Here is a 57,671-nt window from a genome sequence, read left to right as displayed (position 1 = left end):
GTGCCGGTGAGCAGCGGTGCGAGCAGTCCGGCCAGGGCGACGGCGCCGACCAGGGCGAGGCCGGTCAGGCCGCGCGGGCTGAGCAGGGCGGCGCGGTAACGGCCGCGCGGTGCGGCGGACTTGAGGGGAAGGGCGGCGGTGGTCATCGGGTCACTCCCAGCGGATCCGGGGGTCGAGCCAGGTGTAGGCCAGGTCGGTGAGCAGTTGGACGGCCACGTAGACCGCGACCACGAGCAGCAGCAGGTCCTGCACCAGCGGGTAGTCCCGGCGTAGCACGCCCTGCTCGATCAGCTGGCCGAGGCCCGGCCAGGCGAAGATCCGTTCCACCAGGACGGCCCCGGCGACGAGGTGGCCGGTCTGGAGGCCGAGGACGGTGACGGCGGAGGGCAGCGCGTTGGGCAGGGCGTGCCGCCAGACGATCCGTCGCCGGGAGACGCCGAGCGCGGTCGCGGTGCGGACGTAGTCCTCGGCGAGGGCGCGTTCGATGCCGTCCTTGAGGTAGCGGGCCAGCACGGCGGCGCTGGGCAGGGCCAGGCAGAGGGCGGGCATCACCAGGTACTGGACGGCCAGGTCCGGTTCGGCGAGCAGGGACTCGTGCCCGCCGGCCGGGAGCAGTTCGAAGGAGACGGCGAACAGCAGGACCAGCAGGACGCCGGTGACGAACGGCGGGATCGCCAGCACACCGGTGGTGACGGCCTGGACGGCGGCGGCGACCGGGCCGCGCCTGGTGGTGGCGCCGACCACGCCCAGTGGCAGCGCGATCAGCACCACCAGCAGCAGGGCGCCGAGGGTGAGTTGGACGGTGGCGCCGAGGCCGTTGCCGATCAGGTCGGAGACCTGGCCGCCGATCGCGTAGCTCGGCCCGAGGTCGCCGCTCAGCAGGTGGCCGAGCCAGCCGACGTACTGGCCGAACAGCGGCTGGTCGAGCCCGAGTCGACCGCGGATGGCGGCGACGGTGGCGGGGGAGGCGTCCGGTCCGGCGAGTGTGGTGGCCGGGTCGCCGGGGATCAGCCGGAGGATGAGGAAGACCAGGAAGGAGGCGAGGGCGAGGACGAGCAGTCCGCTGGGGAGGCGTTTCAGGAGGAAGGTGCGCATGGGGTTCCGGGCCGTCCTGCTCAGGCCGTGAGGTAGGCGTCGTCGAGGTTGAGGTAGCCGAACTTGTTGAGCGTGACGCCCCGGGCCCGGCGGCCCGCGACCTCGACCAGTCCGGCGATGGCGAGGTCGATCACGAACTCCTCGTCCAGCAGCACGTCGGTGATCTGCTGGTGGAGGGCCCTGGCCTCGGGGCTGTCGCTGTCGCTGCGGTTCCAGGCGCGCTGCACCACGTCGGTGTAGGCGGGGGAGGCGAAGCGGGAGCTGTTCCTGGCCTCGTTGAAGGGGTAGGCGCTCACCGCGAGGGTGGCGGGCTGGAGTTGGGCGAAGCCGTGGCTGAGCGTCCACAGGGCGGGCATGGACTGGGAGATCAGCTGTTTCTGCATGGTCGGGGAGTCGGCGGGCTGGAGCACCGTCTCGATGCCGACCTGCCGGAGGTCGTACTGGAGGATCTGCGCGACGGCGGTCGGCCCGGCCTCGTTGGAGTGGGCGAAGGGCAGGGTGATGTGTTCGGCGCCCGCCTCCCGGAGCAGTGCCCGGGCCCGTTCCGGGTCGTGCCGGTAGTGGGTGGCGCCGGCCTCGGTGTAGGCCGGGGAGGACTTGGGCCAGGGCACCGAGGAGACGGTGCCGTAGCCGCCGAGGGCCTGTTGGACGAGCCGGTCGCGGTCGACGGCCCAGGCGATGGCCTGGCGGACGCGCTTGTCGCGGACGTGCTCGGCGGTGACGTCCACGCCGATGTAGTGGGCGCCGGAGCCGGTGTCGTACTGCTTGATCCGGAACCGCGGGTCGTCGACCAGGGTCGCGGCGTCCTTGCCGCGGACGTTGTAGGAGAGGTGGGTCTGGCCGGTCCTGAGCGAGGACAGCAGCGACTCCGCCTGCGGGATGATCCGGATCTCCACACCGTCGAGGTGGGGGCGGCCGGGGTTCCAGTACTGCTCGTTGCGGGCGAAGGAGAGCGAGGAGCCGGGCTTGCGCCCGGTGAGGGCGAACGGGCCGGTGCCGATCAGCCGGGTGCCGGTGACGGCGTCCTCGATGCTCTCCCGGTCCGGGACGATCATGAACTCGAAGAGGTCGAAGAGGTTGCTCACCGGGTGGGCGAGCACCAGGGTCAGCTCGAAGTCGCCGTTCCTGCGGAAGTCGGTGACGGCGGCGGCGGTGGACCTCAACTGGGCGGAGCGGGCCGGGTTCTGGAGGTTCCGGACGGCGAAGACGACGTCGTCGGCGGTGAACCGGCGGCCGCTGTGGAACAGCACGTCCTCGCGCAGCCTGAGGGTCACGTTCAGGCCGTCCGGCGAGACCTCCCAGGCGGTGGCGAGCTCGGGCTGCGGCCGGAGCCGGTCGTCGTACCGGGTGAGGGTGTTGAAGGCGAGGCGCTGGACGAGGGTGTTGGCGCTCACGGCGAAGAGCAGGCTCGGGGTGATGTCGATGCCGGTCGCGACGGTCAGCACGCCGCCCCGGCGCGGGGTGTCGGCGTCCACGGCACCGGCCGCGTTCCGGGCGTGCTCGACGGCCGAGCGGCAGCCCGCGAGCGTCAGCAGTCCGGCGCCGGCGAGGCCCGCGCGCAGCAGGGCGCGGCGGCTCGGGGCTGGGGGACGGGGGAGCGCGGTCATGGCGGTCCTTCGGGGGCGGCTGCGGGTGATCGGGGCGGTTTCGCGGGGTCGGGGGCGGTTTTCGCGGGATCGGGGCGGTTACGGGCGGCGGGTGGCGCGGGGTGCGGTGAGCGCGTGGACCGGCCGGGCGTACAGCTCGCCGAGCACCGGCGCTCCGGCGGCCACGGCGAGCACGTCCCGGCCGCGCGGCTGGGCGATCAGCAGGCCGGCGTCCCGGTGCAGGTGCGAGCGGAGCGCGAACTCGGTCCGGACGACGTCGAGATGGGCCGGGTCGAGGAGGGCGAAGGTCTCGGTCAGCACCACCAGGTCGGGGTTGACCACGTCGGCGAGCAGGGCGAGCGCGCGGCCGACGATCCTGGCCCGGTTGCGGACCAGCCGGCCGGCCGTCGGGTCGCCGCGCCGGACGGCGGCGATCAGCTGGGCCCGGTCCGGCCCGGCGGTGACCCCCTCGGCGGCGGCCGCCGCGAACAGCGCGGTGTCCGAGGCGGCCACCGAGAGACAGCCGAGCCGCCCGCAGTGGCAGCGCTCCCGGCTGTCCGCGTCCGGGTCGGTGACCGTCCCGGAGACCGGGAGGTGGCCGAGGTCGCCGGTGGCCGAGGGCGGGCCCAGGTGGACGGTGCCCGCGACCGCCAGCGCCGCGTCCACCACGTGGCCGACGAACAGTTGCACCATGCTGCGGCGGGCCGCCGGGTGGCCGAAGAGGATCTCCGCCAGGGTGAGCGCCCGGGCGTGGTTGTCCACCTGGACGGGCAGTCCGGTGGCGGCCGTCAGCAGCTCGCGCAGCGGCAGGTCCCGCCACCGCAGCGGATCGTGCCGGACGACCACCCCGGCCGCCGGGTCGACGGAGCCGCCGGTGACGGCGCCGAGGCCGACCACCGTACGGTCGCCGCGCAGGGTGTCGATCAGCCGGGGCAGCCGGGCCAGCAGCGGGCGCAGCAGGTCCGGGCCGGTCCGGCCGCGGTGCGGGAGCTCCTTGCGCCGCAGCACCCGGCCGCGCAGGTCGAGCAGCGCGACGGTGGTGAACGGCAGGCCGATGTGCAGCCCGGCCACGGCGAGGCGGTCCGGGTCGAGGTCGAGCGGCAGCTGGGGGCGGCCCAGGGTGCCGGTGCCGGCGGCCGCCAACTCGGGCCGCTCGTGCAGGAGTCCGAGCCGGACCAGGTCCACCGCCTGCCGGGAGACGGCCGAGGCGCTGAGCCCGGTGAGCGCGGCGACCCGGCTGCGAGCGATCGGCCCGTGGTCGAGCACCGTGCGCAGGACGGCGGAGGCGTTGGCGTCCCGGCGGTCGTCGCCGGCGCGCGGGGCGGTGGACGTGGTCATGGGCGCGGATCGTCTGCCGTGGTCCCTCGCGGCCCCGGTCAGTTGGCCGCTTCGAGCTCCTCGGCGGGCACCAGGCCCGGCACCCGCGGCGGGTCGGCGGGCTCCAGCAGCCGGCTCGGGGCGCCGTCCACGCCGACCGGCAGGTCGCCGTCCAGGGTGATCCGGCGCACCAGGCGCGGCTCGTCGCCGTAGTCGGCGACCGCGTAGTGCTGGGTGGCGCGGTTGTCCCAGATCGCCACGTCGCCGACCTGCCAGTCCCAGCGGACGGTGTTCTCCAGCCGCTCCACGTAGCGCTGGAAGAGGTCGATCAGGGCCTTGCTGTCGTCGCCCGAGACGCCCTGGACGCGCTGGGCGAAGGCGCCCAGCAGCAGGGTCTTCTCACCGGTCACCGGGTGGACCCGGACCACCGGGTGCTCGGTCCTGAAGGCGGTGGAGACGAACACGTCCCGGAACAGCCTGGCGACCTCGGCGTTGTCCGCCAGCTCGGGGCGCAGGGCGAGCCGGGCGGCGTAGTCGTAGTCGTTGGTGTGGACGGCGCGCAGGCTCTCGGCGAGTGTCTTCAGCGGGGCGGGCAGGTCCCGGTAGGCGGCCGCGGTGTTGGCCCAGACGGTGCTGCCGCCGGCCGGCGGGACCTCCAGGGAGCGCAGGATCGAGGCCTTGGGGTAGGACGGGACGAAGGTGACGTCGGTGTGCCAGTTGTTGGCGCGCACGCCCTTGGTGGCGTCCAGCTCGAAGATGTAGCGGCCGTCCGCGCTGGGCACGGTGGGGTGGCCGACCGGCTGCCCGAGCAGCCGGGCGAAGGCCTCCTGCCCGGCGTCGTCCAGGTGCTGCTGGCCGCGGAAGAAGAGCACCTTGTGCTCGTACAGGGCGGCCTCCAGGGCGGCGACGGTCCCGGCGGGGAGGTCGCCGCCGAGGCGTATGTCGTGCACGAGCGCGCCGATCCGGCCGGCGACGGGGGTGAGGCGGAGCGCGGTCGGGGCGGTGGCGTCGGCGGTGGTCGGTTCGGCGGGGGAGGCGGGCGAGGCGGGGGCGGTGGTCATGGCGGGGCCCTTTCGGGACGGGTGTGGCGACGGCGGATACGGCTACGCCGCGTGACGGACGGCGGGTGCGCGGAGCGGCGTCAGGCGGCGGTGGGCGTACGGCTCCGCACGGCGGGCAGCGGGCGTACGGGGGCGTGACGGTCCGCTTCGGCGGACGTCAGCGGGCGAGGGCGCCGCGACAACAGCGGCGCGGGCAGCGGCGGGGGACGGGGCGGACGACGGTGGCCATCGGCCCTCCTTCCTGGTCGCTGCGGATGGGCTCGGGCCTCATCGTGCTGAACCGCCCGGGCCCCTGTCAATCGTCATCTTGGCTGGTGGGAAAGGGCGTTGCCGCTTCGTTGCGGCGGCTTGCGGCCGTTTGCCGGGTGTTGCGGCGGATGACGGGGGGATGGCGGGCGCACTGCGGGCGGGGGTTCGGGCTTGTGGCCCGGGGGTGGGGTTACTAATTTTCGGAGCGGAAGTAATCCGGGCCGGCGCGGGCGGTTCCCGCCTCGGGGCCGACGCCTGCCCGGATACCGGTGCGGCTGTGACGTTCGGTGACGGCGGTGCGGTCGTTACTGCCCGAGCAGCCGGGCGAAGTCCAGCCCGAGACTGGCGAGGACGGGCAGGGCGCCGAGGTCGGTCACGCCGGCGACCGGGATGCTGTAGCCCTGGTTCACCTCGCGCGGCGCGGCGCCGGCGGTGACGGGGGCGGTGGTCGGGAGCAGGACGCTGCCGAGGAGCAGGGCGACGAGCGAGGTGCGCATCTGAGGGGGCCTCCGGTGGCTCGGGTGACGGCCTGTCAACACCCTCCGTGGCAGGGCGGTCACGCATCTTCGCCCCTTCGGCCGCATTGGTAAAGATTCTTGCCTTGTGTTCATGCCAACATCGCGGAGGTCTGGACCACCTTGCGGTCAGGCGCATACGTTTCCCCCACAAAGGCGTTCGGTCGGTGAACTTCCGTGCGAATGTGCCGACTTCTGCCTGTCATGCTCATGACCTTCACCGCAACCGAAGGGAACGAACCATGCGCGCCATCGGCAAGAACCTCAGGATCCTCGCGGGCGCTCCGCTCGCCGCGGCCGCCCTGATCGCCCTCACGGCCGGCTCCGCCAGCGCGGCGATACCGATCAACCAGCCCATGACCGGCAAGGCCACCTACTACACCGACGCCGGCTACGGCGCCTGCGGCACCCAGATCAACGCCTCCACCCAGATGCTGGTCGCCGTCTCGCACACCTGGTGGACCACCGCCAACCCGAACAACGACCCGGTCTGCAAGGGCATTTCGGTCAAGGTGACCTACCAGGGCAAGACCGTCACCGTCCCGGTGAAGGACCAGTGTCCCTCCTGCGACTCCACCCACATCGACCTCAGCCAGCCCGCCTTCGCCAAGCTGGCCCCGCTGGACAAGGGCGTCATCACCGGCCTGAGCTGGCAGTTCGTCAAGACCGGGCTCAAGGGCGAGACTGTCGAGCTCTCCGCCCCGGTCACCGGCTCCACCATCGGCTGAGCCGGCCCCGACGGCCGTGCCCGCCCCGCGGCATGACGGGGGCGGGCACGGTCTCTCCGCGTCCGGTCGTCCTCCTGCGTCCGGTCAGGCGCCCGCGGACCCCGCGAGCCCCGGGGCCATCGCCAGCAGCAGCTGGACGGCCGGGGGAGCCGTCCGCGGATCGTGGGCCAGCCCCAGGGTGACGGTCGGCACCGGAGCGGTCAGTCGGCGCAGGCAGACGCCGGGGATCCGGAACACCCGGGCCCGGCCCTCGGGGATGGGCGCGATGCCGTACCCCGCCGCCACCGCCAGCAGGAGCTGCTCGTCGTCCGGCTCCTCCCGCACGATCCGCGGCGACCGGCCCGGCCAGAGCTGCCCGGTGATCAGCGCGTGCATCCCGGGCCCGTTCTGGCGCGGCCAGAGCACCACCGGCTCGTCCGCGATCCGGTGCCGGCCGATCCGGGCCCGGGTGCGGGCGAGCGGATGGCCGGCCGGCACGGCGAGCAGCAGCTCCTCCTCGGCGACGATCCGGCAGTCGAGCCCGGGGACGTCCAGCGGCGGCCGGACGAACGCCGCGTCCAGCCGCCCGGCGAGCAGCTCGGCGACGTTGTGCGAGGTCCAACCGGTCTGCAGGGCGACGTCCAGCCGCGGGTAGCGGTTGCGGAACTCCGTCACCAGGGCGTCGCAGACCCCGCCCCGGGCGGAGCGGGTGTACGCCACCCGCAGCCGTCCCTCCCGCCCCTGGACCACCGCCGCGACCCGCTCCTCGGCCGCCGCCACCTCCCGCAGCACCCGCCGGGCCTCCTCGGCGACCGCGCGCCCGACCGGGGTCAGCGCGCAGCCCTTGGTGGTGCGCTCGACCAGCTCCACGCCCAGCTGCCGCTCCAGCGCCTTGACCTGCTGGCTCAGTGCCGGCTGCGCCACGTGCAGCCGGCGGGCGGCCCGGGTGAAGTTCAACTCCTCCGCCAGCACCGAGAAGTAGCGCATGCGCCGCAGATCCATCCGCAGATCCATCCGGCGATGATAAGGGCGGCTTATCGCTTCCGGACAGAACCGGTCTTGGACGGCGTCCGGCGCGAGCCGCTTTCCTGGTGAGGGCCGCCGGCACCCGGTGGGCGGTCTCCGAGGGAGGGGTTCGCGATGGACGGCACGACGGCCGGCACGGTGAACGGTGCGACGGGCGGCACGGTGGACGGCGTGATGGACGTCGTCGTGGTCGGGAGCGGGATCATCGGGCTCACCACGGCGATACGCCTGCAGGAGAAGGGACTTCGGGTCGTCGTGGTGACGGCCGACGGACTGCTGTCGACGACCTCGGCGGTGGCCGCCGCCGTCTGGTTCCCGGTCGCCACCGGCACCGGCGGCCGGGTGGCGGACTGGTCCGCGACGGCCTTCGCGGAGTTCGCCCGCCAGGCCGAGGAGGGCGTGCCCGGCGTCTCGATGCGCAGCACCCGCATGCTGGAGCACGAGCGGCAGTCGGCAGGCCAGCCCTGGTGGGGCGACGCCGTCCCCGACCTGCGCCGGCTGACGGCCGCCGAACGCGGGGCGGACTGCGCGGACGGCTGGTCGTTCACCGCGCCCGCCGTCGAGATGCCGCTCTACCTGCCGTGGCTGCTCGGCCGGTTCGTCGACAACGGCGGCGGGATCGTCCACCGCCGCCTCGACACCCTCGACCAGGCCCGCGCCTGGGCGCCCGTGGTCGTCAACGCCACCGGGATCGGCGCCCGGCAGCTCTGCGACGACCGGGCCGTGCACCCGATCCGGGGCCAGCTCGTCCTCGTCCGCAACCCCGGCCTGCCCACCTCGACCCGGATCCAGGACGACCCGGCCGGCTACACGTACATCCACCCCCGCAGCACCGACGTCGTCCTCGGCGGCACCTTCGAACCGGACGACTGGAACACCGTCGCCGATCCGGCCACCGCCGAGGCGATCCTCGCCCGCTGCACGGCCCGGATCCCCGCACTGCGCGAGGCCCGCGTCCTCGGCCACGTCGTCGGCCTGCGGCCCGCCCGCCACGGCGGTCCCCGCCTCGAGGCGGAGCCGGACGGCCGGACCGTCCACAACTACGGCCACGGGGGCGCCGGCGTCACGCTCAGCTGGGGCTGCGCCGACGCCGCGGCCGAACTGGCGGCCGCTGCGGCGAGCTGACCCCGTCGCGGGTGCGTACCGGCCCCCGAGCGCGCCGTCGCGGCGCGGCTCGGGGGCCTTCGGCCGGACGCCCACCGTGCCAAGTTCGCGGTTTTCCACGATGCCCGAGCGTGGTGGTCGGATGCCAGTCTGTGACTGCCACCGCACCCCGCAGCCGGGTCGGGGCGGGACCGATCGGCCCCGGGTGACCGGCTGTTCACGTGGAACGCCCAGAAGGGACACTTGTCATGAACAGGCGAATCGGAGCGGCCTCGCTCAGCGCGGCTCTCGCGGCCGCGGTTCTCGTCGGCGGTACCGCCCAGGCCTACGCCGCCGCGGCCTCCCCCGCCCCGGCGCACGCCGCGCCGGCGCCCGTCGCGGCGCCCGCCGTCCAGGAAGGCGCGTCGGCGCAGGCGCTCGACATCTGGCACTGGGTCGGCCGGTACAACTCCCAGTTCGCCGCCGAGGCCGCGTACTGGGTGCTGTACGGCCTCGGGAGCGCCATCGCGATGAGGATCGAGAAGATCTGGGACAACGGCGTGGAGACCTGGGAGCTCTACATCCAGTGAGTCTCCACAGCCAGTGAGTCACCCGGCGCCGGCATCCAGCCGCGGCGCCCCCCTCCGGACGGGACCAAGGCGAGCGTGACGCGTGTCCGCTCGTCCAGCCGAGAAGAGAGTTGGTAGACCCATGCAGCGTACGACCTCCATGACCGGTCTGGGCCGCACGGCCGCGGGCGCCCTCACCGCCGTGCTGATGGCGGCCGGAGCGGTCGCCCTCGCCCCGTCCGCGCAGGCCGCGGCCGGGCAGGACGGGCCGCAGGCCTCGGCGGCGCAGCGCCCGGCCGCCGAGAGCGCGGCGGCGAACGTGCCGCTGGTCGCCGCGGACCGTTCCACGAAGGTCACGCTCTCCAACGGCAGCGGGTCCGGCCTGACCAAGACGTGGGACAAGCTCGACCACGGCTGCTGGACGAACGACATGCTGCCGTCCGACTACATCCCCAACACGAAGTCCTCCAGCTGGCAGAGCGAGTCCTGCGGGTTCGCGACCGGGACCGAGGGCAACATCACCTACACGCTCGACAACGGCGGCGAGGTCAAGCTGCACTGGAACAACCCGTACTGGGGCAGCAACGACTACAGCTGCTCCGTCCCGGACGGGTACACCTGTTCCCGGAGCGGCGGCAGCGGGGACAACACCGCGGTCACCTTCAGCATAGGGCGCAGCCGGGCCAAGGCCGCCGCCGCGGAGATGCCCAGCCTGACCAGCGCCTCGCGGAGCACGAGCATCAACCTGACCAACAACTCGGGGAAGCTGCTCACCCGCTCCGGCGCGAGCCTGCAGTGGGGGATCTGGTCCGACAACATGATGCCGCCGTCGATGGTCCAGCCCGGTGTCACCGCGAAGTGGGCGAGCGAGTCCGAAGGCGTGATGACCGGCACCGAGGGTGAGGTCAGCTTCAACGTGGCCGGGGAGCAGAACCAGGTCAAGGTGCACTGGAACAACCCCTACTGGGGCAGCAACGGCTACAGCTGCGACGCGCCGGCCGGGTACAAGTGCACCTGGCAGGGCGGCAGTGGCGACAACGCCGCGGTCTCCTTCACCCTGTCGAAGTCCTGACGCCGAAGTCCTGACGCCGAGTCCTGACGCGGGATCCGGTGCCGGGGCCCTGATCGCGCTGGGCCGGGTCGAACCGGCCGCCCCCGCCCGGGTGCATCCGCGCCCGGGCGGGGGCGCGTCCGCGGCCGCTACCGCTCCAGCGCCGCCACCAGCTGGGTGCGCCGGGCGATCCGCAGCTTCCGGTAGGCGTTGGTGAGGTGGGTCTCCACGGTGCGGCGGGTGAGGCAGAGCGCGGAGGAGATCTGGGCGTTGGTGTGCCCCGCCGCCGCCAGTTCGGCCACGCGCCGTTCGGCGGGGCTCAGGGCGTGTCCGCCGTCCCGGTTCCGCACCCCGCCCTCGCGCAGCGCCTCCTCCGCCGCGCCGAGGAGACGGCCGACCGGGGCCGGTCCGCCGGTCTCCGGGGCGGGCCCGGCCAGCCGCAGGGCCACGGCGTGCGCCTCGCGCAGCGTGTCGCGGCCCTTGCGGCCGCTGCCCGCCTCGATGTGGGCCCGGCCGAGGTCGATCAGCACCTCCGCGAGTTCCACGGGCGCGGCGGCCGGCCTGAGCAGTTCGGCGCCCTCGGTCAGCGAGCACAGGGCCAGCCGGCCGCCCACGGCGGCGGCGTAGGCCCGCAGCGCCCGGCCGACGGTGCGCGGGGTGCCCCAGGTCCGGGCGTGGCGCAGTTCCTCCTCGGCGAGTTCGCGGGCTTCGTCCCGCCGTCCGAGCCGTACCAGGGCGTGCGCCGCTCCGGAGCGCCACGGCGTGGCGACCGGGCTGACGAAGTCGTGGGCGAGCTGGCCGGCTCCGCAGACCAGGTAGTCGTCGAGGGCGGCCTGCCAGTCGCCGTCCGCGGCGTGCAACAGGGCCCGGGTGTAGCTGAGTTCGTTCCACTCCCAGGAGCTGTCGCTGCCGGACGGGCCGACCAGGGCCACGGCCTCCCAGGCCGCGGAGCGCCGGCCGGTCTCGCGCCGGGCGGTCGCCACCATGGCGGCGAGGTGCGGCAGTCGGACGCCCTGTCCGGCGGTCGCCTCCACCAGGGGGGCGTTCTCGGCGATGACGCGGTCGAACTCCCCGGCCCAGAGCGCTGCTTCGGCCCGGACGCTGAGCAGGCACTGCAGGCCCACGTCGGTCAGGTCCGGGGGGACGGGCGGGGCGGGCAGGCACTGGCCGGTCAACTCCCGTGCCTCGTCCAGGCGGTCCGCCCACTGGAGCAGGGTGGCCGCGCTGCCGAGCCAGGCGGTCCGCAGCCGCGGGTCCACCGGCGCGGCCAGCCGCGGCCGGACCCGGTCGAGCACCTCGGCCGCCGAGCAGAGGCCGGCCCCGGCCTCGTACTCGGTGATCAGTCCGCACACCAGGGGCTCGATGGCGGGGGGTGCGGTCGGGGCGAGCGCGCGCAGGCCGGCGACGGCACCGCGCCAGGCGTCGTTGTCGTGCGAGGAGACGAGCGCGCCGAGCGTTCCCAGCACCTGGACGAGTTCGTCGTCGTCGGCGCCGCGACCGGCCCGGCGGAGGACCTCCAGCGCGGTGTCGGGATCCCGGCGCGCGACGTGGGCCGCGCAGAGGGCGGTGGCCGCGGTGGCCCGGTCCCGGAGGTCGGTGTGCAGTTCCAGTCCGGTGCGGAGCCGGCGGATGCCGGCGGTCGCGTTGTGCGGGAGCTCCAGGGCGCCGAGGCGCATGGTGAGGGCGGCCCGCCGGTCCGGATCGAGCGGGCCGCTCAGGGCGTGGCGCAGGTACGCGGCGGACTCCGCGACGTGACCGGCGCGCATCGCCTCCTCGGCGGCCTCGGACAGCGAGCGGGCCATCCACGCCTCGCCGGGCCGTTCGACCCGCAGGAGCCGGGAGGCCACGGCGGTCGCGGGCGCGCCGCTCTCGTCGAGCAGTTCCGCGACGCGGGTGTGCAGTGCGGCGATCTCCTCCGGCGCGGCGACGGCGAGGACGGCCTCCCGTGCGAGGGGGTGGTCCAGCAGCCTGCTGATGCGGCGCGCGGACCGCTCGCCCGGGGAGCGGGTGGCGGTGCAGAGGTCGGAGAGCTGGTGGAGCAGGCCGGGGCCGACGGGCATCCCGCCCTCGGCGGCGACGGCGAGGGCGAGGCAGGCGTGGCGTACGCAGGGGTCGGCCCGTCCCAGCCAGCGGGCGATCGTGTCGCGGAAGCGGCTGCGCGACGGGGTGGACGACGGGCGGGGGAGCGCCCCGTCGGCGAAGTCGGCGACGAGCGCCCGCACCAGGGCCGGGTTGCCGATGCCCGCCTCGACGCAGGCCACGGTGGAGCGCTGGTCCAGGCCGGCGTCCCGGGCGAGGCGGATGACGGCGGGGACGCTGAGCGCGGGGAGGGCGACGGCCGTGCCGGTGGCGGGCGGGAAGGGGGCCGGACCGGACGGGTCGGCGCGCTCGGTGAGCACCAGCAGGACGGGGATCTCGGCGATGCGGCGGGCGAGGTAGCCGAGCCAGCGCCGGGACGGCTCGTCGGCGTGGTGGAGGTCGTCGACCGCGAGCAGGACCGGCCGCTCGGCGGCGGACCGGGTCAGCCTGGTCACCAGCCCGTGGAACAGCCGTTGTTCGTCCGCTCCGGCCGCGACGGAGAAGGGCACGGCCTCGTCGTCCGCGAAGAGCTGGCGGACGAGCCCGAACGGGAACGCCGTCTCCTCCGGTACGCCGCGGGCGCGTCCGACGCGTACGGCGTCACCGTCGGCCTGCTGCCGGACGATCGCCTCCAGCGCGGCGGTCCGCCCCATGCCGGACACCGGTGCCGAGAGCAGGACCCAGCGTCCGCTGCCCGCCCGCGCCGCCGCCGCGGCCGCCGAGGCCGTGCCCAGCACCTCGTCGCGCTCCAAGAGCATGTGTTCCCCATCCTGTCGGTCCTGTTCGGCCGGTCCGGCGCGTGGTACCGGTCCGGGCCGTCCCCAGCGGTCCGGACAGGGGTTTCCGCGGTCGTCGGAGCCGTATTCCGCAGGAACATCGTGAACGATCTCTTTCCGGTTCGATCTTCACCCACGGGTGGCGCGAGGCGGCCGGTCGAAACGGAAAACGGCGTGATCATGCTCATGGCGAAGCTTGATCCCGACGCTACCGCCGGGTTCCCCGCAGGGCGCCCTGCCTGCGACGACGGCCGCACCCGGCCGCCCGGCCCGTCGGGCGCGGTCCCGGAGCGGAGCGACGGACGGGCAGCCGTGCCCACTCGGTTCGTCGGCGTACTGGTGGGGCCCGGCCAGGTTGTTCGAATACCGCTCGATTCCGTCGGGCGTCGACCGGGCGGGTGGAGCGGGCCACGGGGGCGGCTTACTGTTCGGGGGTCCGCAGGCGGGTCGAGAGCGAGCAGTCCGAGAGTGGGGAGGCCGAGGGTGTCCGAGACGACGAAGCCGGTGCTGTACGTCGTGGTGTGCGCGGCGGGGGTCGCGGGCGGGGTGGGGGAGCTCATCTCGGCCGCGCAGGAGCAGAACTGGGACGTGGGGGTGGTGGCGACGCCCCAGGCCATGGGGTTCATCGACGCCGAGGCGATCGAGGCGCGGACCGGGTACCCGATCCGCTCCGCCTGGCGGAAGCCGGGGGAGCCCCGGCCGCTGCCGGACCCGGACGCCCTCGTCGTGTCCCCCGCCACCTTCAACACGCTCAACAAGTGGGCCCTGGGCATCTCGGACACCCTGGCGCTGGGGATCCTCTGCGAGTCGTACGGCTGGGGTGTCCCAGTCGCCGTCCAGCCCTGCCTGAGCGCGGCGCAGGCGGCGCATCCGGCCTATGCGGACAGCCTGGCGAGGCTGCGGCGGATGGGGGTGCGGATCGCGGACTTCACGCCGGGCTCGTACGACTGGACGCGGGCCCTGGAGCTGCTGCGGGACTGACAGGGTGGCTGATCGGGCCCGGTGATCCTTGCAGTGTGGGGGGTGGCCCGGGCCGAACCCGCGGAGGTAGCGTCCGGGCAGGTCAGCGAGGGTACGGGAGGTTTCCGGTGGCGGCGGTCAACGGCGAGGTGTCGTTCTGGTACGCGGCGGACGGGGTGCCGGAGCCGGGCCCCGCGCTGCCCGGGGACCGGGACGTCGACGTGTGCGTGGTCGGCGGCGGGTACACCGGGCTCTGGACGGCCTACTACCTGAAGAAGGCCGACCCCGCCCTCCGGATCGCCGTCCTCGAACGGCGGTTCTGCGGCTACGGCGCCTCCGGGCGCAACGGCGGCTGGCTGTACAACGGCTTCGCGGGGCGTGGAGCCTTCGCCAGGCGGTACGGGCGGGAGCGCGCGGCCGCGATGCAGCGGGCGATGGACGAGGCGGTCGGGGAGGTCGTCGGCGTCGCCGGGGCCGAGCGGATCGACGCGGACATCGTTTGCGGCGGCGTCCTCGAAGTCGCCCGCAGCAAGCCGCAGTTGGAGCGCCTGCGGGCCCATGTCGAGGCCGAGCGGGCCTACGGCGAGGGCCGGGTCGAGCTGCTCGGCGCCAAGGAGGCGGCCGAGCGGATCAATGTCGCCGGCACCCTCGGCGGCTGCTGGACGCCGCACGGCGCCCGCATCCAGCCCGCCCGGCTCGCCCGCGGACTGGCCCGCACCGTCCGCGAGTTGGGCGTCGAGGTGTACGAGGGGACGGCGGTCACCGCGATCCTGCCCGGCAGCGGCTACCGCAAGCCCCGCGCCGTCACCCCGTACGGCACCGTCACCGCCGACCACGTGCTGCGCGCCACCGAGGGGTTCACCGCCGGGCTGCGCGGCGAGAAGCGCACCTGGCTGCCGATGAACTCCGCGATGGTCGCCACCGAGCCGCTGCCCGCCGAGTTCTGGGCGGAGGCCGGCTGGGAGGGCCGCGAGGTGCTGGGCGACTTCGCGCACGCCTACATGTACGCGCAGCGCACCGCCGACGACCGGATCGCGCTCGGCGGGCGGGGCGTGCCCTACCGGTTCGGCTCGCGGACGGACTCGGACGGCAGCACCCAGGTGGAGACGGTGCGCCAGCTCCGGGCCGTCCTCGACCGGTTCTTCCCGGCCGCCGCGCAGGCCCGGATCGACCACGCCTGGGCGGGCGTGCTCGGCGTCCCCCGGGACTGGTGCGCCACCGTGGAGCTGGACCGGGTGAGCGGGCTCGGCTGGGCCGGCGGGTACGTCGGCAGCGGGGTGACCACCACCAACCTGGCCGGCCGCACCCTGCGGGACCTGGTGCTCGGCCGGGACACCGAGCTGACCCGGCTGCCCTGGGTGGGCCACACCGTGCGGCGCTGGGAGCCGGAGCCGCTGCGCTGGCTCGGGGTGCACGCGATGTACGCCGCGTACCACGCCGCCGACCGGCAGGAGGCGGCCGGGCGGGCCACCACCTCGCCGATCGCCCGGGTCGCGGACCTGGTCGCCGGGCGCTGAGCCCACGGGGCCGGGCCTCCGGGCGCCGGGCCTCGGGCCTTCGGGAAACCGGGTGTTGAACGGGTGCGGGCGGCACCGGGTTGACGGTCCGGCGGCGTGCCGACCCGGTGCGACGGCCGCCGGTGCGGTCGTCCCGCCAGGATGTCCGGATGACAGTGAACGAGGCGGACCCGCCGCCGGCGCCGCGCGATCCACGGCCGTCGCTTCGATCGTCCGTTCGGACGTGCCGCCGAGCGGAGTCGGCCCGCAGCACCCACGGTGAAGGCGTGCTGAGGAGAACACTGCCGGCCCTCGCGGTCGCCCTGCTGCTCTGCGCGCCGACGAGCGGCGCGTGGGCCAGGTCGCCGGGCCGGCAGGTGGCGGTCGTGGACCAGGCCTCGCGCAGCGTGCTGGTGTTGCAGAGCGCCGAGGAGCTGATGGCCTACCGCGGCCCGGGCCGACTGCCCGTCGTGTGGGGCTGGAGTGCCGACCGCGCACCGGAGTTGACGGATCTGGCGCCCGCGCGCAGCTGGACCGACCCGGACGAGGCCAAGTCCCGGATCCGGCAGGGGCGGCGCTTCCTGCTGACCACCGCCTCCGGCGGGCTGGCCGCCGTCGTGGAGACCACCACCGGCCGCGTCCACTGGGCGACGGACCTCGGGACGGCCGCCAACCCGCACAGCATCGAGCTGCTGCCGGACGGCAACGTGGCCGTGGCGGCGAGCGCGGGCGGCTGGGTGCGGCTGTACGCGGCCTCGCAGGGCCCGCGGGCCGCGGCGTACGCGGAGTTCCCGCTGCCCGGTGCGCACGGGGTGCACTGGGACGCGCGGACCGGCCTGCTCTGGGTGCTCGGCGACACGGCGCTGACCGCGCTGCGGGTCGGCGGCACCCCGGCCGCGCCCGCCCTCACCGTCGTGCGGAGCAGCCCGCTGCCCGACCGCGGCGGGCACGACCTGGCGCCCGTCCTGGCGGATCCCGGGCGGTTCTGGGTGGCCACGCTGACCGGCCTGTGGCGCTTCGACCCGGCCACCGACCGCTTCACCGCCGTGCACCTGGCCGATCCGGCCGCCGAGCGGGACCTCAAGAGCGTCGGCGACGAACCCGGCACCGGCCGGTTGCTCACGGTGGCGCCCGAACACGAGGCGCCGTGCGACTGGTGCACGTCGGTGATCACCCTGCACCGGCCGGAGGGGACGCGGTCGCTGCGGGGCTCGCACCTGTACAAGGCGAGGTGGTGGAGCGTCTGGTAGCAGATTTCGTTCCCCGAGGAGTCGATCCGGGGCCGCGCGTCGTGGATACCACTCGAATTGCGGACGGCATTCGACTGATGGGGCATATTGTGTACACCGACAAACTACTCCGATGGAGGTCAGTTTTCCGTCGCGGTCGGCAAACCATCCGTCGACCCCCGTCGGCTGGGATAGCGTCGTGGGGTCGGGGGGTCGACACCGATCCGGTGCATTCGAACGCTAGCTACTGGGCCGTAATGGCCGAATGAGTCATGGAGAAAATCATGCGGAATTTCCCTGCGGAAAACCGGCCAGACGGAGTCGACGACCTTCAACTCGCGATGGAATCACTGGCCGCCTTCCCGTCCCGGAACGCAGGGAGCGGGGCGGATGTGACCGAGCGGCTCGCGGCCGTCCACGATCTGTGCCGCGCGGTCGACGCGGTGCTGGACAGCCTGGTCGTCCAGGCCGCCGCCGAGGCGGCCGAGGAGGGTTGGACCGCGGCCCGGATGGCGGCCGAACACTCCGGCTACTACGCCAGGTTGCAGCGCGCGCTGCTCCCCGCCGGTGCCGGGCTGACCCGGCAGTGAGCGCGGTGCTGCCGGGCGTGCACGTGCTGTCCTGCCCCACCCGGTGGAGCGACGTCGACGAGAACGGGCACATCAACAACGCCCGTCTGGTCGGCTACATCCAGGAGGGGATTTACGACCTGTTCTGCCACCACGAAACCGCCGTCCGGGAGTCGCTGTTCCCGTCCGGGTTCATTATCGCCAGGCACGAGATCGACTACCTGGAGCAGTTGCACCACCGGCCCGAGCCGCTCTCGGTGGTGCTCACCGTGGAACGGCTCGGACGGAGTTCCGCCCAGGTCGAGGTGAATGTCTGCCGGGACCGGCTCACCTTTATGCGGGCGCGGACCGTGGTGGTCGCCCGGGATCGCGAATCCGGCCGCTCGCGGGCGCTGAGCCCGGCGGAACGGATCTTTCTCTCGGCGTTTATGCCGGACCCGGCCCGGGCCCAGGCGGTCCTGGCGGCCACCACGGTGACCGCGGCGGCAGCGGTGAGCGCGGCGCCCCCGGCGCAGCGCGTGGCGGCCGGCCCGGCCACCGGCGGGCTGCTGCCGTCCCGGCGGCCGCGCAGGCGGTGCCACGCCTCGGCGCGGTGAGCGGCGCGGCGGGCGGTGCGGTGAACAGTGCGGTGGACCGCAGGACGGACCGTTGCCCCGGGGCGGCGGCGTGATCGACGGCGGCGGCCGGTTCCGAAGGCGCCGGGGCGAGTTACGCTGAGCAGCACGGGCACCGGTACGTCCCACGGCGGTCACGGACCGCGATCCCCGTCCTGGCCCAGGGCGAGCGCGCCGCCGTCGGTCCGGCCGAGCCCGCCGACCGGAAGGAGGACGCGATGACCATCTCCTGGGAGGACTTCCTCGCCCGCGTCGTGGAGCGCGGCGAGTACCGGGGCGCGGCCGAGGCGGACCACGCCACCCGGGTCGTGCTGGCCCTGCTCGGCGAGCACCTGGTGGGGTCCGAGCGGGGCGAACTCGCCGACGCGCTGCCCGAGACCTACGCCTCGCTGCTGCGCGACGCCCAGCCCGCGGCCGAACCGCTGACCGCCGAGCGCTTCGTGCAGGCCGTGGTGGGGTGGATCGACGGGGCGACCCCGGCGACGGCGCAGTGGGACATCGGGGCCGTGCTCAGCGCCGTCGCCGACCTCGTCCCCGGCGAGCTGCTGGACCAGGTGATCGAGCAACTCCCGGACGGCTACGACCTGCTGTTCGGCCACCCGGCACCGGCCTGAGCCCGCGGCCGGTTCTGCCGCCTGAGCCCGCGGCGGGTGCCCGCCGCCTGAGTCTGCCGCCCGCGGCCTCGGCCGGTCGGCGCGGCTACCCCGTGGTGGCCCGGAACAGCTCCGCGCCCGGGCCGGTCAGTCCGACCGGCCCGGCGCCCGGGCGCAGGTAGGCCGACGCGCCCGCCGGAAGCGGGAGTTCGGAGCCGCCGGGGGCCCGCAGCAGGGCCCGCCCGGAGACGCAGAGCAGGATCTGCGGGGCGGGGCGGTCGACCCGGACGGCGGCGGCGCCGGGGCGCAGCCGGGAGAGCCTGAACTCCTCGGCCGGCGACGGGTACTCCTCCTCGAAGCCGTCGCCGGTCGGGCGCGGGGCGAGCAGTTCGACCTCCCCGGGCCGGAAGTCCGTGACCGCCAGCAGGCCGTCCACGTCGACGTGCTTGGGGGTGAGGCCGCAGCGCAGCACGTTGTCCGAGTTGGCCATCAACTCCACGCCCACGCCCCGGAGGTAGGCGTGCGGCACCCCGGCGTCCAGGTACAGCGCCTGCCCGGCGGTAAGCCGGACGTGGTGGAGCAGCAGGGCGGCGAGCAGCCCCCGGTCGCCGGGGTACTCCTCGGCGAGGCGGGCGTACGCGGCGCTGCTCGCGCCGTACGGCCCGCCGGCGGCCGCCGTGCGGCGCAGGGCGCTGGTGACGGCGGCGAGTTCGGAGCCGTCGGCGTTCAGGCCGGAGCGCAGCAGCTCGGGCAGCACGGCCTCGGCGGGCCGGGTGCGCAGGGCGGCGGCCCAGGGGGCGAGCACGCCGAGCGCGTCCAGCAGCCGGGCGGTGCCGGCGGCCGGGCGGAAGCCGCACAGTGCCTCGAAGTCGCCGAGCGCGCAGAGGAGTTCGGGCTTGTGCCCGCGGTCCTTGTACACCCGCTCCGGCGCGTCCAGCGGGATGGCCCGGGCCTGTTCGGCCGCGTACCCGGCCTCGGCCTGGGCGCGGGTGGGGTGGACCTGGAGGGAGAGCGCCCGGTCGGCGGCCAGCACCTTGAACAGGAACGGCAGCGCCGGGCCGAACCGCCGGACGGTGTCCGCCCCGAGCAGGCCGTCCGGGTCGGCGTCGATCAGCCGGTCCAGCGGCCGCGGGCCGCTGCCGTCTCCGCCGTCGCCGGATCCGTACAGCAGGGACGGCGCCGACGGGTGGGCGCCGAGCCAGAGTTCGGCCTGCGGGGTGCCGTCGGGCGCGGTTCCGGTGAGCGCGGGGATGGCGGTGGGCGAGCCCCAGGCGTAGCGGCGGACGGGGTTCTTCAGGAGGGCGAACGGCGGCATGCGGGCGGCTCCGGGGAGGCTCAGCGGCAGAGCGCGGCCGCGCCGATCAGCCCGGCGTCGGTGCCGAGCTCGGCGCGGCGCACGTCCAGGCCGCGGATGTACGAGAGGGCGGCGTAGCGGTCCAGGTGGCGGGCGAGCGGGGCGAACAGCACGTCCCCGGACTCGGCCACGCCGCCGCCGACGACGACCCGGGAGAGGTCCACCAGGGCGGCCGTGGCGGCGATCCCGGCGGCCAGTGCCCGGGCGGCGCGGTCGAAGGAGGCGAGCGCGACCGGGTCGCCCGCGGCGGCGGAGGCGGCGACGGCGCGGGCCGTCCGGTCGCCGTCCACGGGCCGCCAGCCCTCGGCGAGCGCCCGGCGGGCGATCGCGGTACCGCTGGCGAGGCCCTCCAAGCAGCCGCGGGAGCCGCACGGGCAGGGCTCGCCGTCCAGGTCGACGGTGATGTGGCCGAGGTGGCCGGCGTTGCCGCTGGGGCCGGGGCGCACCGCGCCGTCGAGCACCAGTCCGGCGCCGACGCCGGTCGACACCACCAGGCAGAGCGCGTTGTCGGCGCCCCGGGCCGCGCCCTGCCAGTGCTCGGCGGCGGCCATCGCGACGCCGTCCCCGGCGAGGTGGACGGGCAGCGTGCGCGCGGCCACCGCCGGGTGCGCGGCGACCGCGGTGACCAGCGGGAAGCCGCGCCAGCCGGGGATGTTGACCGGGCTGACGGTGCCGTCCGCGAGGTCGACGGGGCCGGCGCTGCCGATCCCGACGGCCGTCACGGCGGCCCAGTCGGCCGTCCCGGCGAGCCGCTCCAGCACCTGGTGCACCACGGCGAGCACGGCCGCGCCGGGCTCGGTGGCCGGGGTGGGCAGCTGGAGCCGGTGCCGCAGCCGTCCGTCGGCGTCGACCAGCGCCCCGGCGATCTTGGTGCCGCCGATGTCGAGGGCGGCGAACAGCGAGGTGAACGGCACGGTGGGCTCCAGGAAGTAGGGGGCGGCGCCCCGGCCGCGGGGGCCGGGGCGCCGAACAGCGTAGATCAGCCTCGGCGGGCGGCGCTGAGCCGCAGGGTGACCAGCTCGAACGGGCGCAGCGCGAGGCGCACCGCGCCGTCCTCCACCGCCACCTCGCCGCGGGTGCCGTCCCAGGGCCGCTCCAGCAGGTCGCAGGGGACGGCGCCGGCCAGCGGGTAGGAGGTGGTCAGCCGGCCCCGGGCGCGGCCGCCGCCGGCCTCGTAGACCCGGACGATCAGGTCCCCGCTGCGGTCGTCGGCGAGCTTGACGGCGCTCACCACCAGGGCGTCGTTGTCCAGCTCCACCAGCGGGGCGACCCGCTCGGCGCTGCCGGTGACCGTCCGCTCGGGCAGGCCGATCCGGTAGCCCTCGCGGACCGCGTCGCCGATCGCCGCGCCCGGCACCAGGGCGTGCCGGAAGCGGTGCAGGCCCTGGTCGGTCTTCGGGTCGGGGAAGCGCGGGGCGCGCAGCAGCGAGAAGCGGACCGTGGTGGTGGTCCCGCCGTCGTCGGGGCGCACGGTGCGGGTGACGTCGTGGCCGTAGGTGGAGGCGGTGACCAGGGCGACGCCCCAGCCGGGCTCGTCGAGGTGGACGAAGCGGTGGTTGCAGGCCTCGAACTTGGCCGCGTCCCAGCTGGTGTTGGTGTGGGTGGGCCGGTAGAGGTGGCCGAACTGGGTCTCGGCGGCGTAGCGCTCGGTGTGGACGTCCAGCGGGAACGCGGCCTTGAGGAACTTCTCGGTCTCGTGCCAGTCGACCTCGGTGTCGATGTCCACCCGCTGCTCGCCGGCCGGCAGGGTGAGGGTCTGGACGACGGTGGAGGAGCCGAAGGAGCGGGCGATCCGCACCGAGGCCCCGGCGGGGGACGACGCGGCGGTGAGCGAGTCCACGCCGGTCAGGTCGGTGACGGTGTTGCGGTAGAACTGGTCGACGTCCCAGGCGTCCCACATGTTGGGGAAGTCGGGGTGCAGCTGGAGCAGGTTGGCCCGGCTGCCGGGGGCGACGGTCTCCCGGCCGGTCGCGGTCTCGACCACCGAGGCGATCAGGCCGTCCGCGTCCACGGCGACCTCCAGCAGGCCGTTGCGCAGCGTGAAGCCGCCCCCGGGGCGCTCGACGGCCTCGCAGGTGCCGTCCGGCAGGCCGACCGTGGCGGCCCCGCCGGCCGGCACCGTCGAGCGGCCGTGCGGCGCCGAGTTGAACACCAGCTCCCGCCCGCCGGCGGCCGCCCCGGCCAGCGCCTGCTGGGCCGCGCCGATCAGCGCCTCCAGCTCCCCGGCCAGCGCCGCGTACGTCGCCTCGGCCTCGCGGTGCACCCAGGCGATGGACGAGCCGGGCAGGATGTCGTGGAACTGGTGCAGCAGCACCGTCTTCCAGATCCGGTCCAGCTGCTCGTACGGGTACTCCGCGCCGGTGCGCAACGCGGCGGTGGCGCACCAGAGTTCGGCCTCGCGCAGCAGGTTCTCGCTGCGCCGGTTGCCCTGCTTGGTCTTCGCCTGGCTGGTCAGGGTGGCGCGGTGCAGCTCCAGGTAGAGCTCGCCGACCCAGACCGGCGGGTTCGGGTACTCGGCCTCGGCCTTGGCGAAGAACTCGGCGGGCTTCTCCCAGCGGACGGTGGCCGAGCCCTCCAGGTCCTTCATCCGGGCCGCCTTGGCGACCATCTCGCGGGTGGTGCCGCCGCCGCCGTCGCCCCAGCCGGTCGGGGCGAGCGAGTGCCGGGCGACGCCCTTGTCCTTGAAGTTCTTCGCCGCGTGGGCGATCTCGCTGCCCTTCATCGAGCAGTTGTAGGTGTCCACGGGCGGGAAGTGGGTGAAGATCCTGGTCCCGTCGATGCCCTCCCAGAGGAAGGTGTGGTGCGGGAACTTGTTGATCTGGCTCCACGAGATCTTCTGCGTCAGCAGCCACTTGGAGCCCGCGTTGCGGATGATCTGGGGCAGGCCGCCGGTGAAGCCGAAGGTGTCCGGCAGCCAGGCCTCGTGGTTCTCCACCCCGAACTCGTCCAGGAAGAACCGCTTGCCGTGCACGAACTGCCGGGCCATCGCCTCCGAGCTCGGCATGTTGGTGTCGGACTCCACCCACATGCCGCCCGCCGGGACGAAGCGGCCCTCGGCGACGGCCTTGCGGACCCTGGCGTACACCTCGGGGCGGTGCTCCTTGATCCAGGCGAACTGCTGGGCCTGGGACATGGTGTAGAGGAAGTCCGGCTCGTCCTCCAGCAGCGCCGTCATGTTGGCGGTGGTGCGGGCCACCTTGCGGACGGTCTCGCGCAGCGGCCACAGCCAGGCCGAGTCGATGTGCGCGTGGCCGATCGCGCTGATCCGGTGCGCGGACGGCACGGCGGGCGCGGCCAGCACACCGGCCAGCTCCGAACGGGCCGCCGCCGCCGTGCCGTTGACGTCCTGGAGGTCGACGGCGTCGAGCGCCCGCTCGACCGCGCGCAGGATGTCCCAGCGGCGGGCGCCCTCCACCGGCAGCTCGGCCATCAGCTCGCCGAGCACCTCCAGGTCCAGCACCAGCTGCCAGACCGTCTCGTCGAAGACCGCCAGGTCCATCCGGGTCAGCTTGTACTGCGGCTGGTCGCCGGCCGTCTTCTTGTCGCCCAACTCGGTGGGCAGGAAGGGGTGGTAGTCCAGGATGACCGGGTTGGAGGCGGCCTCGACGTGCAGCAGCACCTGCTCGCCGCCGGCCGCCGGGGCGGCGATCCGCACCCACTGGTTCTGCGGGTTGAGGCCCTTCACCGGGGAGCCGTCCGGGCGGTAGACCAGGCCCTCGCACTGGAAGCCGGGCATGTTGGCGTCGAAGCCGAGGTCGATCAGCGCCTCGACGGTGCGCCCGGCCCACTCCTGCGGCACGGTGCCGGTCACGGTGATCCAGCTGGTGCCCCAGGGCGCTCCCCAGGCGTCGCCGACCGCGATCGGGGTGCGCGGGGCGGCCAGGCCCTCGGCGACCGGGACGGGCTCGCCGGGAGCCGTCCAGATGCCGACCTCCAGCGGGACGGACTCGGGGTAGACGGCCGGGCGGATGCGCTCGTCCAGGACGCGCTTGAGGCGGGACTCGACCAGGGTGCGGTCATCGTGCATGTCAGCGGGCTCCGTTGCGTGGCTGAGGGGAAACGGACTGGCTAGAGGGACGGTACGTCGGAGGGGTGGACCACCTCGGTGATGCCGCGCGCGGCGAGGTGCTCGCGGTCCTCGGCGCGCTCGGCGAGCACCGTGGTCGGGCGGGCGCCCTCCTCGGCGAGGCGCATGAACGCCTCGTACACCGGGCCGCCGGGGCCGCAGACCGAGCGCCGGGGCGAGAGGGCCTCGTCGCCGGTGGCGACCACCACGGCGGTGCTGCGCGGCTTCGGCGGCTGCCAGGAGCGGCGGGCCTCGGCGGCGGCCTCGGCGAGCCGGGCGCCGGCCGGCTTGACCGTCCGGTCGGTGGTCAACAGGCCGAGGCTGTACTCCAGTTCGGGGAAGTCGGCGAGCGAGCGGTCCACGTCGTGCGAGCACCACCAGGTCACGCCCCACAGGTCCGGGCAGTCCAGCACGGCCTCCACGGTGGCGCCGGTGAAGCGCGCCGCGTCCTGCGGGGTGATGTGCGGGGCGGGCGCGCCGACCTCCTGCAGCCAGACCGGGCGGGCCGGGTCGTCCGCCCAGGCCTTGGACAGCTCGACCAGGTAGGCGGCGTGCTGCGCGGTGGCGGTGGAGTGGGCGCCGTAGCGCTGGGCGGTGCCGTTGAACACCCAGGAGTGCACGGCGGTCGCGGCGCCGATCCGGGCCGAGTGCCAGGGGGTGAACGGGTGCTCGTCCAGGTACCAGGCCGCGTCGTACGAGGCGTGCAGGTGCAGCCGGCCGGGGGCGCCCTGCTCGCAGGCGTCGAGCATCCGGCGCAGCCAGGCCTCCGCCTCGGCGGGGGTGGCCCGGTCCGGGTCGGGGTGCGGGGCGCCGGAGAACTGGTTGATCTCGTTGCCGAGCGTCATCCCGAGGAAGTTGGGCCGCTCGCTCAGGGCGTCGGCGAGGGTGCGCAGGTAGGCGGCCTGGCCGTCGAGCACCTCGGGGTCGGTGAAGATGTTGCGGCGGTGCCAGGTCTGCGTCCAGGACGGGAGGAAGTCGAAGCTGGACAGGTGGCCCTGCAGGCCGTCCACCGCGACGTCGAGACCGCGCTCGCCGGCCGCGTCCACCAGGGCCGTCAGCTGCTCGACGGCGCGCGGGCGGATCAGGGTGCGGTTGGGCTGGAAGACCGGCCAGAGCGGGAAGACCCGCACGTGGTCCAGGCCGAGGGCGGCGATGGAGTCGAAGTCGGCGCGCACGGCGTCGAGGTCGAAGTCGAGCCAGTGGTGGAACCAGCCGGCGCTGGGCGTGTAGTTGACGCCGAAGCGGGGAGCGGTGGTCATCGGGGTCATCGGAGGGCTTCCTCAACGGGTGTGGGGCGTACGGACGGTGGGTCGTCACCGGCGGGGGCGGTCCCCGGTCGGGCTATCCCTTGACGGCTCCTTCCTCGACGCCCTTGAAGAAGAAGCGCTGGCAGACGCCGAACACCACGACGATCGGCAGGAAGGCGATCATGGTGCCGGCCGCGATCAGCCGGGGGTTGGCGGCGAAGGTGCCGTTGAGGTACTGGAGCCCGACGGTGAGGGTGTACTTCTGCGGGTCGTTGAGCACGATCAGCGGCCACAGGAAGTCGTCCCAGGCGCCGATGAAGGTGAAGATCACGATCACGCTGAGCATGCCGCGCACGTTCGGCAGGCCGATGTGCCACAGCCGCTGCCAGACGTTGGCGCCGTCCACCAGCGCGGCCTGGTCCAACTCGGCCGGGACGGCGGCGAAGGCGGTGCGCATCAGCAGCACGTTGAGCATCGCGATCGAGCCGGGCAGCGCGACGCCGGCCAGGGTGTCGGCCAGGCCGAGTCCGCGCACCAGCACGTACTGGGAGACGATGGTGACCTCGCCGGGCAGGATCAGGGTGGCGAGGAAGAGGCCGAGGACGAGCTTGGCGCCGCGGAAGCGCAGCCGGGCGAGCGCGTAGCCGGCCAGCGTGCAGCCGACCACGTTGCCGGTGATGCAGACCACGGCGACGATCACCGAGTTGAGCGCGTAGGTCCACACCGGGATGACCTCGGCGACCTTGCCGTAGTTGCCCAGGGTGGGCTGGTCGGGCAGGAAGCTCGGGGTGCGGGTGTAGACGTCCTCGGCGGGGCCCTTGAGGGAGGTCGACAGCTGCCACAGGAAGGGGCCGATGACCAGCAGCAGGACCAGCACCAGGAGCAGGTAGCGGGCGGCGGTCTGCGCGGTGGAGGGGGTGTTGAAGCTCCGGGAGCGCCTGGCGGGCCCGGCGGGGCCGGTGGGCCTGGTGGCCTCGGCGGCCTTGGCGGGCTCGGCGGGGGTGTCGGGGGACTGGGGCGTGCGGACGGTGGTCATGGGGGGTCAGGCCGCCTTCCGGTTCAGCCGCATCAGGAACAGCATCGGGCCGAGGGTGACGACGAACAGCAGCAGGCTGAGCGCCGAGGCGTAGCCCAGGTGCCCGTTGAAGCCGCGGCTGTACATCTGGATCAGCATCACCACCGACATGTCCCGGCCGCCGGGGCCGCCGAGGCCGTTGGAGAGCACGTACAGCTCGGAGAAGACGCGCAGCGAGCTCACCGAGATCAGCGCCGAGATCAGGATCATGGTCGGGCGCACCCCGGGCAGGGTGACGTGCCAGAACCGGTGCAGCGGTCCGGCGCCGTCCACGGCCGCCGCCTCGTGCAGCTCGCGCGGGACGTTGGCTAGCGCGGACAGGTAGATGACCATGTAGTAGCCGAGGCCCTTCCAGACGGTCAGGGCGATCGCGCTGAACAGCAGCAGCCAGCGGTCGGTCAGGAAGGCGACCGGGGAGTCGGCCAGCCCGGTCTGCTGCAGCAGGCCGTTGGCCAGGCCCCGCTCGTCCAGCACCCAGCCCCAGATCAGCGCCACCACGACGGCGGAGGCGATCACCGGGGTGTAGAAGGCGGTGCGGAAGAAGGTGATGCCGGGGATCTTGCGCTGCACCAGCAGGGCGAGCAGCAGCGGCAGGACGGTCAGCAGCGGTAGGCAGACCAGCATGAACACGATGCTGTTGACCAGGGCGTCGGCGAGCTGGTCGTCGTCCAGCAGCCGGCCGTAGTTCTCCAGGCCGGTGAACTGCCCGCCGCCCAGGGGCTTGGCGTTGGTGAAGGAGAGGATCACCGTGTTGACGGCCGGCCAGAGGTTGAAGACGGCCAGCCAGACTATCGCGGGCCCGGCGAGCAGCCAGGGGGTGAACCAACGCCGGTGGGTCATGCCGTTGCCTTCCTGGGGCCTGGGGGTGGTGCGGGTGATTCCCGGGGAGCGGCGGGCGCGGGGGAGGCCCGCCGCTTCACCGGTACTTCGCCGGTACGTCTCCGGTGCCGCGCCGGAACGTCTCTGGTACGTCGCTGGTACGTCTCCGGTGCTTCGCCGGTGCGGGGTGGGGTACCGCGGGGCTGGTGCCGGGGCGGCGTCGGATCAGCCCTTGAGCAGCTTGTTGCACTGCTCGACGGCGGTGTCCAGCGCCTGCTTGGAGCTGGTGTCGCCGCTGATGGCCAGCGCGAACTGCTGCTTGATGATCGTGCCCATCGCGTCGTCGACCTCGACCGGCTGGATCAGCTTGGCCTTGGCGAGCGAGGCGAAGGCCGTCACCTTGGCGTCGCCCGCGTTGGTGCCGTCGCTCTTGCTGAAGAACGGGTCGTTCGCGGAGGCCTTGGTGGACGGGAACACGCTGGTCAGGTGGGCGAAGGCGGCCTGGTTCTCGGGGCTGGTCACCCAGCGGGCGAGGGCCACCGCGGCGGCCGGGTTCCTGGTGTTCTTCGGGATGGACAGGCCCTGGACGTACAGCGGCGGGGTGGCCATCGCGGGGGAGGAGACGACCTTCGGGGCGAGGGTCGGGTTGTCGGTGGCGAGGCTGGTGATGTAGTTGCCGCCGCCGGTGGTCCAGGCCACCGTGCCGGAGCTGAAGAGCTTGGAGTTGCCGGCGTAGGTGTCGGTGAGCACCCCGTTCGGCATCAGGCCCTCCTTGAAGGCGTCGCGGTACTTGTCGAGCAGCGCGGCGGCCTCGGGGGTGTTGAAGGTGAAGGACTTGCCGTCGTCGGACATGATCTTCACGCCGATGTTGTACAGGTCCCCGATGCCCGGCTTGCGGCTCATCAGGTAGGTCTGGCCGCCGGACTTCTCCTTCATCGTCCGGGCCTGGGCGATCAGCTCGTCCAGACTGGCCGGGGGCTTCTGCGGGTCCAGGCCGTTCTTCGTCAGGAGATCGGAACTCCAGTAGTTCACATCGGTGTTGAGGTACCAGGGGTAGCCGAAGGTGCCCTGGTAGCCGTTGAACCGGTAGGCGTCCACGCCGCCGGGGACGTACTCCTCGGCGAGCTTGGGGTCGGCCTTGGCGATGTCCAGCAGGACGTCCTTCTTCGCCAGCGGGAAGGCGAAGTCCGGCGGGAGGTTGACCACGTCGGGCAGGCTGCCGGCGGCGGCCTGGCTGAGCACCTTGTCGGAGTAGCCCTCACCGGGCTGGTCGAGCCACTCGACCTCGACGCCGGGGTACTTCTTCTTGAAGCCGTCCAGCACGCCCTGCATGTAGTCGGTGAACTTCGGCTTGAGCGACCAGGTCTGGATCGAGACCTTGCCCTTGACCTCGCCGGTGGCGGCCGCACTCGCCACCGCGTCGCTGTCCTTGGTGTCGCCGGAGCCGAGTCCGCAGCCGGTGAGCGCGGCGGTGGCGAGCGCGGTCGTGGTCAGTGCCGCCCAGATTCTTCGCATGAGGGTCTCCCGGTCCTGGGGGTGGGTGGGGGATCGTGCCGAGCTCGGGGGTTGTGTCGGATTCCGCAACCTGACTAACTAAACCGGTCTAGCTATGCCAGGGACTATGCTCCCGCCTAAACTTGGATGTCAAGAGAGGAGTCGGGTTCTGTGGGCAGACCGACGATCGCCGACATCGCCCGCCAGGCCGGTGTCTCCAAGGGCGCGGTGTCCTTCGCGCTCAACGGCCGGCCGGGTGTCAGCGAGGCGACCAGGGCCCGGATCCTGCGGGTCGCCGAGGAGATGAACTGGCGTCCGCACAGCGCCGCGCGGGCCCTCGGCGGAGCCAGGTCCGACGCCGTCGGCCTGGTGATCGCCCGGCCGGCCCGCACCATCGGCGTCGAGCCGTTCTTCAGCCAACTGCTGTCCGGGCTCCAGGCGGTGCTCTCGGCCAGCTCGATCGCGCTGCACCTGATGGTGGTCGAGGACACCGCCGCCGAGATCGAGGTCTACCGGGGCTGGGCCTCCGAGCACCGGGTCGACGGCTTCATCGTGGTCGACCTCCAGGTCAGGGACCCGAGGCTGCCGGTGCTGGACGAACTCGGGCTGCCCGCCGTGGTGCTGGGAGGTCCCGGCAAGGGCGGCAACCAGCTGCGGATCTGGGCCGACGACCGGGAGGCGATGCTCTCGATCGTCGACTATCTGGCCGCCATCGGCCACCGGCGGATCGCCCACCTCGCCGGGCTGCCGCACTTCCAGCACACCCAGCGGCGGATCCGCGCGCTGCGCGACGCCTCGCGCCGGCTCGGGCTGGAGGAGGCGGTGTCGGTGCCCACCGACTTCAGCGATGCCGAGGGCGCGGCCGCCACCCGGACGCTGCTGTCCCGGGCCGGGCGGCCCACCGCGATCGTCTACGACAGCGACGTGATGGCCGTCGCCGGGCTCGGCGTGGCCGGGGAGATGGGGGTCGCGGTGCCCGGCGAGCTGTCCATCGTCTCCTTCGACGACTCGGTGCTCGCCCGGATCGTGCACCCGCCGCTGACCGCGCTCAGCCGGGACACCTTCGCGCTCGGCGAGCAGGTCGCGCGCAGCCTGTTGGAGGCGCTGGAGGGGGCTGGTGCGGGGCGGGACCTCCAGATGCCCACGCCGCGGCTGACCGTACGGGAGTCCACCTCGCCGCCCGGCGCGCCCGGGACTTCCCCCTCCGGAGTGGTTGTCGCGCGCATCGTTGACAGCGGTTCTGAACCGGTTTAGCCTCGCAGCGCCGAGCGGCAGCCGCTCGGTCCGCTCCGCCGCACCCCGTCCGGCCCCCGCTGCCCGTCCCGCCGCCCGTCCCGCTCCCCGCGCCGCCGCTCCGGTGCGCCCGGGGCCCGGCGGCGGCGCGACCCCCACCCGATCCACCACCGGCACCACACGCTCCAGCACCGGCACGCCCGCATGCAGCCGGGCCCCCGTCCGCGACGGCGGGCCCGCCCCCACCCTCCTCCGCTCGATCGGAGCCACCGCATGTCACGACGCCTCCCCCTGCTGCTTAGCGCCGTCCTCGCGACGGCCGCCCTGACCGCCACCCCCGCCGCCTGGGCCGACCCGGAACCGGCCGCGCTACCGGGCGCCGGGCCGGCCGCGGCACCCGCCGCCACCGCCGGCCAGGGCAACCAGCCCTTCGCCTCGTACTGGTACCCCAACAGCATCCTGAACTGGGACCCTGCCACCGACCCGGACGCCCGCTTCAACCGCTCCCGCGTCCCGCTCCAGCCGCGCACCAGCGACCCGGCGCTGCGGGCCAACCCCAACGCCCGGACCGGCGAAGGGAAGATCGCCTCGCTGGTCTCCTTCGGCCCCACCTCCAACAACCCCTCGCAGGGCTCCGCCGACCCCAACTACTACGCCTTCGGCTACTGGCAGTACGTCGACAAGCTGGTGTTCTGGGGCGGCTCGGCCGGCGAGGGCCTGATCCTCGCCCCCAACCCGACCGTGATCGACGCCGCCCACCGCAACGGCGTCAAGGTGTACGGCACGGTCTTCTTCCCGCCCGGCGCGTACGGCGGACAGCTCCAGTGGGTGCGCGACTTCGTCCAGAAGTCCGGCAGCCGCTACCCCGTCGCCGACAAGCTCGTCCAGGCCGCGCAGTACTACGGCTTCGACGGCTGGTTCATCAACCAGGAGACCGGCGGCGGCGATTCGGCCCTGGCGGGCGAGCTGCGCAACCTGATGCAGTACACCAAGGCGCAGAGCAGTACCGAGTTCATGTGGTATGACGCGATGACCACCTCCGGCGGGGTGAACTGGCAGAACGCCCTCACCTCCGCCAACTCGCCCTTCCTGCAGGACGGTTCGAAGCGCACCTCGGACTCGATGTTCCTGAACTTCGACTGGTCGGCGAGCGGCCTCAACTCCTCCCGGGCGCTGGCCCGGCAGCTCGGCCGCAGCGAGTACGACCTCTACTCCGGTATCGACACCGAGGCCAACGGCTACAACACCGGCGTGAACTGGTCCGCCCTCTTCCCGTCCGGGCAGCCGCACACCACCTCGCTCGGCCTCTACCGCCCCGAGTGGACCTGGAAGTCCGCCACCGACCGCGCCGACTTCTACGCCAAGGACGCCCGCTACTGGGTCGGCGCCAACAACGACCCGTCCCGGACCGACCTCTCGGCGAGCTGGCCCGGCCTGGCCGGCTACGTCGCCGAATCCTCGCCGATCACCGCCAAGCCGTTCGTCACCACCTTCGACACCGGGCAGGGCGACTTCTACAACGCGGCCGGTACCCGGGTCGCCACCGGCGGCTGGAACAACCTCTCGCTCCAGGACGTCCCGCCCACCTACCGCTGGATGGTCGACTCGACCGGCAGCAGGCTCACCCCGTCCGTCGACTTCGGCGACGCCTACCAGGGCGGTTCCTCCCTGCGGTTGAGCGGAAAGCTCGACGCCGCCAACACCGTACGGCTGTACCAGACCAAGCTGCCGGTCGCCACGAACACCAGGCTGGACCTGGTGGTCAAGACCCCGGCCGCCGGGCCCACGAAGCTCAAGGCCGCGGTGTCGTTCACGAACTCCCCGAGCAGCTTCACCACGGTCGACGTCGGCGCCAACGCCGGCACCGGCTGGGAGCGGCACACCCTCGACCTCTCCCCGTACGCGGGCCGCACCATCGCCCAGATCGCCCTGCGGGTCGAGGGGAGCGACCCCTCGTACGACCTCCGGGTCGGCCAACTCGCCGTCTACGACGGCTCGGTGGAGACCCCGGCGGCACCGGCCGGACTCACCGTGCTCGGCGCGAGCGACGTGACCGCCGGCTCCAGCCAGTCGCTGCGGCTGTCCTGGACGGCGGCGCCCGGCGGCAACGTGCACCACTACGAGGTGTACCGCCGAAACGCGGACGGCAGCCGCAGCTTCCTCGGCGCCACGCCCAACGACGCGTACTTCGTCGGGCGGCTCGACCGGGCGGGCGGCGAGAACGCCACCACGCTGGACGTCGAGGCGGTGTCCACCACCTACGGGCGCTCCACCGCCGCGTCCACGACCGTCGGTTGGAACGGCACCCCGCCGACCTCCACCAACCTGGCGCTCAACCGCCCGGCCACCGCCTCCGGCCAGTGCAACGCCAACGAGGGCCCGGCCAAGGCCGTCAACGGCAGCGTCAGCGGCGGGACCGGCGACAAGTGGTGCGCGCTGACCTCCGCCAAGTGGCTGGAGGTGGACCTCGGTTCGGTGAAGCAGCTGTCGAAGTTCGTGGTCAAGCACGCGGCGGCGGGCGGTGAGAGCGCCTCGTTCAACACCCGCGACTTCGCCATCCAGGTCCGCTCGGGAGCCAACGACCCCTGGACGACCGTCGCCGACGTCACCGGCAACACGGCCGGCACCACCACCCACCCGGTGGACACCGCCGCCCGCTACGTCCGGCTGGTGGTCAACACGCCGACGCAGAACGGTGATCCGGCCGCCCGCGTCTACGAGTTCGAGGCCTGGGGCGCGTAGCCCGCGCTGCCCTCCCGCTGTCCCGCGCTGTCCCGCGCCGCCCTGTTCGAGGAAAGGAAGCACCCCCGTGCCGGTCACCATCACCGCCGTCGAGAGCACCGATCTGTTCGTCGGCCCCGAGGACGCCCCGCGCCAAGTGCTGCGGGTCACGCTGGAGGGCCCGGCCGCCCGGATCACCGTCAGCGGCCCGGGCGTCCGCGGCGAGGCGACCGGCACGGGCCTGGTCGAGGTCCCGCTGGAGATCAGCGGGGCCTCGCCCGGCGACCGACTCCCGGTCACCGTCCGGGCCTCGGACGCCACTGCCGAATCCGTGTCGGACGCCACCGCCGAATCCGTGGTCGAGGTCGCCGAGCCCGGCTGGACGATGTTCCTGGTCTCGCACTTCCACTACGACCCGGTCTGGTGGAACACCCAGGCCGCCTACACCTCCCCGTGGGAACTGCTCTCCGCCGACGCCACCACCCGGCCGCTGTGGGAGCGCAACGGCTTCGCCCTCGTCGACGCGCACCTGGACCTCGCCCTGCGGGACCCGGTGTACAAGTTCGTGCTCGCCGAAGTCGACTACCTGAAGCCGTACTTCGACCAGCACCCGGAGCGCCGCGAGACCCTGCGGCAGCTGCTGGAACGCGGCCAGGTCGAACTCGTCGGCGGCACCTACAACGAGCCGAACACCAACCTCACCGGCGCCGAGACCACCATCCGCAACATCGTCTACGGCATCGGCTACCAGCGCGACATCCTCGGCGGCGACCCCCGGACCGCCTGGCAGCTCGACGTGTTCGGGCACGACCCGCAGTTCCCCGGCCACCTCGCCGCGGCCGGCCTCACCGGCAGCGCCTGGGCGCGCGGCCCCTTCCACCAGTGGGGCCCGATCCAGAAGAACTTCCGCGAGGCCAAGGACGACGCCCGGGTGATGCAGTTCCCGAGCGAGTTCGAGTGGATCGCCCCCGGCGGGGACGGCGTGCTCACCCACTACATGCCGCACCACTACTCGGCCGGCTGGTGGATGGACTCCTCCCCGGACCTCGCCACCGCCGAACAGGCCGTCTACGAGCTGTACCGCAAGCTCAAGCCCGTGGGCGCGACGAAGAACCTGCTGCTGCCGGTGGGCACGGACTACACCCCGCCGAACAAGTGGGTCACCGAGATCCACCGCTCCTGGGCCGCCAAGTACCTCTGGCCCCGGTTCGTCTGCGCCACCCCCCGCGACTTCCTCGACGCCGTCCGCGCCGAGCTGGCGGCCACCGGCCGGCGGCCCAGCCCGCAGACCCGCGACATGAACCCGGTGTACACCGGCAAGGACGTCTCGTACATCGACACCAAGCAGGCCCAACGGGCCGGCGAGGTCGCGGCCGTGGACGCCGAGAAGCTCGCCACGCTCGCCTCCGTGCACGGCCTCGGCCGCTACCCGGCCGCGGCGCTCGACAAGGCCTGGCGCCAACTCGCCTACGGCGCCCACCACGACGCGATCACCGGCTCCGAGTCCGACCAGGTGTACCTGGACCTGCTCGGCGGCTGGCGGGAGGCGTACGACCTGGCCTCCGGCGTCCGGGACGCGGCGCTGGACGCGCTGACCGCGCGGATCTCCACGGCGGGCGCGGGGCAGGCCGTCGTGGTCGCCAACACGCTCTCCTTCGACCGGACCGACCTGGTGAGTGTCGAACTCCCCTCCGGCAGCGAGTCGGTGAGGGTGCTGGACGACGCCGGCTCGCCCGTTCCCAGCGCCGTCGACCGGGGCACCCTGCGCTTCCTCGCCGCCGACGTGCCCGCGCTCGGCTGGCGCACCTGGCGACTGGTGGAGGGGGAGGCGGAGCAGCCGTGGACGCCGGCCCCGGGCCTGACGATCGGCAACGGCCGGTACCGGGTGACCGCCGACCCGGTGCGCGGCGGCGGCCTCTGCTCGGTTCAGGACCTCCTGCACGACCGGGAGTTGATCCAGGACGGCCGGATCGGCAACGAGCTGCGCGTGTACGAGGAGTACCCGCAGCACCCCGACTTCGGCGAGGGCCCCTGGCACCTGGTGCCCAGCGGACCGGTGACCGGCTCCGGGGGAGCCGACGCCGCCGTCCGCCGGGAGACCGGGCCGCTCGGCGAGCGCCTGGTGATCGACGGCACGGTCGACGGCGTCCGGTACGAGCAGACCGTCACCCTGTGGCGCGGCCTCGACCGGGTGGACTGCCGCACCCGGGTGGTGGACTACTCCGGCGCCGACCGGCTGCTGCGGCTGCGCTTCCCGGTGGACGTCCCCGGCGGCCTGCCGGTCAGCGAGGTCGCGGGCGCGGTCGTCGGACGCGGCTTCGCGATGCCCGACGTGGACTCGGCGGAGGCGCCGTGGACCCTGGACAACCCGGCCAACACCTGGTTCGGCCTCGGCGTCACCGCGCGGGTCGAACTGACCGACAGCGCGGGGACGGTGACCGGCTCGCGCGCCCTCGGTGTGGCCGAGGTCGTCGTCCCCACCCTGGACGACGCCGCCGACGCCCGCCCCCTGGTGGTCGCGCTGGCACGGGTCGGGGTCACCGCCACCACCTCGGGCGCCGACTGGGCGCGGTACGGCTGGCTGGACGTGGACTCCAACCTGCCGGACTTCCGCATCGTGGTCGGCTCGCCGGACCACAACCCGGTGGCACGGGAGTTGATCGACCTCGCGGGCGAGGAGTACGCGGCCGCCCTGAAGACGCACGGCGCGGTCTGGGTACCGGCGGCGACCCCGCTCACCGAGGTCTGGCGCCCGGACGCCGACCTGCGCGACCTGCGCGCACTGCCGGCACTGATCGTCTCCGACCCCTCCGCCCTGGTCGACGACCTGGCCGACGCCCGGATCACCGCCGTCTGCCCGTCCGCCGTCCAGGAGCAACTCGCCGACCACACCGTGGCCTTGCTGAGCTTCGGCCTGCCCGGCTTCGCCGTCGACACCACCGGCGCGCTGCACCTGTCGCTGATGCGCTCCTGCACCGGCTGGCCCTCCGGCGTCTGGATCGACCCGCCCCGGCGCACCCTTCCCGACGGCGCCTCCTTCCAACTCCAGCACTGGACACACGAGTTCAACTACGCACTGGTCGGCGGCGACGGCGACTGGCGGGACCAGACACTGCCCGCCCAGGGCCAGGAGTTCAACCACCCGCTGTACGCCCGGATCGCCCCCGCCCAGGAAGGACCGCTGCCGGCCACCCTCTCCTGGCTGCGGGTCGAACCCCAGCGCGAGGTGCTGCTCGGCACCCTCAAGCCGACCGGCAACCCGATCGCGCACGGCTCCGCCGCGCCGCTCGGCAGCGAACTCACCGTCCGGCTGGTCGAGTCGACCGGCCTCGGCCGGACGGCGAAGCTCACCGGCGCACTCGGCCTGGACGACGTACGGGCCGCCGACCTGCTGGAACGCCCGCGCCCCGCCGACGGCCCCGCCCTCGACCTCGCCGGCTCGCAGATCGCCACCCTGCTCGCCTCCCCGGCCGTCACGGCTCCGGAGGGTGAGACGGACCTCGGTCCGGTGGCGGAGACGGCCCAGCCCGTCCACGCCCGCTACTGGCTGCACAACCGGGGCCCGGCACCGCTCGGCTACCTCCCGGTGTCCGTCGGCGCCTCGCCCGGACTGCTGCGGACGGCGGGGGAGCCGGTGACGCTCTCGGTCGCCCTCTCCTCCCAGCTGCGGGACGCGGCCGTCGAGGGCACGGCCGTCGTAATCCCGCCCGAGGGCTGGACCACGAGCCTCGGCAGCCGCCCGTACCGGCTCGCACCCGACGGCCACCTGCGCTTCCCGGTGACCCTCACCCCGCCGGTCGACGCCGAGCCAGGGCTGCACTTCGCCGCCGTCCGGATCGAGCACGACGGCCAGCAGATCGAAGACGTGGTGACCATCGCCGTCGGCGACCTGCCCGACCTGCTGCCCGTCCCCGGCGACACCCCCGAGGACTGGACGATCGCCCAGGGCACCAAGGCGACCAGCGGCCGCGACACCGGCCTGGACGTCGAGGTCTCCACCGAGACCCTGCACGTCGTCCCCGGCAGCCGTACCGCCCTCTCCCTCACCCTCACCAACCGCACCCGCGGCGAGATCCGGGGCGAGCTGCAACTCGTCTCCCCCTGGGGCACCTGGGACGTCATCGCCGACCCCGTCCGCGGCTTCACCGTCCCGGCCGGCAGCTCGTCGGTGGTCGAATTCGCCGTCTCCGTCGCCGAATCCACCGACCAGGGCTCGTACTGGGCCCTGGCGAAGGTCATGTGGTTCGGCCGCTGCCAGTACGCCCCGACCGTCGCCCTGGTGGTGGAAGCATGACCCTCGGCCTCCTCAACGGTCGCCCCCTCCCACGTGCGGCCCTCGACCACCGCCTCGCCGCCCTCCGGAACGGCCCGCGCGCCACCGCCCTGCCACAACCGGGCAGTTCGGAGGACCGCCAGCTGACCCGCTGGGTCGCGCAGGTCTTGTTGACCGAAGCCCTCTGCGAGGCAGTCGCCGCCGAACGCGACCTGCCCGTCGACACCTCCGGCCCCGCCCGCCTCGACCAACAGGCCGCCGTCGAACTCGGCTCCATCACAGCGGCCGCCTACGAGGGCAACGCCGCCGTCCGCGCCGTCTACGACGCCGTGACGGCCGACGTCGACCCCTCACCCGAGGACATCGCCCACTACCGAACCCTGACCACCCGCCCGGCGGCCGAGAGTTGGCACCTCGCCCTCCCCGACGGCGAGTTGGACGCCGACCCCACTACCCTCCCCGCCGCCCTCGCCGAAGCCCTCCGCGCAGCCCCACCCGGCGCGTGGGTCACCACCGGCCCCTGGACGGCAGCCCTCCTCGCCACCCACACCACCCAGGAGGGGGAGGACCCCACCCCCACCCTCCGCGCCGCCGCCCGCCGAGCAGCATTCGTCCGCTGGCTCGACCACGAACGCGCCCAACGCCTCCTCCTGGTCGAGGGATTGGAACACCCCGGCGACCCGGCCCAACCCGACAACCACCACCGCCACTGAGGTGCACGGACGCGCCCGCCGCGCTCGTCCACCGAGCGCGGCGGGCACGGACGTCCTCGGTCCGCCCGGTCAGTGAAGAGCGCGGACCATGACGGCGTAGAGCGGAGCATCCTCGAACGGACGGTGCTCGCCGACCTTCTCGTACGCCCAGCGCTCGTACATGGCCTGGACACGAGGGTGGGTCACGTCGACATAGAGAACGGCCAGCGCCTCGTCCCGTCCGGACAACAGCGCCTCGTGCGTCTGCTCGGCAATTCCCAGCTTCCGCCAGTCGGGGCGCACCATGACCTCGGAGACGGCGAACGTCGACGCGTCGGCGGGCGGCGGCATGTGCTGACGCCACCACTCGCGGCCGTCCTCCTGCGGCGCACCGTAGGAATAGCCGACCGGCTCGTCGCCGTCGTAGGCCATGACGCAGCTGTAACCGGGCCGGGACGTCCAGTGCTTGGCGAACCACGGGAAGCGCTGGACGAAGGGGTCATCGGCCTGGTCCCGGTAGGCATCCGCGTGGACGTCGATGAGCAACTGCGCGTGCTCGGAGGGAAGACCGCCGGCCTCGTAGCGGCGGAGGGCTATCGTCACTGGGTTTCTCCCTGGGCGTGGACTCGGTCGGTCCACTCTCGGGTAGCCCGCCGCGCTCGTCCACCGAGCGCGGCGGGCTGGATCCAACGGCGTGACCCCGCAGCCGTCCAGGCGACCTTCCGGATCGACTCGCTGAGTGGGCTGCCGGAGCTGATGGCTCGTTCCGCCGGACGTCGCTGATACGGCGACGTCCGGCGGTCTGAACTTCGCCCTCACCTCGTGGCGTTCGCGCGCTTGGCGAGCTTCACCAGCTCCGACGGGGCGATTCGGCCCGCGATGACGACGAGTTCATGAACGGCCTCCCGGGCTGCCCTTACCTGAGATCTCCTCCAGGAACGTGACGTCGAAGGAGGCGAGGTACTGGGCGCGTTCGGCCAGAAAGGCCTGGATGTGCGGCTGTCGCTCGTGCTCCTCGAAAGCCTCGCGGTCCGCATACAGCTCGTAGAAGACGCGGACGGTGGGCTCCTCCGGTACGGCGTGGTTGACGTACACGAGAGTGCCGGGTTCCTTGGTGCGGATGCCCTCGAGTGCCTTCTCTGCCAACCGGTCGAAGGCGCGAGCGGCTTCCGCGCTGTGGGCGACGAAGCGCACGACAAGACCGAATCCCATGGTGACGACTCCACTTCCGATGCTGGTCGAGGCTCGCATGACTGGGCGAGGTTCTGCGGGTAACAGATTCCCTTGACCTGGGGCTGGCATTCGGTAGCGGGTGTGGGCAAGGTCGGATGGTTCGACGTCCTGGAGGTCGTACGACGGCTTCCTCTGCGCCGGCAGCGGCCCGGCCTGGGACGACCGGGCCGGGCCGGGCAGCCGCTCAGTCGTCTTCCTCTGTGCCGGGGAACGGGACGGCCCACGGTTCCGCATCCAGTTCGACGCCGTTGGCGAGGTAGGCGATGGTGCGGTACCAGCCCGTGAGGATGAGGAGTTCCAGGAACTGGGCGTCGCCGTAGTGTGGGTGTAGGGCGTCCCAGGCGGCGGGCGAGAGGTGGGCGGTGTCGTGTAGCTCGTCGACGGCGGCGAGCAGGGCCGATTACCGGGGGGGCCAGGCGGCGCCGGCCGCCTCCGGATCGTCGTCGGCGGTCGCCCGGAGCTGTTCGGGGGGTGAGTCCGGCCTGCGGGGCGAGGGTGGGGCCGCCCGGTGATGGCCGCGCTCGACCTGCTGGGCCGGCGCTGGACGCTGCGCATCCTGTGGGAGCTGAGCCAGGCCCCGGCGGGCTTCCGTGATCTCCAGCGGCGGTGCGAGCGGATGTCCTCGAGCGTGCTCAGCACCCGTATCGCCGAGCGGACCGAGGTCGGGCTGCTCGCCCCGCACGACGGCGCCTACCGGCTCACGCCGCTCGACGCCGACCTCGTCACCGCCCTCGGCCCGCTCACCGCCTGGAGCCACCGGTGGGCCGCCGAAACGGAGCCGCCCGGCGGTCGGCTCGGGTGAGCCGACCGCCGGGCGGTCCGGGGGCGTGGTCGTGCGGTCAGACGGTGGCGGCCTGCTCAGCGGCCTGCTCAGCGGCCTGCTCGGCAGGCTGCTCGTCGGTGCCGGAGGTGTTCTCCCGGGGGGTCGGGAGCACGGCCATGATCACGCCGGAGATCACGATGGTCGCCGCCCAGGCGAGCCCGTACTTGCCGACGAAGGTGCCGGAGAACGGGCCGGCGAACCAGTCGCACTTGGTGAAGGCGAGCCCGGCCAGCAGCGCGAGCACCCAGGAGACCATCGCCTGCCAGCAGAAGCCGCCCGTGTACCAGTAGCGGCTCTTCCTGCTGGTGTCCATGAGCGCGGCGGCGTCGTAGCGCACGGCGCGCGAGCGGCGCCGGTACATGTCCACCGCGTAGACGCCGATCCAGGCCGAGAAGGAGACGGCGAGCAGGATCAGGAAGGTGATGAACGAGCCCAGGAAGCTCTTGGCGACCAGCATCAGCAGCAGGCCGCCGACCAGCGAGATCACGGCGTTGATGCTGACGGCCATGGCGCGCGGCAGCTTCACGCCCATGGTCTGCGCGGTGAAGCCGGCCGAGTACATGGAGAGGCTGTTGATCAGCAGCATGCCCACGATCGCGGTCAGCAGGTAGGGCACGGCCAGCCAGGTCGGCAGCAGGTCGCCGAGGAAGGAGACCGGGTCCGCGGCCTCGGCCAGGCCGGGCGAGGCCACCGCCATCACGGCGCCCATCAGCACCATCGGCACCATGACCAGGCCGGCGCCGGAGACCGTCACGCCGACGATCTTCCGGCCGGAGGCGGCGTGCGGCAGGTAGCGGGCGAAGTCCGGGCCGGTGGGGACCCAGCTGATGCCGCCGGCCGCGATGGTGCCGATGCCGGCGATCATCATCGCGGTGGTGCCCGCGGGCTTGGAGAAGACCTCGCTCCAGTTCATGGTCGCGACCAGGTAGCCCAGCACGAGCACGCTGAAGACCCCGAAGAGGTACGTCGACCAGGTGTTGCAGACGTTCAGCGCCTTCCGGCCCATGCCGGAGACCAGGAAGGTGCAGGCGACGAAGGCGAAGAGCGTGATCACGATCAGCGCGGTGTTGCTCTTGACGCCGAAGACCAGGTCGAGGACGGTCAGCACGGCGTAGGCGCCGGTGACGGCGTTGATCGTCTCCCAGCCGAACCGGGCGATCCACAGGATCGCGCCGGGGAAGAGGTTGCCGCGCACCCCGAAGGTGGCCCGGGAGAGGGTCGCGCCCGGGGCTCCGCCCCACTTTCCGGAGACCGACAGCACGCCGACCATGCCGAACGAGATGAGGGCGGCGCACGCGGCGACGACCAGGACCTGCCAGAAGTTCAAGTGGTTGAACACCACCAGGGCCGCACCCATGGTGAGGAGCAGGACGCTGATGTTCGCCGCGACCCAGGTCGGGAAGAGCTCGCGGACTCTGCCCCGGCGCTCGTGGTCGGGGACAGGCTCAATGCCGCGGGTCTCGATCGCGCCGTCGTTGGCGTCGGTGGACGGATTGTCCATGAGGGTGGCTCCGTGCGTGTGAAGCGGGAGGTAAATCGGTCAAATAAGATATTTGTGGAACTCTTCGCGCGTAGCGGGAGTCGAATCATCCTACTTTGTTCTGGACGCAGAGCGGTTGGCGCCGATGGTCCGGGACGCGGCGGCCGGCGCACCCACCTCCCGCTCCCGGACCGCCGGGCACGTTCGTACAACCGGTCCACCCGGAAAACCCTGCGACCGCGGGGGCGGGCGGCCTGTTGAATGGCCCGCATGTCCAGTGCACCGCACAGCCCGGCCGAAGCCGTCGACCACCTCCTCGCCGAGCTCGCCCCGCTCGCCCACCCCGCCCGGATGCGGCGCCTCGCCGCCTGGACGAAGGAACGGGCAGCGGAGGGACCGAACGAGGGCGACGGGTCGAAGCGGTTCGGCCCGCTGCTGTCGGAACTCGACAAGCGCGGCGCCTACGGCCGAGGGCTGGCCGGAGTCGCCGCCACGATCGCCGGGGACGGCGCCTTCGTCGCCGCGCGGCTCACCGATCCCGACCCGGCGGTCAGCCGCCAGGCCCTGAAGGCCGCACTCCACCTGCCGGTCGCGGACGAGCTGCTGGCCGCGGCGATGGCCGACGCGCCCGCCGTCCTGCGCCACCGGCTCACCACCTTGATCGTCGCCTGCGGGCGCACCGCGCTGGCGGAGCGGCTGCTGCTCCCCGTGCGGCAGGCGTGGGGGGACGCGGCGGCGGCCCGGCTGCTGCCGGGCTGCGGGCCCGAGACCGTCGCCCGGTACCTGCCTGGGCTGTTCCTCGCCGTGACGCGCTGGAGCGTCCTGGCCCGCCGCCACCCCGACCTGCTGCTGGACGAGGTGGCCCGCCAGCTCGCCGAACTGCCCGAGCCGGCCCGCCCCGCCTGGTGGCAGCGCAACGCGGACGTCCTGGCGGCCGCCGCCGGGCACCGACCGGAGCGGGTGCTGGACCTGCTGGAACGCCACTGCCCCACGTGGTTGCCGCAGCCGGTGCAGGGGTGCCTGGGCCGGTTGCTGACCGCCGCGCCCGGCCGGACCATCCGGTTGATCACGCCGCCCGAACGCGCGGCCACCGCGTCGATCTCCCGCAGCGCGCTGACCCGGGTCGCCCGGCTCGACCCGCCCGAGCTGCCGGACCTCGGCCGGGCCTGGAGCACCGCCCCGATCTGGCTCGCCCGGCTGCTGCGCGCCCTGCCGCCGTCCCGGCGCGAGGCGTTCTACGACCTCGTGACCGCGGACCGGGACCTCGGCCGCAGCGAGCTGTCCGGGGCCGTGCTCGACGCGCTGCCCCGCCGACGGGCGCAGGCCGAGGCCCGGCGGATGGCCGCGCAGGCCGCCGAGCGCGGCGCCGCGTGGTCGGTCGTGCTGGCCCACGTCGCCCACCTGCCGGTGGCCGAGGCCCGGCCGCGGCTGCTCGCCGCCACCCGGCGACCGGCCGCGGAGGACCGGGCGCTGGCGTACCCGCTGCTGGTCCGCAACGCGGCCCGGTCGGGCGAGCCGGCCGCCGTCGGCGAACTCCTCGACGACCTGCTGCGGCTGCGCAACGAGCAGGATCCGGTCCGCTCCCCGGCGCTGGTCGCGCTGGCCGAGGTCCCGCCCGCGCTCTTCCAGGGGGAGGCGGCGGCCGCCGCCCTCGGCCGGATCGTCACCGACGCCGTCGAGGCCCGGGACACCTCCTGGCAGACCCGCGGAGCGCTCTCGCACCTCGCCCTCGCCGTCCTGCGGGAGCACGCGGTGAGCGGTGAACAGCCGCTGCTGGGCTGGGCCCTGGCCGCCCTGCGGCAGCTCTCCGGGATGCTCGGCAGCGTTCCGCTGGGCCGACTGGACACCGTGCTCCGGCGCGGACAGGAGGCACAGGTCTTCGAGGCGCTGCGCCCGTGGCTGGCGGCCGGTGCGGACCGGGTCGACCACACGCTGACCTTCGCCCTGGCCGGAGCCCTGGGCCGGCGTGCCCACCACCTGCCCGAACTGCAGGAACTCCTCTGGGAGGCCATCCAGTTCGGCGACAACGCTACCTTCATCCAGGCCGTCCGGTACTGGCTCGCGGACCCGGCCACCCGCGGCGAGCGGGTGGCCCGGGTGCTGGAACTGGAACCGTCGGCCGCCGTCCTGCCGCCGGTGCTCCGGGTGCTGGCCCGCGGGCGCACCGACCTGCTGGACACCGTCCTCGCCGACACCCCGCCGTACGGGCGCTTCCTGGCGGCGGGGACGCACTGGCTGCCGCCGGTCGACGGGATCGAGGGCTGGACACCCGACCAACAGGCCGCCGCCGCACGCCTGTTGGCGGAAGCCGCGGCCGACGCCTCGCTTCCCCGGCAGGTACGGGCCGGACACCTGTGCACCGTGGTGGCGGTCCCCGAGCGCGGCTTCGCCACCGTCCGGCCGTACGTCGACTCCCCGGACACCGTGCTCGCCGAGGCCGCGCTCGGAGCCCTGATCTGGACCGACCGGCCCGCCGAGGCGCTGCCCCTGCTGCTCGCCCAGGCCGGGAACGACCGGGCACGGGTCGCGCTGTACGCGGCCGGGCGGGCCGCCGGGTTCGTCGCGCCGTCGCGACTGGCGGGCATGCTGCGGGCGGTGCTGCTGCCGGCGGCGGACGGGGCCGCGGAAGCCGGTGGCGGGGCGTCCGGCGGCGGTGGGGCCGGCGGCGGTGGGGCGAAGGTCACCAGCCGGAAGGAGCTGGTGCGGCTGGCCGCCCGGCTGCTGCCGGTGGACACCGCAGGCGCACTCCTCGCCGAGGCCCACGACCTGCCCGGCCAGCACCGCGACGTCCGGGCTGCGGTCGTGGCCGCCACCGTCGACCTGCTCCCCGCACCCGCGGCCTGGCGGCTGCTCGAAGACGCCGCGACAGGCGCCCCCGTGGCCCGGTCCGCCGTGCTGCGCACCCGGCCGTTGGACCTGCCGACCACCGACCGCCCCCGCTACGCCGCGCTGGTGGCCCGGGTGGCGAGCGGCGACGACCCGCACACCGCCCAGGTCGCGCTCGACCTGCTGGCCGCCTGGTCGCCCTGGTACCCCGAAGCGGAGGAGCTGCTGCTGGCGGGCACCGTCGACCTCGCCAACCGCTCCTCCTGGCGGGCCGCCGCAGCCGGCCTGGCCGCGCTCGCCGTCGGCGGCACGGGCCGCCGGCTGACCGAGGCGCTGGCGCAGCTGCTGGCGAGCGAGGCGTCGGCCGCGGGAGCCCCGGAGCGGGAGGACGGGGACGTGGACGTGGACGGGGACGGTGGCGGCGGACTGGACGCGGCCGCCGACCGGGACCGGCCGGCTCGGCAGCGGATCGACCACCTGGTCGCCCGGCTCGCCGCCGGCGTGGCCGACCGCCCGTCGGCGGAGGGCCTGAAGGCGGTCAGCGAGGCAGCCGAACTCCTCTCCACCGAACCTGACTTCATACCCAAGGCCGTCCAACTCCTGACCGCCACCCTGGAGTTCGAAACCGCCCAGGACCATCTCCTCGCCGAGCTGGACCGGTTGGCCGCCCTGCACAGTGACCGCCCGGTGCTGGCCGCCCGCACGGCCGAGGCCCTGCGGAGCCGGCTCAACACGCCTCGCCGCCCGGGCGACCCGGCGGTCCTGCACACCGTGACCGAACGGCTCGCAGCCCACGGCGGCCACACCCAAGGCCTGTTCGCGGTCGGTCTCGCCCACGCCCTGGGTCCGCGCACCGGCTGGCGCTCGCAGTGGCGAGCACTGCTCCGCACCCTGCGCCGCCACCCGCAGCCGGACGTCCGGGAGGCGGCCCTGGCGGTACGGACGGCGACGGAGTAGAAGGGCGGGGGAGCGGGGCCGGTAGGGGCGCGGCGGTCAGCCGTCGCGTCCGGCGGCCTGTTCGTAGAGCGCCACCAGGACGCCGTGCACCGGCTCGCCGGGCGGGGCCTCGGCGGCCTCGGCGACCAGGGCCTGGAGGGTGGTGCCGAGGCGCGCGGCCTGGTCGGCGGTCAGCCGCAGGTGCCGCAGGACCAGCACCGGCTCCTGCGGGGCGTCGGCGCACTCCTCGGCCACCGCCTTGAGCAGGGCGGTGGTCGGCCCGGCGTCGCGTCCGGCGCCACGCTCCGTGACGGCGATCCGCCGGGTGGTGCGCTGGTAGAGGTGTTCGCTGCCGCCGCGCACCTTCCGAGTCTCCACGATGCGGACGACGCCGGCCTCCTGCAGCACCTTGAGGTGGTGCGCCACCGTGCCCTTGCGGCTGTCCAGCAGCGCCGCCAGTCGGCCGACCGTGGCGGGCTGCCCGCCGAGTGCCAGCAGCAGCCGTTGGCGCAGCGGGTGGGAGAGCGCCTTGTACTGCTGCGGGCTCTCGATGGTCAGCTCGTGATCCTCGGGCTGGTGGTCCTCGGGTTGGTGGCCCTCCGGCTGGGGGTCGTGGGGCTCGTGCTCCTGGGGCCGGTCTTCCCGCTGCTGGTCGTCCATGCGTAAAGCGTCCAATTTTCTTGACGCTTTCGCAAGCCGCGTGCTCTACTCGTCGCGACCTGACCGAGCATCACCAGCGGGGGACAGCAGATGGCGCAGCTCCAGTCGGCCGAGATCACCGGGATCGTCACGGAGGTGAGCCGGCTCACGGCCGGGCTCTACGTCTTCCCCGAGATCGGCGAGCGGATCGCCCGGGGCCTCGACGACGCGTTGTCCAACGGCCGCTACCACCAGTCCGGCGACCCCGAGACGCTCGGCCGGCTGGTCACCGAGGACCTCCAGTCCGTCAACGGCGACGGCCACCTGCGGCTGAAGTTCCACCCGCACGCGATCCCGACGGAGCAGGAGGACGGTGCCGTCCTCGCCGAACTGGCGCGGGCCGCCGACCTCTCGCTCGGCGGCGTGCCCCGGATCGAGCGGCTGGAGGGCGGCGTCGCCCTGCTGAAGCTCGCGCCGATCCTCTTCCCGCTCGACATGACCGGCGACTCGCTGAACGCCGCGCTCGGCCTGGTCGCGCGGGCCGAGGCCCTGGTCCTGGACCTGCGCGAGTGCGTCGGCGGCGACCCGTACACGGTCGCCCACATCTGCGGCCACCTCTTCGACGGCCCGACCCACCTCAGCACGATCTACGACCGCGAGGAGGACGCCGAACGGCAGTTCTGGAGCCCCGCGCCGGCACCCGGCCCGCGCTTCGGCGGCAGCAAGCCGCTCTACGTGCTGATCAGCGGGGCCACCTTCTCGGGCGGCGAGGCGCTCGCGTACGACCTCCAGCAGCGCGGCCGCGCCGTGGTGGTCGGCGAAGCCTCCGGCGGCGGCGCCAACCCCCGCCGGGGCTTCACGCTCCACCCCCACCTGGAGGCCACCATCCCGACCGCCCGCTCGATCAACCCGGTGTCCGGCGGCAACTGGGAGGGCACCGGCGTCATCCCGGACACCGCCACCGACCCGGCCCGGGCCCACGAGACGGCCCACCGCGCCGCACTGGCCGACATCGCCCGGCTCGGCGGCGACACCCCGTCGGCCGAGGAGGCCCGACAGGCCCTCCACGGCCGGGCGGACGACCACCCCACGCCGCCGGACGCCCGGCTCTGACCTCCGGCCCTGGCATCGGGCGCTGCGCCGGTTCTGCGTCCCGGGAGTGGTTCAGTGCCCGGGGTTGGCTCCGCACGCGGCCGTGGTGAGGAAGGCCGTCACCGCGGACTTGGCGGCGCGCGGGTCGGAGCGGTCGTACGGGTTGTGGGAGAGCACCAGTTGACGTCGGCCGTCGGCGGTGCCGGCGACCATCGTCGAGTAGCCGGGGAGGTCTCCGCTGTGACCCCAGAACACGCCGCAGGGAGTGTCGAACCGGGCCAGCCCCAGCCCGTATCCGCGTCCTGGGCCGGCGTCCGTCGTCCTGGTCATCTCGGCGAGTTCGGCGGGCCGCAGCAGCCGGCCGTCCAGCAGGGCGGCGATGAAGCGGTTGAGGTCGGCGGTGCCGGAGATGCCCTGCCCGGCGGCGCCCATGACGGACGGGTTGAGTTCGGTGACGTCCACCGGCCCGGTCGAGAGCTTCACATAGCCGTGCGCGTGGGGGCCGGGCAGCCGGACGGAGCGGCCGGGCATGCCGGTGTCGCGCAGTCCCAACGGCTGGATGATCCTCCGGTCGACCTCCTGTTGCCAGGGGTGGCCGGTGACCTTCTCGACGAGCAGGCCGGCGAGCAGGTAGTTGGTGTTGGAGTAGTGCCAGCCCTGTCCCGGTGGGAAGTACGGAGCGTTGCGGTTGGCCAGTGCGAGCAGGTCGGCCGGCTGGTAGGTCTGCCAGCGCGGTCCCGCCAGCCAGTCGAGGTACTGGGACTCGTTCTGGGGATCCAGGCCGGGCGCATCGGTGTAGTTGTACAACCCGGAGGTGTGGTCGAGGAGTTGGCGGACGGTGATGGCCGAGCCGTTCGCGACCGCGCCGGGCAGGTGACGGTCGATCGGGTCGTCCAGGCCGATGCGCCGCTCGGCGGAGAGCTGGAGCAGGACGGTGGCGACGAAGGTCTTGGTGACGCTGCCGATCCTGAACCGGGCGTGCTCGGGTACCGGCGTGCCGGTGGCCAGGTCGGCCACGCCGGCCCGCCCGCGCCAGACGGTCCGCCCGTCCTGCCGGACCTCGCCGACGGCTGCCGAGGAACCGGTGTCGACGATGCCCTGGAGCGTGGTGCGCAGTGCGGTGGCCTCGGCGCCGCCAGTCGCCAACATTCCCTGCTCGCCCGCCGGTTGGGCATCGACCGGCAGGCGGCCGGGGGGTGCGGCAAAGCTCGGGGCGGCACCGGCGCCGAGCAGGGTGGCGGCGGCCAGGAGCGCGGCCGCCGAGCGGAGGCCGCGCCTCAGGGCGCGCGGAGGTGTCGTCACGTCGGACATGGGCTGCTTCCCTCCCGGGGCAGGCGCGCATCGCCGCCCCCGTACCGAGCGTGCAGGAGGAGTTCCCGCCAGGGCATCCACCGAAGGTGCCGCGCCGTGTCCTCCCCGGGGCCGGTCGGGCCGGTCGGGCGTCGCCCTGCGGGCTGAGTCGGTCCCACACCACGGCCCGCCCCCGGAACGGGACTAGAGTAGGACGGTGACCGCTCTGCCGGACAACCTGCCGATCAACGACGTTGAACGCGACCATGCCGTGGAGCGCCTGCAAGAGGCGTTCACCGAAGGGCACATCTCGCGCGAGGAGATGGACGACCGTCTCCACCAGGTGCTCACCGCGAAGACGCGTTCCGACCTCGCGCCGCCCCTGGCCTCGCTCCCCGAGCCGGACCAGGGAGCGGTCCCGACCATCGCCGCCGTCAGCGGGCGCCTGGTGCGCCGCGGCCCCTGGCGGGTTCCGCGCAGCTTTCAGGTGGCGTCGGCCTTCGGGCGGGTGCACTTGGACCTGTCGGAGGCGGTCATCGAACATCCGGTGATCGACATCGAGTTGGGGCTCGGTACCGGCAGTGCGAAGATCACCGTCCCGCGCGACGCCGTCGTCGACATCGACGGCCTCCAGGGAGGCTGGAAGGACGTGCGCTACACGCCTCCCCGCCGCTCATCCGCGGGCAACCCGACGATACGGATCACCGGGACCACCGGCTTCGGCCGTCTGAAGATCCGGCACGCCCGGCGCTGAGCGGTGTTCTCGTCGAGGTCGGTGGTCCTTACGGCTGGACCGAGGGGCTCGGCCGTTCCGCTGCGGACAGCAAGCGCCGCAGGATGGTGAGCAACTCGCCGTCATTGGAAGGCAGTTGCCGTGCCCGACAGGTGATGTGGCCGTCCGGGCGGACGAGGACGGCGCCGCCGGTGGTGGCGGGAAGGCCGGTGGCGCGGGCCCAGTCGGGGGGCGCCAGGGTGTGTACGGTGACCGGCAGTCCCGCCGCTGTCGCGGTGTCCGCCTGGTGCTGCCAGTCGGCGTCCTCCGTGGCCGTGGTGAACAGGGTGAAGCCCGGCCCGACCAGGTCGAGGGTGGATGTGGCTGCGGCCCCGGGCGGGCCGGGGAGGCGGAGGTGGGGGAGGCGGGTGCCGGGCGTGCCGTCGGGGTGTTCGCGGTCCGGATCCAGGGGTGGCCGTTCCGGGGCTGTCGGGTCTGCGAGGACCGCCGTCGAGCGGTAGGCGGCGGTGAGCAGCAGCTCGTCGTCGATCCGATACCCGGCGCGGGCACGGGAGTTGGCGAGCGAGATGTCGATGACCTGCCGGGCCACCGGGCGCCGCTCGGCCTCGTAGGTGTCCAGCAGGGCCTCGCCGGCCGTCCCGGCGGTGACCGCCGCGAGTTTCCAGGCGAGGTTGTCCGCGTCGCCGATGCCGGTGTTCATGCCGTGCCCGCCGGTCGGCGGCACCACGTGGGCGGCGTCGCCCGCGAGCAGCACCCGGGCGCGGCGGTAGGCCCCGGCGAGGCGGGCGTCCATCCGCCAGGTCATCGTGTCCTGGACGGTGACGGCCAGACCGGGCAGTCCGGCGGCCTCTCGGACCAGCCGGGCGAGTGCCCGGTGGTCGCTCAACAGGGCGTCGATGCCCGGGAGTTCGGGGTCGTACGGGTACTGGTAGATCCACCGGCGGTCGTTGTCGACGGCGAGGAAGCCGCCGCGGCCCGGTTCGGTGAGGAAGTACGAGGCGCTGGCGCGGTCGGCCACCACCTCGCCGAGCGGTGCCTCGAAGCGGATGCCGAGGAAGTGGCCGAGGCCGGTCGGCCCCGCCATCTCGATGCCGGCCGCCGTGCGGACGGTGCTCGACGCGCCGTCGCAGCCGACCAGCCAGTCGGCGCGCACGGTGTGGCGCTCGCCGGTGGTGCGGTCCTCCAGCAGGGCCTGGACGTGTCCGTCCCGCGGGGTGAGGGAGAGCAGACGGGTGGCGAACCGGACGCCGTCCGGGGCGAGTTGGCGGGCCCGTCGGAGCAGGACGGCCTCCAGGGCGTCCTGCGAGCAGATCAGCCCGGGGGTAGGGGTGCGCTCGGCGTCCTCCGTCGCGCCGGCCGCCACGCCGGTGCGGACGAAGTCCGGGTCGACCAGGCTGCGGCCCCGGTAGAAGAACACCTGCGAGGCCGGGAGGCCGGCCCGCCGGACCTCCTCCTCCAGTCCGCACCGCCGGAAGACCTCCATCGAACGCGCCGACACCCCACGGGCCTTGGGGTGGCGCGAGGTGTCCGGGTGCGCCTCGACGAGCAGGTGCGGTACGCCGTGGCCGGACAGCAGGATGGACAGGGTCAGGCCGACCGGTCCGCCGCCGACGATGAGCACGGGTGTGGTCCCGGGGTATCGCATGCCACCACTCCTCAGTAACGCCTACTGGGTCATTTTGACGTTACCATGGTCCGGACGGCACCCTCCCAGACCCCGCGAGGCGACCCCCATGGCGCAGTCCCAGTCCCAGCCTCAACCCCAACCCCAGCCCCGGCTCCAGGACGGCGACGACGGCAACCCCCGCGGCCTCCACTTCCTCACCGACCTCGCGAACACCGTCCGCGAAGACCCCGACACGGGCGCCGCCGAACTCCAGGCCCTCCTGGAGCGCCACGGCGGCCCGCCCCTCCGGCTCACCGACGCCGACGCCCGCGAACTGCGCCAGGCCACCGCCGAGGTGACCGCCGTCCTCGAAACCGACGACCCGGACCACGCCGCCGACCTGATCAACACCCTGCTCGACCGCCACCCGCCCCGCCCCCGCCTGGTCCGCCTCCCCGGCCGGCCCTGGTCCCTGCACACCCGCGCCCCCGCCGACGCCGGCCTCACCCACTGGCTGCTCTCCACCGCCGCCCTCGCCCTCGGCCTGTGGCTCAGCGAACGCGGGACCTGCGCCTGGGGCCGCTGCGCCGCCCCGGGCTGCGGACGCTTCTTCATCGACACCGGCCGCCGCACCCCACAGCGCTACTGCACCCCCCGCTGCGCCACCCGCGTCCGCGTCGCCGCCCACCGCGCCCAGAAGAGCTAGAGGACTGGTGCTGACCGCCGGGGTCTACGCTGCCGCCGGAGGGCCCCTGGAGGGTGGCCCGCACAGAGCGAAAGTGAGGGCCGCCATGGCCGGGCGACACCGCCGCCCCCCGCAGCCGGAGCTGCCGCCGGACTCGGACGGCCGGCTCCGGGCCATCGCCGAGCAGCGGGCGGTCGTCGAGGACGGCATCGCCGTGTTCGACGGCTCGGGCGTCCCGTACCTGTACCGCACCGTGTACGAGCCGGACGGCACCGTGCGGCAGACCCTCGTCAGGATCGATACCGGGCCCCTGTGACCAGTCGGCCCGTCCGGGAGGCGTCAGCGGAACGGCCCGCCCGGACCTGCTCACCGTCGGCCCCGGTGGCTGTCCGGCGCCCAACTGGCGAACCTCGGGTCGAGGTTCGCGCACGTGGACGACCGTCCGACCTCACCCCCATGGTGCGGGACATACCCCTTGGGGCGCCCTTACCACCCCGGTGCCGCAGGGGTGGACCGCCGCCGCTCGTGGCCGACTCCGTCGTTGACGACGGTCGTTCGAATACGTCACGCTCGGTGGAACGCCGAGGGCGGGTGCCGGTCGTGCCGCGCTCCGTGCGCCGCCGCCGATGTCCTGGTGCCCCGCCGCCCCGGCCTCCGGATGCCCACCGTGAACCCCGTGTGGAGGTACCGCCATGTCCAAGCGCCGTCTCGCCGTCCACGGAGCCGCCGTCGCCGCTCTGACCCTCGCCGCCGTGCTGCTCCCGGCCGTCGGCGCCCACGCCGCGCCGCCCGCCGACTCGTGCACCCAGAACTGGAGCATCAGCTCCGGCGAGGGCTACGCCAACGGCAAGTGGTGCAACTACAACTCCAAGGTCGTCGGCACGGTGCACGACACCAAGGCGGACGGCCGCTGTCCGTACGTGCGCGGCAGCCTCTCCAACGGCGGCCACGTCGACAGCGACTGGGCCGGCGGCAAGGGCAAGTCCCGCGCCATCACCCTCTACGCGCCCTCGGGCACCCACATCACCGGCCTCAGCATGCGCTACATCGGCTGCTGATCCCGGCCGGGAGCGACTGAGGGCAGGTGGTCCACCGTCAGGAGCACGGCCCCGGCCGCCGCTCCTCCTCCGCACCGACGACCGCCCCCGGCTTCGCGTGCCGCCCTGGACGGGACAACGGTCACCACCACCCCGGCCCCGGGCGTCAAGCAGCGCGTCGTCGCTGCCGCCCTCTGCCGCTGAGACCCGCGTCCGCCGACCCCGATCGGGGTCGGCGGACGCTTCGGCCGCCGCTGCCCGGTAACTGGTCGCGGGGCACCAGATGGAACACCCACCTCTCGCCGAACACCGTCTCGGCTCCACCCCGGCGGCTCTTCCGGGCCCACCCGCTCGCGCGTCCGTCGTCCGGTCGGGTGGTGGCGGGGCCGGGCGGACGGAAATCGCTGCGCCTCTATTTCACCGCCCGAAAAGGCGAGAAGTGCGACGGTGCATCAAGCCACTCGTGGTCCACGTGCCATTGGCAGTGGGTCCCGATCACATAGCCGGCACCCGAGTTCAGGACGAACAGTTCGTCGGGGGCCGCAGGGAGGGCGAGGCCGAACTCCCGCGATTCCTCCGGGGTCTCGATCCGGTCGATCGACAGGCTCGACACGTCCGCCGAGACGCTCATGTGCCGGACATTGGTGAAGAGGACCTCGATGCGCTCGTCGGCGTCGAACCTCGGTGCGCTCCGGAGGAGGAGCCTGGAATAGCTGAACCCGTAGGCCCAGATCTTGAACTCGCGATCCCACTCGATCAGGCGCATGAACGTTCCCATCCGACGGACAACACAGGACTCGGCACGTCCGGCTCTTCCGGACGTGCCGCAATGACCGAGAGGCCCCTTCGACCGGCGGCGGTGGCCGCGGCAGAAGGGACCTCACCGTCGAGATCAGCCGGTTGGACGGCTGAACCGACTAGTTCCCTTCGGTACGTCCGCTACGGAACGTCGTGGTCGGCTGCCGGATCATCCGGCGGCCCGAAGGGCGTTGAAGTCGGGCAGGGACAGTTTGATGTCCTTGCCCCCGTACCGGAAGGTGATCGAATCCCAACTCCGGTTTCCCAGTCTGACGGACTCTCCGAGAATGTTCATCTCCTGCTGCGTCGTGATGGAGGACAAGCCCGCTCGGCCTTCCTTGTAGAAGTCCTCGAAGAGTTCCTGCGGCGTTCCGGGCTTTCCGTTGGACATCCTGAAGCCGTCGAGGACGACGTAGATCCGCCGGCCGGGCTGCTCGTGGGCGACGTCCCGGACGGCTGCCACAGCATCGTCGTACGTCTTGTCGAGGAAGTGCTCGTACCCGTTGGTGTCCGCGAAGTTGCGGAGGTCGCCTTCCTTCCGGATCCCGAGGGCGACCCCGCACACCTCCGTGTTGTGCACCAGGACCGGGGTCTCGCCGGCGAGGACGTAGTACGTGTGGAGGTCGTCGACGGTGAGGTTGTAGGCGGCCTGGAGGGTGTTCCAGTGTCGGACGTCCTCGATGCGCTGGGGCCGGCCGGCCGGGTCGCGCAGTTCGTCGCCGGTCCTGAGGTCGGCGGCGTCGACCCACTGCTTCTGGTTCTCGGCCCAGAAGGGGTGGTGGTCGGTGCTGGTCAGGGACTGTCCGGCGCCCAGGGAGACGTCGGTGAAGTCACGGTCGTCCGGGGTGTAGATCGTCGCGCTGACACGACGGGGTGCCGTCAGCCCGGTCGTGGGATCGCCGGCCAGGACTTCGTCGCCGACCTTGACGGATTCGATCGGGCGGGTGGAACCGTCGCCCATGAGGACGCGGGTGCCGGCCGGGAAGCTGTTGACCGGGCAGGTCTTGGGGAGCCGGCCGACCAGCTTCTTGATGAACTCGGCGGCCTTCTCGCCCCAGGAGCCGAACTTCTTGGCCCACTGGGCGAACTTGGCGACGGCGGCTCCGTCACCGACGAGGGGGATCGCCGAGATGCAGGAGAGGTAGGCGTCCTGGGTCCGGCCCTCGATGGCGTAGTAGGCGCAGTTGACGAGGTCGGCGATGTCGGCGAGGCCGGGGGCGATGACGCCGCCGGCGCCGCCGATGACGTCGAGGGTGAGGTGGATGCTCTCGGAGAAGAGACGGTAGACAGCGTTGATGTTGTCGCTGTTCTCCTTCTGCTTCTTGATCTCCTCCTCGAGCGCGGAGATCGTCTCCTGCTTCTGCCGGGCGTCCCTGGCCTGCTTCTCGGCCTCCTTGCGCTCCGCCTCCAGCCTGGCGAGCCGCGCCTTCTCCTCGGCGTCGTACTTGGTCTGGTAGCTGGCGAAGGCCTCTTTCTGGGCCTGGTCCGCAGCCGTCGCGTCCTTGCCGGCCGCCTCCGCGGAGGCCCGGGCGGCGTTCGCGGCGGTGTAGGCGTTGGATGCGGCGAACCGCGCTTGCCCGGCGGACTGCTCCGCCTGCCTGGCCGAGTACATCGCGGAGGCCGCGTCGCGGTTGGCTGAGGTCTTGGCGGCGTTGGCGGTCTTCGCGGCCGCGGCGGCCTTGGTGGCGTCGGCCTGGGCGGCGTCGGCGGCGGCCTGGGCCGTGGCGACGTGCTGGGCGGCGGTGTCGGCCGACGCCTTGGCGGTGGCCTCGTAGCCCCTGGCCTCGTCAGCGACGCCGCGGGCGTAGGCGGCGGCGGCCTGGGCCGTGGCCGCGTTCTTCTGGGCCGACGCGGAAGCCGCGGTGGCCTCGGCGATCAGGCCCTTGACGTCGGCGACGTGGACGGCGGTGAGCCGGTCCTTCTGCTGGGCGGTGTACTGGCCCTCGGCCACGAACGCGCGAAGCTTGAGTACCGGGCCTTCGAGGGCGACCCTGGCCGCGGCCTTGAGCTCGGGCTCGGTGGCCGGGGCGTCCTCGAGCCGGGTGGCGGTGAGGCGGTCGTCGGCGGCCTGCGCGTCGGCCAGGCCCTTGGCGAGGAAGTCGCGCAGGGCAGTGGGGGTGTTGGTCCGCAGCGCGGTGTCGGCGGCGGCCTTGACGGCGGGACCGGCCTTGTCGCTGAGGCGGGTGATCGTCAGCCGGTTGGCGGGGGCGGCGGCCTCGAACTGCCCACTGTCCAGGAACGCACCGACCTGGTCCGCGCCTCCCTGGAGTGCGGTGTAGGCGGCGTTGCGGACCGCTTCGTTGTCGTCGTCCTCGTAGATCTGGGAGGCGCGATCGTGGTCGTCCCGCGCTTCGGCCGCGCGGCGTTCGGTCCTGACGTAGCCGAGGACGGCGGAGTCGTTGCCGACAAGGGCGGCCTGGGCCGCGGCCGTTCCCCAGGGGCCGGAGATCTTGCGGGAAAGGATGGCGAGCTTGCGGCCGTCGGTCGCGACCTGTTCCGGGGTGGCGCCGGGCTGGTTGACGGCCTGGGCGAGGCGGTCGGCCTCGGTCCGGGCTTTCCGGACCTCCTGGGCGGCCTGGTCGGCCTGGGTCTGCTTCGCCGTCTCGTCGGCCTTGGCCTGGCGGGCCTTCTCCACGGCGGCCGCGGTGCGGTTGGTCAGGTCCTCGGCCTCGGTGCGGCGGGTCAGGTCCTGGAGCGCGTTGGCCTGGTCGACAGCGCGCTGCGCGTCCGCGGCGGCGGCCGAGGCGGCGTTCGCGTGGTTGGTCGACTCCTGCGCGGCGTTCCCGCTCTGGCCGGCGTGGTCGGCGGCGTCCCGGGCGGCCTGCGCCGCCGCCGCGGCGTGTTCGCCCGCGGACTTCAGGAGCGTCGCGGCGGCCTCGGCCTGCGTCGCGGCCTCTCCGGCCAACTGCTGGGAGGCCGCGGCGGCACGGCCGGCCTCGGCGGCCGAACGGCGGGTGGCCGCCGCGGCCTGCTTGGCCTTCGCCGACTGGCCGCCGGCGCTGTCCGCGTAGGCACCGGCCTGCTCGGCGGAGCCCGCCGCGGAATCGGCGTTGCCCTTGGCGCTCAGCGCGGCACCGGCCGCGTCCTTGCTGCTCTTGGCGGACTCGTTCGCCTTGACGAGTGTGTCGTTCGCGGCCGCCGCCAGCTTCGCCGCGGCCGTGGCGGCGTCGGCGGCGACCCGCGCGTCGTGCGCCTTCGTCGCGTCACCGGCCGCCGCGGCCGCGGCCGTCTCGGCGTTGGCCGCGGCCCGCTGGGCCCCGGCCGCCGCGGCAGCCGCGTTCGACGCCGCGTAGGCGGCGGCCCGCGCACCCGCGTTGGCCGCACGGGCGGCGGCCATCGCCGTCCGCGCCGCCGCACCCGCGCGCTCGGCCGCCGTCGCGGCCTTGTTCGCCGCCTCCGTGGCCTTGGCCGCGTCGTTGCCGGCCTTCTGCGTCTCGGACGCGGCCAGCGCGGCGGCCTCCATGGCCTTCTGCGCCTCGTGGACCGCCTTGTCCTTGGCCTCGACCGCCGCGGCGGTCTCCTGCGCCGCCTGCGCGCCCGCGTCCTTCGCCTGCTGCACCAGCAGCGCGATGCTCGCGCGCTCCTGGTCACGGCTCTGCGCGATGTACTGGCCGGTCGCGAGGAAGTCGCGCACGTCCTGGATCGACCCGTTCAGCGCGGCGCGTGCCGCGGCCTGGGTGTTCGTGCCGCCGGAGCTGAGGATCTGGACTAGCTTGAGCCGGTCGTCGGCATCCTTCGCCGGGTACTGTCCCTCGGTCAGGAACCGCTGCAGGTCGTCGCTGGTGTTGCTGCGCAGCGCGGCGTCGCCGGCGGCCTGCAGGTTGCGGCCCGGGCCCATCGCGGGGTCGGTGATCCGGGTGATCATCAGCCGCCGGTCGGCGTCGAGTGCCGCCTGCCAGCCGCTCTGCAGGAAGGTTCGCAGCTCGTCGGGGGTGCCCTCGATGGCCTTGTCCGCGGCTTCGCGGACCTTCGGCCCGCCCACACTGGAGATCTGCGTGGCCGCGAGCAGGTCGTCAAGGCGCTGGGCGCCGGCGAGGTCGTTGTCGACGAACCGCTTCACGTCCTGCTCGGAGCCCGCGAGCGCCGCCTCGGCGAGCTCGTGGACGCGAGGACCGCCGTTGAGCCACGCGGTCAGCGCGCGCTCGCGGGTGGTCGGTTGGACCTGCCCACCGGTCGGCTCGGCAGCGGCGGCGCTCTGGATGCCGGATCCCACCAGACCGGCCGTCAGGGCGAGCGGCAGCAGGCTCAGGGAGAGCCTGCCCAGCAGCGGCGGCCCTCCCCTTCCTTGCCGTCGCGAGCGGGATATCGATTGGCGCACCAGAAAACCTCCACTGTCGGCATCGGCCGAATCCCGGCCGCAGCGGAGCCTACGCCAAATGATGTCACGACAGGACGCCTACGAAGTCAAGAAGTTGAGAGTTCAGACACGTGCAATAAACCCCCCTCAGTGGGTCCATATTTCGGCAAAGCGAGCGCATCGCCAGGAAGTGCTCAAGCTATTCGAAACTGTGACAGAGTGCCTGTTCGGGAGGGGTCTCCGGAAGAAAGACCTGGCGTGTCGTCAGTTTCATCTGGTTCGATGGGGCCGTATTCCGTCCTTGATCACGAAGGTGCCGGGTGATTGATTCCGCGCACCCTCGTCACTCATGACGTGCCATCACGACAGCTTGGTTCGCCTGCCATCAAGGGTGGTTCGTACCAATCAGCGGATCTGCCCGTCAGGGCAACACCAGATGAACGAAGAGGAATAGTCATGGCAAAGCGCATGTCCCGCTTGCTCGTTGGCGGTGCCGTCGTCGTGGCCGCCACGCTCGGCGCCACCGCACTGGCCTCCGCCGACGGCGTCCCGGCGGACAACTCGGCCGCGCCGGTGGCGGTCGAGGACTTCAACTACCCCGGCCCGGCGCCGTACCCCAACGTCAAGCTGCTGCGCGGCGACGGCCA

General features: G+C 73.6%; 45 protein-coding genes (1 of these 45 running past the window's edge). 22 read left to right on the top strand and 23 right to left on the bottom strand.

Features of this window, described 5'->3' with window-relative positions; translation table 11 throughout:
* The 6 genes from ACFVXH_RS31455 to ACFVXH_RS31430 form a co-directional block, all read right to left on the bottom strand.
* Nucleotides 1-146: the 5' end (the start) of an ABC transporter permease gene (locus tag ACFVXH_RS31455; RefSeq protein WP_387829268.1), read on the bottom strand. 703 nt of this gene lie to the left of the window's left edge; the window shows 146 of its 849 coding nt (coding positions 1-146); the start codon lies at nt 144-146; its stop codon lies off the left edge, out of view.
* Nucleotides 147-150: 4 nt separating this feature from the next.
* Nucleotides 151-1,095 (bottom strand): ABC transporter permease, encoded by a 945-nt coding sequence (locus tag ACFVXH_RS31450; protein WP_387829266.1) that lies wholly within the window; start codon nt 1,093-1,095, stop codon nt 151-153.
* 20 nt (nt 1,096-1,115) lie between these two features.
* The gene (locus tag ACFVXH_RS31445) at nt 1,116-2,702 is read right to left on the bottom strand and encodes an ABC transporter substrate-binding protein (RefSeq protein ID WP_387829264.1); all 1,587 of its coding nucleotides are present in this window, start codon (nt 2,700-2,702) and stop codon (nt 1,116-1,118) included.
* A gap of 78 nt (nt 2,703-2,780) precedes the next feature.
* Complete coding sequence (locus ACFVXH_RS31440; protein ID WP_387829262.1) at nt 2,781-4,019, bottom strand: ROK family protein; 1,239 nt, start codon at nt 4,017-4,019, stop codon at nt 2,781-2,783.
* Between the two features lie 38 nt (nt 4,020-4,057).
* Entirely contained in the window at nt 4,058-5,059 is a 1,002-nt protein-coding gene (locus ACFVXH_RS31435) for a TauD/TfdA dioxygenase family protein (RefSeq protein ID WP_387829260.1), read from the bottom strand.
* Nucleotides 5,060-5,613: 554 nt separating this feature from the next.
* Complete coding sequence (locus ACFVXH_RS31430) at nt 5,614-5,805, bottom strand: hypothetical protein (protein WP_049656983.1); 192 nt, start codon at nt 5,803-5,805, stop codon at nt 5,614-5,616.
* Between the two features lie 260 nt (nt 5,806-6,065).
* On the opposite strand from ACFVXH_RS31430, the gene ACFVXH_RS31425 reads away from it, so the two are divergent.
* Complete coding sequence (locus ACFVXH_RS31425; RefSeq protein WP_049656984.1) at nt 6,066-6,551, top strand: cysteine/serine endopeptidase inhibitor; 486 nt, start codon at nt 6,066-6,068, stop codon at nt 6,549-6,551.
* Between the two features lie 84 nt (nt 6,552-6,635).
* On the opposite strand, the gene ACFVXH_RS31420 is transcribed toward ACFVXH_RS31425, so the two are convergent.
* On the bottom strand, nt 6,636-7,544 hold the full coding sequence (locus ACFVXH_RS31420; protein ID WP_387829258.1) for a LysR family transcriptional regulator: 909 nt from the start codon (nt 7,542-7,544) through the stop codon (nt 6,636-6,638).
* A 126-nt stretch (nt 7,545-7,670) separates the two neighbouring features.
* Here ACFVXH_RS31420 and ACFVXH_RS31415 point away from each other — a divergent pair, with 126 nt between their 5' ends.
* The 3 genes from ACFVXH_RS31415 (at nt 7,671) to ACFVXH_RS31405 (ending at nt 10,280) form a co-directional block, all read left to right on the top strand.
* A complete protein-coding gene (locus tag ACFVXH_RS31415; protein ID WP_387829256.1) occupies nt 7,671-8,681 on the top strand; it encodes an FAD-dependent oxidoreductase in 1,011 nt (336 codons plus the stop codon).
* Nucleotides 8,682-8,908: 227 nt separating this feature from the next.
* Nucleotides 8,909-9,229 (top strand): hypothetical protein, encoded by a 321-nt coding sequence (locus ACFVXH_RS31410; protein WP_117486900.1) that lies wholly within the window; start codon nt 8,909-8,911, stop codon nt 9,227-9,229.
* Between the two features lie 121 nt (nt 9,230-9,350).
* Nucleotides 9,351-10,280, top strand: coding sequence for an aegerolysin family protein (locus tag ACFVXH_RS31405; RefSeq protein WP_074005251.1), 930 nt, complete (start codon nt 9,351-9,353; stop codon nt 10,278-10,280).
* A 128-nt stretch (nt 10,281-10,408) separates the two neighbouring features.
* Here ACFVXH_RS31405 and ACFVXH_RS31400 read toward each other — a convergent pair whose 3' ends face one another.
* Nucleotides 10,409-13,096 (bottom strand): LuxR C-terminal-related transcriptional regulator, encoded by a 2,688-nt coding sequence (locus ACFVXH_RS31400; protein ID WP_387829253.1) that lies wholly within the window; start codon nt 13,094-13,096, stop codon nt 10,409-10,411.
* Nucleotides 13,097-13,597: 501 nt separating this feature from the next.
* On the opposite strand from ACFVXH_RS31400, the gene ACFVXH_RS31395 reads away from it, so the two are divergent.
* The 6 genes from ACFVXH_RS31395 to ACFVXH_RS31370 all read left to right on the top strand — a co-directional run bounded on the left by ACFVXH_RS31395 (nt 13,598) and on the right by ACFVXH_RS31370 (nt 18,596).
* Complete coding sequence (locus ACFVXH_RS31395) at nt 13,598-14,095, top strand: flavoprotein (protein WP_387829251.1); 498 nt, start codon at nt 13,598-13,600, stop codon at nt 14,093-14,095.
* Nucleotides 14,096-14,202: 107 nt separating this feature from the next.
* Complete coding sequence (locus ACFVXH_RS31390) at nt 14,203-15,591, top strand: NAD(P)/FAD-dependent oxidoreductase (protein ID WP_387829249.1); 1,389 nt, start codon at nt 14,203-14,205, stop codon at nt 15,589-15,591.
* A gap of 266 nt (nt 15,592-15,857) precedes the next feature.
* Nucleotides 15,858-16,820: a DUF6528 family protein gene (locus ACFVXH_RS31385; protein WP_387829247.1), complete on the top strand. Its 963-nt coding sequence runs from the start codon at nt 15,858-15,860 to the stop codon at nt 16,818-16,820.
* A gap of 371 nt (nt 16,821-17,191) precedes the next feature.
* Nucleotides 17,192-17,389 carry a hypothetical protein gene (locus tag ACFVXH_RS31380; RefSeq protein WP_049657510.1) on the top strand — a complete coding sequence of 66 codons (198 nt, stop codon included), beginning with the start codon at nt 17,192-17,194 and terminating at the stop codon, nt 17,387-17,389.
* Nucleotides 17,386-17,964 carry an acyl-CoA thioesterase gene (locus ACFVXH_RS31375; RefSeq protein ID WP_387829245.1) on the top strand — a complete coding sequence of 193 codons (579 nt, stop codon included), beginning with the start codon at nt 17,386-17,388 and terminating at the stop codon, nt 17,962-17,964. Before ACFVXH_RS31380 ends, ACFVXH_RS31375 begins: the two co-directional genes overlap by 4 nt.
* Before the next feature lie 236 nt (nt 17,965-18,200).
* Nucleotides 18,201-18,596, top strand: coding sequence for a DUF2267 domain-containing protein (locus ACFVXH_RS31370; RefSeq protein WP_049660531.1), 396 nt, complete (start codon nt 18,201-18,203; stop codon nt 18,594-18,596).
* A gap of 85 nt (nt 18,597-18,681) precedes the next feature.
* On the opposite strand, the gene manA is transcribed toward ACFVXH_RS31370, so the two are convergent.
* The 7 genes from manA to ACFVXH_RS31335 all read right to left on the bottom strand — a co-directional run bounded on the left by manA (nt 18,682) and on the right by ACFVXH_RS31335 (nt 28,651).
* Complete coding sequence (gene manA / locus ACFVXH_RS31365) at nt 18,682-19,890, bottom strand: mannose-6-phosphate isomerase, class I (protein WP_387829243.1); 1,209 nt, start codon at nt 19,888-19,890, stop codon at nt 18,682-18,684.
* Between the two features lie 20 nt (nt 19,891-19,910).
* Entirely contained in the window at nt 19,911-20,843 is a 933-nt protein-coding gene (locus tag ACFVXH_RS31360; RefSeq protein ID WP_387829241.1) for an ROK family protein, read from the bottom strand.
* Nucleotides 20,844-20,908: 65 nt separating this feature from the next.
* On the bottom strand, nt 20,909-23,956 hold the full coding sequence (locus ACFVXH_RS31355; RefSeq protein ID WP_387829239.1) for an alpha-mannosidase: 3,048 nt from the start codon (nt 23,954-23,956) through the stop codon (nt 20,909-20,911).
* 41 nt (nt 23,957-23,997) lie between these two features.
* Nucleotides 23,998-25,254, bottom strand: coding sequence for a glycosyl hydrolase (locus tag ACFVXH_RS31350; RefSeq protein ID WP_117491474.1), 1,257 nt, complete (start codon nt 25,252-25,254; stop codon nt 23,998-24,000).
* Nucleotides 25,255-25,336: 82 nt separating this feature from the next.
* A complete protein-coding gene (locus ACFVXH_RS31345; protein ID WP_375877253.1) occupies nt 25,337-26,278 on the bottom strand; it encodes a carbohydrate ABC transporter permease in 942 nt (313 codons plus the stop codon).
* Between the two features lie 6 nt (nt 26,279-26,284).
* The gene (locus tag ACFVXH_RS31340; protein WP_074005259.1) at nt 26,285-27,157 is read right to left on the bottom strand and encodes a carbohydrate ABC transporter permease; all 873 of its coding nucleotides are present in this window, start codon (nt 27,155-27,157) and stop codon (nt 26,285-26,287) included.
* A gap of 204 nt (nt 27,158-27,361) precedes the next feature.
* Nucleotides 27,362-28,651 (bottom strand): ABC transporter substrate-binding protein, encoded by a 1,290-nt coding sequence (locus ACFVXH_RS31335; protein WP_387829236.1) that lies wholly within the window; start codon nt 28,649-28,651, stop codon nt 27,362-27,364.
* Nucleotides 28,652-28,801: 150 nt separating this feature from the next.
* Between ACFVXH_RS31335 and ACFVXH_RS31330 the strand changes: the two genes are divergently transcribed.
* The 4 genes from ACFVXH_RS31330 to ACFVXH_RS31315 all read left to right on the top strand — a co-directional run bounded on the left by ACFVXH_RS31330 (nt 28,802) and on the right by ACFVXH_RS31315 (nt 37,570).
* Nucleotides 28,802-29,884 (top strand): LacI family DNA-binding transcriptional regulator, encoded by a 1,083-nt coding sequence (locus ACFVXH_RS31330; protein ID WP_079272693.1) that lies wholly within the window; start codon nt 28,802-28,804, stop codon nt 29,882-29,884.
* 252 nt (nt 29,885-30,136) lie between these two features.
* Nucleotides 30,137-32,605 carry a discoidin domain-containing protein gene (locus tag ACFVXH_RS31325; protein WP_387829234.1) on the top strand — a complete coding sequence of 823 codons (2,469 nt, stop codon included), beginning with the start codon at nt 30,137-30,139 and terminating at the stop codon, nt 32,603-32,605.
* Between the two features lie 67 nt (nt 32,606-32,672).
* Nucleotides 32,673-36,878 carry an NEW3 domain-containing protein gene (locus ACFVXH_RS31320; RefSeq protein WP_387829232.1) on the top strand — a complete coding sequence of 1,402 codons (4,206 nt, stop codon included), beginning with the start codon at nt 32,673-32,675 and terminating at the stop codon, nt 36,876-36,878.
* Nucleotides 36,875-37,570: a hypothetical protein gene (locus ACFVXH_RS31315; RefSeq protein WP_387829230.1), complete on the top strand. Its 696-nt coding sequence runs from the start codon at nt 36,875-36,877 to the stop codon at nt 37,568-37,570. The genes ACFVXH_RS31320 and ACFVXH_RS31315 overlap by 4 nt, the downstream gene beginning before the upstream one ends.
* Nucleotides 37,571-37,639: 69 nt before the next feature.
* Here ACFVXH_RS31315 and ACFVXH_RS31310 read toward each other — a convergent pair whose 3' ends face one another.
* Nucleotides 37,640-38,152, bottom strand: coding sequence for a GNAT family N-acetyltransferase (locus ACFVXH_RS31310; protein ID WP_387829228.1), 513 nt, complete (start codon nt 38,150-38,152; stop codon nt 37,640-37,642).
* Between the two features lie 288 nt (nt 38,153-38,440).
* Entirely contained in the window at nt 38,441-38,761 is a 321-nt protein-coding gene (locus ACFVXH_RS31305; protein WP_387829226.1) for a putative quinol monooxygenase, read from the bottom strand.
* Nucleotides 38,762-39,293: 532 nt separating this feature from the next.
* On the opposite strand from ACFVXH_RS31305, the gene ACFVXH_RS31300 reads away from it, so the two are divergent.
* Nucleotides 39,294-39,584, top strand: a complete 291-nt coding sequence (locus ACFVXH_RS31300) for a winged helix-turn-helix transcriptional regulator (protein ID WP_387829224.1) — start codon at nt 39,294-39,296, stop codon at nt 39,582-39,584.
* Between the two features lie 37 nt (nt 39,585-39,621).
* Here ACFVXH_RS31300 and ACFVXH_RS31295 read toward each other — a convergent pair whose 3' ends face one another.
* Nucleotides 39,622-41,106 (bottom strand): purine-cytosine permease family protein, encoded by a 1,485-nt coding sequence (locus ACFVXH_RS31295; RefSeq protein WP_387829222.1) that lies wholly within the window; start codon nt 41,104-41,106, stop codon nt 39,622-39,624.
* Between the two features lie 249 nt (nt 41,107-41,355).
* On the opposite strand from ACFVXH_RS31295, the gene ACFVXH_RS31290 reads away from it, so the two are divergent.
* Nucleotides 41,356-44,868, top strand: a complete 3,513-nt coding sequence (locus ACFVXH_RS31290) for a hypothetical protein (RefSeq protein WP_387829220.1) — start codon at nt 41,356-41,358, stop codon at nt 44,866-44,868.
* A gap of 36 nt (nt 44,869-44,904) precedes the next feature.
* Here the strand turns inward: ACFVXH_RS31290 and ACFVXH_RS31285 are convergent, their stop codons facing one another.
* The gene (locus ACFVXH_RS31285; protein ID WP_387829218.1) at nt 44,905-45,507 is read right to left on the bottom strand and encodes an ArsR/SmtB family transcription factor; all 603 of its coding nucleotides are present in this window, start codon (nt 45,505-45,507) and stop codon (nt 44,905-44,907) included.
* Between the two features lie 90 nt (nt 45,508-45,597).
* Here ACFVXH_RS31285 and ACFVXH_RS31280 point away from each other — a divergent pair, with 90 nt between their 5' ends.
* Nucleotides 45,598-46,599: a S41 family peptidase gene (locus tag ACFVXH_RS31280; RefSeq protein ID WP_387829216.1), complete on the top strand. Its 1,002-nt coding sequence runs from the start codon at nt 45,598-45,600 to the stop codon at nt 46,597-46,599.
* 51 nt (nt 46,600-46,650) lie between these two features.
* Here the strand turns inward: ACFVXH_RS31280 and ACFVXH_RS31275 are convergent, their stop codons facing one another.
* Complete coding sequence (locus ACFVXH_RS31275; RefSeq protein WP_074005268.1) at nt 46,651-47,889, bottom strand: serine hydrolase; 1,239 nt, start codon at nt 47,887-47,889, stop codon at nt 46,651-46,653.
* 196 nt (nt 47,890-48,085) lie between these two features.
* Here ACFVXH_RS31275 and ACFVXH_RS31270 point away from each other — a divergent pair, with 196 nt between their 5' ends.
* The gene (locus ACFVXH_RS31270; RefSeq protein ID WP_387829214.1) at nt 48,086-48,622 is read left to right on the top strand and encodes a DUF1707 domain-containing protein; all 537 of its coding nucleotides are present in this window, start codon (nt 48,086-48,088) and stop codon (nt 48,620-48,622) included.
* 28 nt (nt 48,623-48,650) lie between these two features.
* Here the strand turns inward: ACFVXH_RS31270 and ACFVXH_RS31265 are convergent, their stop codons facing one another.
* On the bottom strand, nt 48,651-50,246 hold the full coding sequence (locus ACFVXH_RS31265) for an FAD-dependent monooxygenase (protein ID WP_387829212.1): 1,596 nt from the start codon (nt 50,244-50,246) through the stop codon (nt 48,651-48,653).
* Between the two features lie 88 nt (nt 50,247-50,334).
* Here ACFVXH_RS31265 and ACFVXH_RS31260 point away from each other — a divergent pair, with 88 nt between their 5' ends.
* From ACFVXH_RS31260 to ACFVXH_RS31250, 3 genes are all read left to right on the top strand, one after another.
* Entirely contained in the window at nt 50,335-50,913 is a 579-nt protein-coding gene (locus ACFVXH_RS31260; RefSeq protein WP_387829210.1) for a CGNR zinc finger domain-containing protein, read from the top strand.
* Between the two features lie 85 nt (nt 50,914-50,998).
* Nucleotides 50,999-51,208 (top strand): hypothetical protein, encoded by a 210-nt coding sequence (locus ACFVXH_RS31255; protein ID WP_117486873.1) that lies wholly within the window; start codon nt 50,999-51,001, stop codon nt 51,206-51,208.
* A 376-nt stretch (nt 51,209-51,584) separates the two neighbouring features.
* Nucleotides 51,585-51,950: a hypothetical protein gene (locus tag ACFVXH_RS31250; protein ID WP_074005273.1), complete on the top strand. Its 366-nt coding sequence runs from the start codon at nt 51,585-51,587 to the stop codon at nt 51,948-51,950.
* Nucleotides 51,951-52,341: 391 nt separating this feature from the next.
* Here the strand turns inward: ACFVXH_RS31250 and ACFVXH_RS31245 are convergent, their stop codons facing one another.
* Together ACFVXH_RS31245 and ACFVXH_RS31240 are read right to left on the bottom strand one after the other, a co-directional pair.
* Nucleotides 52,342-52,695, bottom strand: coding sequence for a hypothetical protein (locus ACFVXH_RS31245; RefSeq protein ID WP_143204687.1), 354 nt, complete (start codon nt 52,693-52,695; stop codon nt 52,342-52,344).
* Between the two features lie 201 nt (nt 52,696-52,896).
* The gene (locus tag ACFVXH_RS31240; RefSeq protein ID WP_387829207.1) at nt 52,897-57,045 is read right to left on the bottom strand and encodes a polymorphic toxin-type HINT domain-containing protein; all 4,149 of its coding nucleotides are present in this window, start codon (nt 57,043-57,045) and stop codon (nt 52,897-52,899) included.
* 435 nt (nt 57,046-57,480) lie between these two features.
* Here ACFVXH_RS31240 and ACFVXH_RS31235 point away from each other — a divergent pair.
* The coding region (locus tag ACFVXH_RS31235; protein WP_380745482.1) for a hypothetical protein at nt 57,481-57,671 on the top strand (191 nt) is incomplete at its 3' end.

Source organism: Kitasatospora sp. NPDC058184, assembly GCF_042883725.1.
In the GTDB taxonomy this organism is placed as follows: Bacteria; Actinomycetota; Actinomycetes; order Streptomycetales; family Streptomycetaceae; genus Kitasatospora.
This window is presented reverse-complemented; position numbering and strand designations above follow the sequence as displayed.

Coding starts and splice junctions, on each gene's coding strand:
- ACFVXH_RS31250 (WP_074005273.1), top strand. CDS start 51,585: ATGTCCAAGCGCCGTCTCGCCGTCCACGGAGCCGCCGTCGCCGCTCTG.
- ACFVXH_RS31295 (WP_387829222.1), bottom strand. CDS start 41,106: ATGGACAATCCGTCCACCGACGCCAACGACGGCGCGATCGAGACCCGC.
- manA (WP_387829243.1), bottom strand. CDS start 19,890: ATGCCGCCGTTCGCCCTCCTGAAGAACCCCGTCCGCCGCTACGCCTGG.
- ACFVXH_RS31400 (WP_387829253.1), bottom strand. CDS start 13,096: ATGCTCTTGGAGCGCGACGAGGTGCTGGGCACGGCCTCGGCGGCCGCG.
- ACFVXH_RS31410 (WP_117486900.1), top strand. CDS start 8,909: ATGAACAGGCGAATCGGAGCGGCCTCGCTCAGCGCGGCTCTCGCGGCC.
- ACFVXH_RS31335 (WP_387829236.1), bottom strand. CDS start 28,651: ATGCGAAGAATCTGGGCGGCACTGACCACGACCGCGCTCGCCACCGCC.
- ACFVXH_RS31325 (WP_387829234.1), top strand. CDS start 30,137: ATGTCACGACGCCTCCCCCTGCTGCTTAGCGCCGTCCTCGCGACGGCC.
- ACFVXH_RS31255 (WP_117486873.1), top strand. CDS start 50,999: ATGGCCGGGCGACACCGCCGCCCCCCGCAGCCGGAGCTGCCGCCGGAC.
- ACFVXH_RS31300 (WP_387829224.1), top strand. CDS start 39,294: ATGGCCGCGCTCGACCTGCTGGGCCGGCGCTGGACGCTGCGCATCCTG.
- ACFVXH_RS31440 (WP_387829262.1), bottom strand. CDS start 4,019: ATGACCACGTCCACCGCCCCGCGCGCCGGCGACGACCGCCGGGACGCC.
- ACFVXH_RS31430 (WP_049656983.1), bottom strand. CDS start 5,805: ATGCGCACCTCGCTCGTCGCCCTGCTCCTCGGCAGCGTCCTGCTCCCG.
- ACFVXH_RS31265 (WP_387829212.1), bottom strand. CDS start 50,246: ATGCGATACCCCGGGACCACACCCGTGCTCATCGTCGGCGGCGGACCG.
- ACFVXH_RS31275 (WP_074005268.1), bottom strand. CDS start 47,889: ATGTCCGACGTGACGACACCTCCGCGCGCCCTGAGGCGCGGCCTCCGC.
- ACFVXH_RS31340 (WP_074005259.1), bottom strand. CDS start 27,157: ATGACCCACCGGCGTTGGTTCACCCCCTGGCTGCTCGCCGGGCCCGCG.
- ACFVXH_RS31305 (WP_387829226.1), bottom strand. CDS start 38,761: ATGGGATTCGGTCTTGTCGTGCGCTTCGTCGCCCACAGCGCGGAAGCC.
- ACFVXH_RS31415 (WP_387829256.1), top strand. CDS start 7,671: ATGGACGGCACGACGGCCGGCACGGTGAACGGTGCGACGGGCGGCACG.
- ACFVXH_RS31370 (WP_049660531.1), top strand. CDS start 18,201: ATGACCATCTCCTGGGAGGACTTCCTCGCCCGCGTCGTGGAGCGCGGC.
- ACFVXH_RS31290 (WP_387829220.1), top strand. CDS start 41,356: ATGTCCAGTGCACCGCACAGCCCGGCCGAAGCCGTCGACCACCTCCTC.
- ACFVXH_RS31435 (WP_387829260.1), bottom strand. CDS start 5,059: ATGACCACCGCCCCCGCCTCGCCCGCCTCCCCCGCCGAACCGACCACC.
- ACFVXH_RS31315 (WP_387829230.1), top strand. CDS start 36,875: ATGACCCTCGGCCTCCTCAACGGTCGCCCCCTCCCACGTGCGGCCCTC.
- ACFVXH_RS31245 (WP_143204687.1), bottom strand. CDS start 52,695: ATGCGCCTGATCGAGTGGGATCGCGAGTTCAAGATCTGGGCCTACGGG.
- ACFVXH_RS31260 (WP_387829210.1), top strand. CDS start 50,335: ATGGCGCAGTCCCAGTCCCAGCCTCAACCCCAACCCCAGCCCCGGCTC.
- ACFVXH_RS31450 (WP_387829266.1), bottom strand. CDS start 1,095: ATGCGCACCTTCCTCCTGAAACGCCTCCCCAGCGGACTGCTCGTCCTC.
- ACFVXH_RS31420 (WP_387829258.1), bottom strand. CDS start 7,544: ATGGATCTGCGGATGGATCTGCGGCGCATGCGCTACTTCTCGGTGCTG.
- ACFVXH_RS31280 (WP_387829216.1), top strand. CDS start 45,598: ATGGCGCAGCTCCAGTCGGCCGAGATCACCGGGATCGTCACGGAGGTG.
- ACFVXH_RS31285 (WP_387829218.1), bottom strand. CDS start 45,507: ATGGACGACCAGCAGCGGGAAGACCGGCCCCAGGAGCACGAGCCCCAC.
- ACFVXH_RS31425 (WP_049656984.1), top strand. CDS start 6,066: ATGCGCGCCATCGGCAAGAACCTCAGGATCCTCGCGGGCGCTCCGCTC.
- ACFVXH_RS31355 (WP_387829239.1), bottom strand. CDS start 23,956: ATGCACGATGACCGCACCCTGGTCGAGTCCCGCCTCAAGCGCGTCCTG.
- ACFVXH_RS31350 (WP_117491474.1), bottom strand. CDS start 25,254: ATGACCACCGCTCCCCGCTTCGGCGTCAACTACACGCCCAGCGCCGGC.
- ACFVXH_RS31405 (WP_074005251.1), top strand. CDS start 9,351: ATGCAGCGTACGACCTCCATGACCGGTCTGGGCCGCACGGCCGCGGGC.
- ACFVXH_RS31345 (WP_375877253.1), bottom strand. CDS start 26,278: ATGACCACCGTCCGCACGCCCCAGTCCCCCGACACCCCCGCCGAGCCC.
- ACFVXH_RS31445 (WP_387829264.1), bottom strand. CDS start 2,702: ATGACCGCGCTCCCCCGTCCCCCAGCCCCGAGCCGCCGCGCCCTGCTG.